This window comes from Streptomyces sp. NPDC037410 (genome assembly GCF_055602235.1).
The window spans coordinates 272,158-321,707 of record NZ_JBVJWR010000005.1; the positions used below are offsets into that span (position 1 = coordinate 272,158).

48 protein-coding genes, 1 pseudogene and 1 riboswitch (1 of these 50 running past the window's edge) are annotated in these 49,550 nt (G+C 73.7%); of the genes and pseudogenes, 27 read left to right on the forward strand and 22 right to left on the reverse strand.

Annotated elements, in window-relative coordinates; genetic code table 11:
* From ACZ7HT_RS10705 to ACZ7HT_RS10740, 8 genes and pseudogenes are all read right to left on the reverse strand, one after another.
* A protein-coding gene (locus ACZ7HT_RS10705) for an urease accessory protein UreD (protein WP_471163104.1) crosses the window boundary here: on the reverse strand, positions 1–402 show its 5' portion. It extends 342 nt beyond the left edge of the window; the window shows 402 of its 744 coding nt (coding positions 1–402); it begins with the start codon at positions 400–402; its stop codon lies beyond the left edge, outside the window.
* On the reverse strand, positions 399–1,076 hold the full coding sequence (ureG, locus tag ACZ7HT_RS10710) for an urease accessory protein UreG (RefSeq protein ID WP_471162742.1): 678 nt from the start codon (positions 1,074–1,076) through the stop codon (positions 399–401). Before ureG ends, ACZ7HT_RS10705 begins: the two co-directional genes overlap by 4 nt.
* 27 nt (positions 1,077–1,103) lie before the next feature.
* Entirely contained in the window at positions 1,104–1,769 is a 666-nt protein-coding gene (locus ACZ7HT_RS10715; RefSeq protein WP_471162745.1) for an urease accessory protein UreF, read from the reverse strand.
* Entirely contained in the window at positions 1,769–3,490 is a 1,722-nt protein-coding gene (locus ACZ7HT_RS10720; protein ID WP_471162747.1) for an urease subunit alpha, read from the reverse strand. Before ACZ7HT_RS10720 ends, ACZ7HT_RS10715 begins: the two co-directional genes overlap by 1 nt.
* The gene (locus tag ACZ7HT_RS10725; protein ID WP_471162749.1) at positions 3,483–3,830 is read right to left on the reverse strand and encodes an urease subunit beta; all 348 of its coding nucleotides are present in this window, start codon (positions 3,828–3,830) and stop codon (positions 3,483–3,485) included. The genes ACZ7HT_RS10720 and ACZ7HT_RS10725 overlap by 8 nt, the downstream gene beginning before the upstream one ends.
* A gap of 14 nt (positions 3,831–3,844) precedes the next feature.
* Complete coding sequence (locus ACZ7HT_RS10730) at positions 3,845–4,147, reverse strand: urease subunit gamma (RefSeq protein WP_030686168.1); 303 nt, start codon at positions 4,145–4,147, stop codon at positions 3,845–3,847.
* Positions 4,148–4,313: 166 nt separating this feature from the next.
* Positions 4,314–4,790 (reverse strand): annotated as a pseudogene (locus tag ACZ7HT_RS10735) (TetR family transcriptional regulator C-terminal domain-containing protein); the annotation flags it as partial.
* Positions 4,791–4,945: 155 nt separating this feature from the next.
* Positions 4,946–5,224, reverse strand: a complete 279-nt coding sequence (locus ACZ7HT_RS10740) for a type II toxin-antitoxin system Phd/YefM family antitoxin (RefSeq protein WP_041128052.1) — start codon at positions 5,222–5,224, stop codon at positions 4,946–4,948.
* 63 nt (positions 5,225–5,287) lie between these two features.
* On the opposite strand from ACZ7HT_RS10740, the gene ACZ7HT_RS10745 reads away from it, so the two are divergent.
* The 3 genes from ACZ7HT_RS10745 (at position 5,288) to ACZ7HT_RS10755 (ending at position 7,220) form a co-directional block, all read left to right on the forward strand.
* Complete coding sequence (locus ACZ7HT_RS10745) at positions 5,288–5,905, forward strand: ATP-dependent Clp protease proteolytic subunit (RefSeq protein ID WP_471162754.1); 618 nt, start codon at positions 5,288–5,290, stop codon at positions 5,903–5,905.
* A 7-nt stretch (positions 5,906–5,912) separates the two neighbouring features.
* Complete coding sequence (locus ACZ7HT_RS10750; RefSeq protein WP_471162757.1) at positions 5,913–6,218, forward strand: hypothetical protein; 306 nt, start codon at positions 5,913–5,915, stop codon at positions 6,216–6,218.
* A 400-nt stretch (positions 6,219–6,618) separates the two neighbouring features.
* Positions 6,619–6,740: riboswitch (cyclic di-AMP (ydaO/yuaA leader) on the forward strand.
* A 3-nt stretch (positions 6,741–6,743) separates the two neighbouring features.
* On the forward strand, positions 6,744–7,220 hold the full coding sequence (locus ACZ7HT_RS10755) for a C40 family peptidase (protein WP_471162759.1): 477 nt from the start codon (positions 6,744–6,746) through the stop codon (positions 7,218–7,220).
* Between the two features lie 70 nt (positions 7,221–7,290).
* Here ACZ7HT_RS10755 and ACZ7HT_RS10760 read toward each other — a convergent pair whose 3' ends face one another.
* The 3 genes from ACZ7HT_RS10760 to ACZ7HT_RS10770 form a co-directional block, all read right to left on the reverse strand.
* On the reverse strand, positions 7,291–7,809 hold the full coding sequence (locus ACZ7HT_RS10760; RefSeq protein ID WP_471162762.1) for a hypothetical protein: 519 nt from the start codon (positions 7,807–7,809) through the stop codon (positions 7,291–7,293).
* A 23-nt stretch (positions 7,810–7,832) separates the two neighbouring features.
* Positions 7,833–8,270, reverse strand: a complete 438-nt coding sequence (locus tag ACZ7HT_RS10765) for an ATP-binding protein (protein WP_471162764.1) — start codon at positions 8,268–8,270, stop codon at positions 7,833–7,835.
* A 170-nt stretch (positions 8,271–8,440) separates the two neighbouring features.
* Positions 8,441–9,643 (reverse strand): 8-amino-7-oxononanoate synthase, encoded by a 1,203-nt coding sequence (locus tag ACZ7HT_RS10770; protein ID WP_471162766.1) that lies wholly within the window; start codon positions 9,641–9,643, stop codon positions 8,441–8,443.
* A gap of 143 nt (positions 9,644–9,786) precedes the next feature.
* Here ACZ7HT_RS10770 and bioB point away from each other — a divergent pair, with 143 nt between their 5' ends.
* From bioB to mug, 11 genes are all read left to right on the forward strand, one after another.
* Positions 9,787–11,025 carry a biotin synthase BioB gene (gene bioB / locus ACZ7HT_RS10775; RefSeq protein ID WP_471162768.1) on the forward strand — a complete coding sequence of 413 codons (1,239 nt, stop codon included), beginning with the start codon at positions 9,787–9,789 and terminating at the stop codon, positions 11,023–11,025.
* A complete protein-coding gene (locus tag ACZ7HT_RS10780; protein ID WP_471162770.1) occupies positions 11,018–12,298 on the forward strand; it encodes an adenosylmethionine--8-amino-7-oxononanoate transaminase in 1,281 nt (426 codons plus the stop codon). Before bioB ends, ACZ7HT_RS10780 begins: the two co-directional genes overlap by 8 nt.
* 132 nt (positions 12,299–12,430) lie before the next feature.
* Positions 12,431–13,162: a dethiobiotin synthase gene (bioD, locus tag ACZ7HT_RS10785; RefSeq protein ID WP_471162773.1), complete on the forward strand. Its 732-nt coding sequence runs from the start codon at positions 12,431–12,433 to the stop codon at positions 13,160–13,162.
* Between the two features lie 54 nt (positions 13,163–13,216).
* Positions 13,217–13,561: a VOC family protein gene (locus tag ACZ7HT_RS10790; protein WP_471162776.1), complete on the forward strand. Its 345-nt coding sequence runs from the start codon at positions 13,217–13,219 to the stop codon at positions 13,559–13,561.
* A gap of 12 nt (positions 13,562–13,573) precedes the next feature.
* Entirely contained in the window at positions 13,574–14,236 is a 663-nt protein-coding gene (locus ACZ7HT_RS10795) for a class I SAM-dependent methyltransferase (RefSeq protein ID WP_471162778.1), read from the forward strand.
* A 40-nt stretch (positions 14,237–14,276) separates the two neighbouring features.
* Positions 14,277–14,714 (forward strand): GNAT family N-acetyltransferase, encoded by a 438-nt coding sequence (locus ACZ7HT_RS10800; protein WP_471162781.1) that lies wholly within the window; start codon positions 14,277–14,279, stop codon positions 14,712–14,714.
* A 197-nt stretch (positions 14,715–14,911) separates the two neighbouring features.
* Positions 14,912–16,252, forward strand: coding sequence for a hemolysin family protein (locus ACZ7HT_RS10805; protein ID WP_471162784.1), 1,341 nt, complete (start codon positions 14,912–14,914; stop codon positions 16,250–16,252).
* Positions 16,249–17,268 carry a hemolysin family protein gene (locus ACZ7HT_RS10810; protein WP_471162787.1) on the forward strand — a complete coding sequence of 340 codons (1,020 nt, stop codon included), beginning with the start codon at positions 16,249–16,251 and terminating at the stop codon, positions 17,266–17,268. The genes ACZ7HT_RS10805 and ACZ7HT_RS10810 overlap by 4 nt, the downstream gene beginning before the upstream one ends.
* 55 nt (positions 17,269–17,323) lie before the next feature.
* Entirely contained in the window at positions 17,324–18,097 is a 774-nt protein-coding gene (locus ACZ7HT_RS10815) for an SGNH/GDSL hydrolase family protein (RefSeq protein WP_471162790.1), read from the forward strand.
* A gap of 82 nt (positions 18,098–18,179) precedes the next feature.
* On the forward strand, positions 18,180–19,613 hold the full coding sequence (gene purB, locus ACZ7HT_RS10820) for an adenylosuccinate lyase (RefSeq protein ID WP_471163107.1): 1,434 nt from the start codon (positions 18,180–18,182) through the stop codon (positions 19,611–19,613).
* A 62-nt stretch (positions 19,614–19,675) separates the two neighbouring features.
* Positions 19,676–20,170 carry a G/U mismatch-specific DNA glycosylase gene (gene mug / locus ACZ7HT_RS10825; RefSeq protein WP_471162793.1) on the forward strand — a complete coding sequence of 165 codons (495 nt, stop codon included), beginning with the start codon at positions 19,676–19,678 and terminating at the stop codon, positions 20,168–20,170.
* Here the strand turns inward: mug and ACZ7HT_RS10830 are convergent.
* Entirely contained in the window at positions 20,167–20,604 is a 438-nt protein-coding gene (locus ACZ7HT_RS10830; protein ID WP_471162796.1) for a hypothetical protein, read from the reverse strand. The two genes, mug and ACZ7HT_RS10830, sit on opposite strands and share 4 nt — an antisense overlap.
* A 151-nt stretch (positions 20,605–20,755) precedes the next feature.
* Here ACZ7HT_RS10830 and ACZ7HT_RS10835 point away from each other — a divergent pair, with 151 nt between their 5' ends.
* Positions 20,756–21,913: an ROK family transcriptional regulator gene (locus tag ACZ7HT_RS10835; RefSeq protein ID WP_116162224.1), complete on the forward strand. Its 1,158-nt coding sequence runs from the start codon at positions 20,756–20,758 to the stop codon at positions 21,911–21,913.
* 83 nt (positions 21,914–21,996) lie between these two features.
* Here ACZ7HT_RS10835 and ACZ7HT_RS10840 read toward each other — a convergent pair whose 3' ends face one another.
* Together ACZ7HT_RS10840 and ACZ7HT_RS10845 are read right to left on the reverse strand one after the other, a co-directional pair.
* Positions 21,997–22,737 carry a GntR family transcriptional regulator gene (locus ACZ7HT_RS10840; RefSeq protein ID WP_471162800.1) on the reverse strand — a complete coding sequence of 247 codons (741 nt, stop codon included), beginning with the start codon at positions 22,735–22,737 and terminating at the stop codon, positions 21,997–21,999.
* Between the two features lie 260 nt (positions 22,738–22,997).
* Positions 22,998–23,888, reverse strand: coding sequence for an RNA polymerase sigma-70 factor (locus ACZ7HT_RS10845; protein WP_471162803.1), 891 nt, complete (start codon positions 23,886–23,888; stop codon positions 22,998–23,000).
* Between the two features lie 169 nt (positions 23,889–24,057).
* Between ACZ7HT_RS10845 and ACZ7HT_RS10850 the strand changes: the two genes are divergently transcribed.
* Positions 24,058–24,888: an alpha/beta fold hydrolase gene (locus tag ACZ7HT_RS10850; protein ID WP_471162805.1), complete on the forward strand. Its 831-nt coding sequence runs from the start codon at positions 24,058–24,060 to the stop codon at positions 24,886–24,888.
* Positions 24,889–25,783: 895 nt separating this feature from the next.
* Here ACZ7HT_RS10850 and ACZ7HT_RS10855 read toward each other — a convergent pair.
* A complete protein-coding gene (locus tag ACZ7HT_RS10855) occupies positions 25,784–26,797 on the reverse strand; it encodes a helix-turn-helix domain-containing protein (RefSeq protein ID WP_471162808.1) in 1,014 nt (337 codons plus the stop codon).
* Positions 26,798–26,905: 108 nt separating this feature from the next.
* Here ACZ7HT_RS10855 and ACZ7HT_RS10860 point away from each other — a divergent pair, with 108 nt between their 5' ends.
* The 5 genes from ACZ7HT_RS10860 (at position 26,906) to ACZ7HT_RS10880 (ending at position 35,817) form a co-directional block, all read left to right on the forward strand.
* Complete coding sequence (locus ACZ7HT_RS10860) at positions 26,906–27,937, forward strand: saccharopine dehydrogenase family protein (protein ID WP_471162811.1); 1,032 nt, start codon at positions 26,906–26,908, stop codon at positions 27,935–27,937.
* A gap of 98 nt (positions 27,938–28,035) precedes the next feature.
* Complete coding sequence (gene pdxR, locus ACZ7HT_RS10865; protein ID WP_471162813.1) at positions 28,036–29,445, forward strand: MocR-like pyridoxine biosynthesis transcription factor PdxR; 1,410 nt, start codon at positions 28,036–28,038, stop codon at positions 29,443–29,445.
* Positions 29,446–29,715: 270 nt separating this feature from the next.
* The gene (locus ACZ7HT_RS10870) at positions 29,716–31,320 is read left to right on the forward strand and encodes an alkaline phosphatase D family protein (protein WP_471162816.1); all 1,605 of its coding nucleotides are present in this window, start codon (positions 29,716–29,718) and stop codon (positions 31,318–31,320) included.
* A 116-nt stretch (positions 31,321–31,436) separates the two neighbouring features.
* Positions 31,437–34,295, forward strand: a complete 2,859-nt coding sequence (locus ACZ7HT_RS10875) for a DUF7824 domain-containing protein (RefSeq protein ID WP_471162819.1) — start codon at positions 31,437–31,439, stop codon at positions 34,293–34,295.
* A 76-nt stretch (positions 34,296–34,371) separates the two neighbouring features.
* Complete coding sequence (locus ACZ7HT_RS10880) at positions 34,372–35,817, forward strand: GNAT family N-acetyltransferase (protein ID WP_471162822.1); 1,446 nt, start codon at positions 34,372–34,374, stop codon at positions 35,815–35,817.
* On the opposite strand, the gene ACZ7HT_RS10885 is transcribed toward ACZ7HT_RS10880, so the two are convergent.
* Positions 35,729–36,979, reverse strand: a complete 1,251-nt coding sequence (locus tag ACZ7HT_RS10885; RefSeq protein WP_471162825.1) for a trans-sulfuration enzyme family protein — start codon at positions 36,977–36,979, stop codon at positions 35,729–35,731. The two genes, ACZ7HT_RS10880 and ACZ7HT_RS10885, sit on opposite strands and share 89 nt — an antisense overlap.
* A 59-nt stretch (positions 36,980–37,038) precedes the next feature.
* Between ACZ7HT_RS10885 and ACZ7HT_RS10890 the strand changes: the two genes are divergently transcribed.
* The 3 genes from ACZ7HT_RS10890 to ACZ7HT_RS10900 all read left to right on the forward strand — a co-directional run bounded on the left by ACZ7HT_RS10890 (position 37,039) and on the right by ACZ7HT_RS10900 (position 39,968).
* On the forward strand, positions 37,039–37,536 hold the full coding sequence (locus ACZ7HT_RS10890; RefSeq protein WP_471162828.1) for an Lrp/AsnC family transcriptional regulator: 498 nt from the start codon (positions 37,039–37,041) through the stop codon (positions 37,534–37,536).
* Between the two features lie 49 nt (positions 37,537–37,585).
* On the forward strand, positions 37,586–39,289 hold the full coding sequence (locus ACZ7HT_RS10895; protein ID WP_471162831.1) for a DUF885 domain-containing protein: 1,704 nt from the start codon (positions 37,586–37,588) through the stop codon (positions 39,287–39,289).
* Between the two features lie 229 nt (positions 39,290–39,518).
* Positions 39,519–39,968 (forward strand): Lrp/AsnC family transcriptional regulator, encoded by a 450-nt coding sequence (locus tag ACZ7HT_RS10900; RefSeq protein ID WP_471162834.1) that lies wholly within the window; start codon positions 39,519–39,521, stop codon positions 39,966–39,968.
* On the opposite strand, the gene ACZ7HT_RS10905 is transcribed toward ACZ7HT_RS10900, so the two are convergent.
* The 3 genes from ACZ7HT_RS10905 to ACZ7HT_RS10915 form a co-directional block, all read right to left on the reverse strand.
* On the reverse strand, positions 39,958–42,990 hold the full coding sequence (locus ACZ7HT_RS10905) for an AAA family ATPase (RefSeq protein ID WP_471162836.1): 3,033 nt from the start codon (positions 42,988–42,990) through the stop codon (positions 39,958–39,960). The genes ACZ7HT_RS10900 and ACZ7HT_RS10905 overlap by 11 nt on opposite strands.
* Entirely contained in the window at positions 42,987–44,156 is a 1,170-nt protein-coding gene (locus ACZ7HT_RS10910; RefSeq protein ID WP_471162839.1) for an exonuclease SbcCD subunit D, read from the reverse strand. The genes ACZ7HT_RS10905 and ACZ7HT_RS10910 overlap by 4 nt, the downstream gene beginning before the upstream one ends.
* Before the next feature lie 280 nt (positions 44,157–44,436).
* The gene (locus ACZ7HT_RS10915; protein ID WP_471162842.1) at positions 44,437–45,063 is read right to left on the reverse strand and encodes a YigZ family protein; all 627 of its coding nucleotides are present in this window, start codon (positions 45,061–45,063) and stop codon (positions 44,437–44,439) included.
* 154 nt (positions 45,064–45,217) lie between these two features.
* On the opposite strand from ACZ7HT_RS10915, the gene ACZ7HT_RS10920 reads away from it, so the two are divergent.
* On the forward strand, positions 45,218–45,658 hold the full coding sequence (locus ACZ7HT_RS10920) for a CoA-binding protein (RefSeq protein WP_471162845.1): 441 nt from the start codon (positions 45,218–45,220) through the stop codon (positions 45,656–45,658).
* A 74-nt stretch (positions 45,659–45,732) separates the two neighbouring features.
* On the opposite strand, the gene ACZ7HT_RS10925 is transcribed toward ACZ7HT_RS10920, so the two are convergent.
* Entirely contained in the window at positions 45,733–46,296 is a 564-nt protein-coding gene (locus ACZ7HT_RS10925; protein WP_471162848.1) for a YbaK/EbsC family protein, read from the reverse strand.
* Positions 46,297–46,340: 44 nt separating this feature from the next.
* Positions 46,341–46,913, reverse strand: a complete 573-nt coding sequence (locus ACZ7HT_RS10930; protein WP_471162850.1) for a helix-turn-helix domain-containing protein — start codon at positions 46,911–46,913, stop codon at positions 46,341–46,343.
* Positions 46,914–47,030: 117 nt separating this feature from the next.
* Between ACZ7HT_RS10930 and ACZ7HT_RS10935 the strand changes: the two genes are divergently transcribed.
* On the forward strand, positions 47,031–47,894 hold the full coding sequence (locus ACZ7HT_RS10935; RefSeq protein ID WP_471162852.1) for an EamA family transporter: 864 nt from the start codon (positions 47,031–47,033) through the stop codon (positions 47,892–47,894).
* Between the two features lie 34 nt (positions 47,895–47,928).
* Here the strand turns inward: ACZ7HT_RS10935 and ACZ7HT_RS10940 are convergent, their stop codons facing one another.
* Complete coding sequence (locus tag ACZ7HT_RS10940) at positions 47,929–48,696, reverse strand: acyltransferase (protein ID WP_471162855.1); 768 nt, start codon at positions 48,694–48,696, stop codon at positions 47,929–47,931.
* Between the two features lie 147 nt (positions 48,697–48,843).
* Between ACZ7HT_RS10940 and ACZ7HT_RS10945 the strand changes: the two genes are divergently transcribed.
* Positions 48,844–49,371: a gamma carbonic anhydrase family protein gene (locus ACZ7HT_RS10945; RefSeq protein ID WP_471162858.1), complete on the forward strand. Its 528-nt coding sequence runs from the start codon at positions 48,844–48,846 to the stop codon at positions 49,369–49,371.
* The last annotated feature ends 179 nt before the right edge of the window (positions 49,372–49,550 follow it).

Here is a 49,550-nt window from a genome sequence, read left to right on the forward strand (position 1 = left end):
TTCCTCTCGCAGGACGAGACGGGCCGTGGGCGCCAGGTCGACGGTGGTGCGCATCCGCAGGTGCGAGTCGGCGGCGGAGACGAGCTGCTCGGGCAGCCAGCGGAGGACCGCGCCGTCACCGACGGAGATCCGCACGTCGTACGAGGCGGGTTCGGCGCTCGGGCCGGGCAGGGCCAGGGTGGCGGCGGCCGAGTCGACCAGGAGCCGGGCCCCGTCCCGTACCTCGGTCTCGATCGCGAGCCGGTCACCGCCGAGCGGGGCGCTCATCGCGCCGACGACGGTGACCCGGGTGTACGGTCCGGCGGCCCTGGTGCGGCGCAGCGCGAGGGGGCCGTCGCTCACCAGGAGCGGCAGCCCGCCGTCGGCGGCGGCGGCGATCCAGGCGGTGGCTCGCAGGCTCACGCGGTCCATGCCGCGAGCTGCGCCCGGACCCAGTCGGCGACGGGCGCGACGCCGCTCTCGCCGCGCAGGGAGGTGAAGGCGACGGGCAGTTCGCCGCGCTGCTCCTTCGCGTCGCGGGCCATCCGCTCCAGGTCGGAGCCGACGTGCGGGGCGAGGTCGGTCTTGTTGATCACGAGGAGGTCGGCGGTGGTGACGCCGGGGCCGCCCTTGCGGGGGATGTCGTCGCCGCCGGCGACGTCGATGACGAAGATCTGGGCGTCGACGAGCCCCTTGGAGAAGGTGGCGGTGAGGTTGTCGCCGCCGGACTCGACGAGGATGAGGTCGAGCGGTCCGACGGTGTCTTCCAGCTCTTCGACGGCTTCGAGGTTGGCGGAGATGTCGTCGCGGATGGCGGTGTGCGGGCAGGCGCCGGTCTCCACGGCCTGGATGCGCTCGGGGGGCAGGACGGCCTCGCGGAGCAGGAACTCGGCGTCCTCGCGGGTGTAGATGTCGTTGGTGACGACGGCGAGGGAGAGGGTGTCGCGCAGGGTCCGGCAGAGGGCGGCGACGGTGGCGGTCTTGCCGGAGCCGACGGGTCCGCCGAGCCCGATGCGCAGGGCGCGGCGGGTGCCGTCGGGCCGGTGGGCGTCGGCGGAGACGGCGCCGTGGTGGGTGTGGGCGTGGTCGAGGTGCATGGGGGGCTCCTGGGGGGGGTCTGCGTGCTAGGAGGCGAAGAGGCGCACCGGCCAGGCCGCGTGCTGTTCGGCCGTGAGGTCGAGCAGGGGCGCGGAGGCCGCGGGCAGGGCGTCGACGCCCTGCCGGGCGGCCGCGGCGGCGCGCTCGGCGACCTGGTCCATCTCGGGTGCGAGGCGGGCGAGGACGGCGGTGGCCTGGTAGGGGTCGAGGCTGAGGAGGCGGACGGCGGCGGTCGCCGGGCCGCCGACCGTCTCGTACGCGACGCAGTGCGCCGCCTCCTCGGGCCCGAGCCCGGCGGCGCGCGCGGCGGTTCCGAGGACGACGGGCTGGTGGGCGCCGCGCGGGAACGCGGCGGCCAGCGCGTCGAGTTCAGGGCTCGGCCAGGTGGCGCGGGCGGCCCGCATCAGCTGGCGGCCGAGCCGGCGTGAGACCGTGCGCAGGGCCGCCGAGGGGGTGCGGGCATCGGCCGCGGCGTCGAGCTCGTACGGGTCGAGTCCGTGCACGGCCCCGGCGGCGAGCGCCGCCGAGGTGAGGCCCGTGGTGTGCAGCCGGCCCCGGCAGAAGGACTCCAGGTCGGCGGCGTCCTTGAGGCGGCCGGCCTTGACGGCGGCCTCGGCGCCGCCCGAGTGGGCGTGCCCGCCGGCGGGGAACCGCCCGTCGGCGAGCACGAGGAGAGCCGAGCGCATGGCCATCAGAAGAGGAAGTAGCGCTGGGCCATGGGGAGTTCGGCGGCGGGGGCCGGTTCGACCGGTTCGCCGTCGATGGTCACCGAGAAGGTGTCGGCGTCGACCTCGACCCGGGGCAGGGCGTCGTTCTCGCGCATGTCGGCCTTGGTGACCCGCCGGGTGGAGCCGATGGCGGTGAACTCCTTGTGCAGCCCGAGCTTCCGGGGCAGGTCGTCCTCGATGGCGGCCTGGGCGACGAAGTTGACCGATCCGGCCGCGGCGGCCCGGCCGAGCGCGCCGAACATCGGGCGGGGCAGGACCGGTTGGGGCGTGGGGATGGAGGCGTTGGCGTCGCCCATCTGCGCGTACGCGATCTGGCCGCCCTTGACGACGACGAGCGGCTTCACGCCGAAGAAGGCGGGCTCCCAGAGGACCAGGTCGGCGAGCTTGCCGGGCTCGACGGAGCCGATGAGGTGGCCCATGCCCTGGGCGACGGCCGGGTTGATCGTGTACTTGGCGACGTAGCGGCGGGCCCGGTGGTTGTCGGCGCGGCCGTCGCCGGGAAGGGCGCCGCGGCGCTTCTTCATGACGTGGGCGGTCTGCCAGGTCCGCATGATGACCTCGCCGATCCGGCCCATGGCCTGGGAGTCGGAGGAGATGATCGAGATGGCCCCCAGGTCGTGGAGGACGTCCTCGGCGGCGATGGTGGACGGCCGGATGCGGGACTCGGCGAAGGCGAGGTCCTCCGGGACGGCCGGGTTGAGGTGGTGGCAGACCATCAGCATGTCGAGGTGTTCCTCGATGGTGTTGACGGTGTGCGGCCGGGTCGGGTTGGTCGAGCTGGGCAGGACGTGCGGCTCGGAGACGACGGTGATGATGTCGGGGGCGTGCCCCCCGCCGGCGCCCTCCGTGTGGTACGCGTGGATGGTGCGGCCGGCGATGGCGGCGAGGGTGTCGCCGACGAACCCCGCCTCGTTCAGGGTGTCGGTGTGGATGGCCAGTTGGGCGCCGGTCTCCTCGCACACGCTCAGGCAGGCGTCGATGACGGCGGGGGTGGCGCCCCAGTCCTCGTGGATCTTGAAGCCGAGGGCGCCGCCGCGCAGCTGGGAGTGCATCGCCTCCCGGGACATGGTGTTGCCCTTGCCGAGCAGGCCGATGTTGACGGGGAAGGTGTCCAGGGCCTCGAACATCCGGGCCATGTGCCAGGGGCCGGGGGTGATCGTGGTCGCCTTGGTGCCCTCGGCGGGGCCGGTGCCGCCGCCGACGAGGGTGGTGACGCCGGTGGCGAGGGCCTGCTCGACGACGGTCGGCGAGATGAAGTGGACGTGGGTGTCGACGGCCCCGGCGGTGACGATGCGGCCGTTGCCGACGATGATCTCGGTCTCGGGGCCGATGACGAGGCCGGGGTGGACGCCGTCCATGGTGTCGGGGTTGCCGGCCTTGCCGAGGGCGGTGATCCGGCCGTCGCGGATGCCGATGTCCGCCTTGACGACGCCCCAGTGGTCGATGACGACGGCGCCGGTGATGACGGTGTCGGGGGCGCCCTCGGCGCGGGTGGTGCGGGCCTGGCCCATGGACTCGCGGACGACCTTGCCGCCGCCGAAGACGGCTTCCTCGCCGGCGCGGCCGGGGCCGCCGCAGCGGTCCTCCTCGATCTCGACGAGCAGGTCGGTGTCGGCGAGCCGGATGCGGTCGCCGGTGGTGGGGCCGAACAGGTCGGCGTAGACGGCGCGGTGGAGGTCAGGCACGGTCGCCGTCCTTGTCCTGGTCCGGTACGGGGGTGTCGAGGGGGCCCGCGGTCTCGCCGCGCAGGCCGGGGACGATCCGGCGGCCGGCGATCGGCACGAGCTCGACCTCGACGGGGATGCCGGGTTCGAAGCGGACGGCGGTCCCGGCGGCGATGTGCAGCCGCTGCCCGCGGGCGGCGGCACGGTCGAAGTCCAGGCCGGGGTTGACCTCGGCGAAGTGGTAGTGGGAGCCGACCTGGACGGGCCGGTCGGCGGCGTTGAGGACGGTGAGGCGGGTGACGGGGCGCCCCTCGTTGAGGGTCACCGGCCCCTCCGCATACAGGATCTCTCCGGGGATCATCGGCGGCCGCCCGTTCAGACGATGGGGTCGTGGACGGTGACGAGCTTGGTGCCGTCCGGGAAGGTGGCCTCGACCTGGACGTCGTGGATCATCTCCGGGATGCCGTCCATGACCTCGTCCCGGGTGAGCACCTTGCGCCCGGAGGCCATCAGCTCGGCGACCGTCCGGCCGTCCCGGGCGCCTTCCAGGATGTGGGAGGTGATGAGCGCGACGGCCTCGGGGTGGTTGAGCCGCACACCGCGGGCCCGGCGCTTCTCGGCCACGTCGGCCGCCACATGGATGAGCAGGCGTTCCTGCTCGTGCGGGCTCAGTTGCACTCTTCCACCTCACAGTCGTCGACCGGGACGGGACCCGGACAGCTGGGGACCCTACCGACCGTCAACACTCTGTTGAACTGCGGAGATGCGGTGCGCGGCCAGACATTGCACGTTAGGGCGGAAGTTTTTCCGGCTCGTTAACTCGGCCTTTGCGTTCTCATGATCATCAGACTGGCCCGTCATCCCCGGCCACGGACATCGACATCAGGCCACGCAGCCCGTCCTGGAGAACCTCGACGGCCACGTCGCCGAAGAGCGCCTGCTGGGCGATGAAGCCCTGGGCGGTGGCGATGAGGGTGCGGGCCACATGGTCGGCGGGGACGTCGGCGCGCAGGAGGCCGCTGTCGCGATAGGCGGTCACAAGCCTCGTCCAGGCGACCCGCATCCCCTGGCAGCCCTCGGCGAGGGTCTCGGCCAGCTGCTCGTTGCGCAGGGTCTCGGTCCACACCTGGATGATCAGCCGCGCGAAGGCCTGCCGGTCCGCGCCCTCGACCCGCTCCTCCAGGAGGACCCGGAGCACGGTGCCGAGGAGGACGTCGGGGGTGGGTGGCGGGGTGGCCCGGGACGCCTCCTCGAAGGCACTCCGGATCCCGGCGAAGGCCTCGGCCGCGATGGCCCAGATCAGCTCCTCCTTGCCGCGGAAGCGCGGCCGCGCTCGGCGTGCGGCGCTGCAGGGTGGAAGCGGTGAGCCCTCCGGCCCAGGCTCCGGTGCCGGTGAGCCGAGGTCCCCGCCCGAGGACGGCCGCGCACCCCCGCTGTAGCGGACGGGGGTGCGCGGCTCTTCCGTGCGGGGGCGCGTCAGGAGGTACCGGGCTCGCGGTGGTGGGCGGCGATGCCGAAGCGGCGCTGTTCGCCGGGAGCGGAGTCGACCGGGTGCAGACCGGAGAGCGAGCTGACCACCTGCTCGTCGGCCGGCTTCTCCGCCGCCTCGAGTTCTTCCAGGTCAGCGGCGGAGACCAGGGCGACGAGCGGCTTCCCGTGGCGGGTGACGACGACGCGCTCACCGCCGTAGACGACGCGGTTGATGAGGTCGGCGAGCTCAGCCCGCGCTTGCGTCACCGGGATCTCGTAGGTCATGCTCCTCATCTTACGGTCTGTACGTCCTGTACATTTTTTACAGACAGCTGGAGGTGCTCAGCCATGGATGCCCGCCACGTCCTGCCCGAGTTCACGGAGCGGACCTCGTTCGGAACGCGAACGCTCGACCCGTACTCGAAGCTCCTCGCGTCCCGGATCGTCTTCCTCGGCACCCCGATCGACGAGACCTCGGCCAACGACGTCATCGCCCAGTTCCTGCACCTCGACTACGCCGCCCCCGGCCAGGACATCGCGCTCTACATCAACTCGCCCGGCGGCTCGATCAGCGCCATGACCGCGATCCACGACACGATGCGGACGCTCTCCTGCGACGTGGAGACCACCTGCCTCGGCCAGGCCACCTCCACCGCCGCCGTCCTCCTCGCCGCCGGCACCCCCGGCAAGCGGCTCGTCCTCCCCGGCGCCCGGGTCGCCCTCCGCCAGCCGGCCATGGACGAACCCCTCCAGGGACAGCCGAGCGACCTCGACATCCACGCGCGCGAGCTGCTCCGGCTGCGCGCCCTGGTGGCCGGGATGCTCACCGAGTACACCGGGCAGAGCAGGGACCGGATCGACGCCGACATCGACCGCCTCACCGTCCTGGACGCGCCGGCGGCCCTCGCGTACGGCCTGGTGGACCACGTGATCACGAACCGGCGCGACGCCGGCGCGGCACGGTGAGCCGGCCGTGGTGCCCGAGCTGCCGCCGCTGCCCGCGCTGACCCGGGCCGAGGGCGAGTTGATCGACGCGTACCTCGAAGTCGTCGATCTTCTTGGGAAGATCAACCCATCCAGGGGTACGCATACCTATGGGGCACTGCGGGCGGCACAGGCCCTGGTGGGACGCGCGGAGGCGTTGCGCGAGGCTCTGACGCTCATGCATATGCGGGGCGAGAGCGAGGTGCACACGGACACACTGGCGCGCGCCCTGCGGGTGTTGGACGGCGAGCGCCGCACCGGCCGCGTCACCGTCCCCCGCACACGGGCGAGTTGACATTCCGGCATGTCGTGTCGAGGTCCGTACGGCCGACACGCAACGCAGAATCGCTCCCCCGTTCGGCGTAGTCGATGAGTCGACATATGCGTCGGGTGAGTTGCGCAACAGGTGTACGCATCTGGCGGAATGGGGCGTTCCACCGCTGGTGCGGGCCTCGTAGGCCAAACCTCCGGTGATCACGAAAGCACCCTGTCCACCCGAATGGATCAGTCGTGAGGAGCCTCACATATCGCCGTTTCAGCTCGGAATTCGCCCTGGGTGTGGGTCAAGATCCCTGTCGACGACAAGCCCCCGCCATCCGAGGCGGGGCGGTCCGGGCGGACGCCGAGTCCTGCCGCTGTCCCGGATGTCTGGTCGACAGGAGTGGATCGGCAGGAGTGGAGGACCCAGGCAGTACGGGACGTACGCGCTGTTTCCGCAGCGGGGCCGTCCCTTGGGGTGAAGCCGCAGCCGCGGCCGGGCATCTTCGCCAGCCCGAACCCGACAGGTCATCCTTCGCAGGCGGCTGACGAAGGGTTGCGCATGACTGCGCAGATGCACGTCCCGTCCCTGCTGTCCCGGGCCGGAGCCGTCACGGCTCTCACCCTCGCCGCCGTCGGCGGCACGATGCTCGCACCAGGTGCGGCACCCGAGGCCCAGGCGGCGACCACCTACGCGAACAAGGCACTGAGCGTCGCCGCGTCCAAGAAGGGAGCCCCGTACCGGTACGGGAGCGCGGGACCCACCCGGTTCGACTGCTCCGGTCTGACGCTCTACGCGTACAAGCAGGCGGGCAAGTCGCTGCCCCGCACCGCGCAGCAGCAGTACAACAACACCCGGCACATCTCCGCGTCCAGCAGACAGAAGGGGGACCTGGTCTTCTTCCACTCCGGCGGGAGCGTCTACCACGTGGGCATCTACGCCGGCAGCGGCAAGATCTGGCACTCGCCCAAGACGGGATCCTGGGTGAAGCTCGACCCGATCTGGACGTCGAAGGTCTACTACGGCCGCGTCCGGTGATCCGGCGGCCTTAGCGGTCCGTGCGTGAGGGGTGCGGTGGCGCCGCCGCACCCCTCACGGTCCCGGCCGGTCAGCGGCCCACGCTGCTGAGGTCGATGGGCCCCGGCGGGACCAGCTCACCCGCCTCGTACGCGTGGAGCCGCCGGGTCAGCTCCGGAAGGTCGTACGCGGGGAAGTTCACCTGGAGCAGCTGCGGACGGAAGCGCGAGGCCTGTGTCTCGTCGAACAGCGCCACGTCCATCGGCTTGATGCCGACGTCCCACGCGTCGGGGGCGGCCCAGTGCCCCATCCGGACGTAGAAGTCGTCGCGGGGACCCGCGTTCGCCACTGCCGAGAGGAACGCGAGGCCGCTGTCGACGGGGAAGTCGATGAGCATCCAGCCGCGCCGCGACTCCACGTACGCCGCCATGTGCGGCAGCTTCTCCACCCAGCTCTCGTTGGACTCGCCGACGTCCTGGCAGCAGGTCCAGGTGTCGAAGCCACAGCGCCAGATCGCCTCGATCGCGGGCGCCAACAGCTCGTCGATCTCCGCCGCACGCTCTCCCACCCGCACGGGAACGGTGGGGTGGACGCCTTCGTATGTGCTCATCGCGCGAGCGTACAGACGGACCGCTAGCAGCTGGCGAGTGGGGCGGAGGTCCACGGGAGGGTGATCCAGACCGTCTTCCCGCCCTCCTCGGTCGGGGTGACCGACAGGCGGCCACCCGCCTCCGCCGCCAGGGAGCGGATGATGACCATGCCCCGGCCGTTGTCCTGCTGGACCGCAGCGGGCAGACGGCGGGGCCAGCGCGGGTGGCTGTCGGTGACGCCGATGTGGAGGCGCTCCTCGCGCTCCAGACGGACGTCGACCGTGAAGGTGGGCGACTGCCCGAAGGTGTGCAGGACGGCGTTGGTGGCCAGTTCCGAGACCATCAGGCGGATCGCGTCCGCCAGGTCGTCGGCACCGCCGAGGCCCCACCCGTCGAGGACCTCCGCGACGAACCGCCGGGCGGTGGGGACCGACGCGGGATCGCTCGGCAGAGTGACGGATGCTTCCTGATGGTCTGCCATGGCGACGCTGTCCCTTTCCCGCCGGGGCTTCTGCCCCGGATCGCGCTTCGCGCCAGAGTCCCACCGATCGTGCCGCCCCGGCAGGCGTTCCACCAAGATATGTCCCCATCTGTCGCCCGAAGCGGTGAACTCTGCGGCCCGGGAACGCCCTTGGAGCTCCCGATGGGACGTCAGACCGTCGGCGCGGTCCGCAGGATCGTTTCCACCGCGCGTGCGATCTCCGCGTCCGTCAGATCGGCCCGCGCCGTCAGGCGCAGCCGCGAGATGCCGTCGGGGACGGACGGCGGCCGGAAGCAGCCGACCGCCAGGCCCTGTTCGCGGCAGTCCGCCGCCCAGCGCAGCGCCGCCTCCGGGGAAGGGGCGTGGACCGAGACGACGGCCGCGTCGGGACGGGCCGAGGTGAGCCCGGCCTCCGTGAGCAGCCGGTGCAGGGTGGTGGCGACGGTACGGGCCCGCTCGGCGAGCCCCGGCTCGGCGGCGATCAGCCGCAGGCTCGCGAGCGCCCCGCCCGCGGCGGCCGGCGCGAGCCCGGTGTCGAAGATGAAGGTGCGGGCGGCGTTCACCAGGTGCTCGATCACCCGGGCCGGGCCGAGGACGGCGCCGCCCTGGCTGCCGAGGGACTTCGAGAGGGTGAGGGTGGCGACGACGTCCTCGTCGCCCGCGAGCCCGGCCTCGTGCAGCGCGCCCCGGCCGCCGTCGCCGAGGACGCCGAAGCCGTGGGCGTCGTCGACGACGAGCCCGGCGCCGTGCGCCCGGCAGGCCTCGGCGAGCCCGCGGAGCGGGGCCTTGTCGCCGTCGACGGAGAAGACGGAGTCGCTGACGACGAGCGCCCGGCGCCCCGGGTGGGTGTCCAGGGTCTTGGCGACGGCCTCGGCGTCGGTGTGCGGGACGACCGCGGTCTCGGCGCGCGCGAGGCGGCAGCCGTCCACGATCGAGGCGTGGTTGGCGGCGTCGGAGACGATCAGGGAGTCCCGGCCGGAGAGCGCGGTGAGCGCGGCGAGGTTCGCGGCGTAGCCGGAGGAGAAGACGAGGGCCGCCTCGAAACCGCAGAACTCGGCGAGCTCGCGCTCCAGGCGGGTGTGCAGCCGGGTGGTGCCGGTGACGAGCCGCGAGCCGGTGGCGCCGGCGCCCCAGCGCCTGGCCGCCTCGGCCGCCGCCTCGGTGACCTCGGCGCGGCGGGTGAGCCCGAGGTAGTCGTTGCTCGCCAGGTCCAGGACGTCCGACTCGGCCGCCCGGGGCCGCAGCGTCCGGACGAGACCGGCCTCGGCCCGGCGGCGCGCCTCGGCGTCGGTCCAGTCGAAGGCGGTACGGCGCGGGCCCCCGGCCCGTGCGTCCTCGGCGCCCCCGGCGCGTGCGTCCTCGTCCCGTGGCATGCGGCGATCCTTTTGTAGGCAGCGCACAGACCCTAACCGCAGGACGCCGAGGTCGGGATGTGGTCATCCACACACCTCTATCGGGGGCGTTTGTTCGGATCCTCCTTGGCCCGGGGGCGGGCGGTAGGCAAGGATCTGCGGTTATGGACCTGCTGAACACGCTGGTGGAGAAGGGGCTGCGGCGCGAGCTGCCGACCCGTGAAGAAGCGCTCGCCGTGCTGGCGACCTCCGACGACGAACTGCTCGAGGTGGTGGCGGCGGCCGGCAAGGTGCGCCGTCAGTGGTTCGGGCGCCGGGTGAAGCTGAACTACCTGGTCAATCTGAAGTCCGGTCTCTGTCCCGAGGACTGCTCGTACTGCTCGCAGCGGCTCGGCTCGAAGGCCGAGATCCTCAAGTACACCTGGTTGAAGCCGGACGAGGCCTCGCAGGCCGCGGCGGCGGGTGTCGCCGGCGGCGCCAAGCGGGTCTGCCTGGTGGCCAGCGGCCGCGGCCCGACGGACCGGGACGTGGAGCGCGTCGGCAAGACGATCGAGGCGATCAAGGAGCAGAACGAGGGCGTCGAGGTGTGCGCCTGTCTCGGTCTGCTCTCCGACGGCCAGGCGGAGCGGCTGCGGGAGGCCGGCGCCGACGCGTACAACCACAACCTGAACACGTCCGAGGCGACGTACGGGGACATCACCAAGACCCACACGTACGCGGACCGCGTGGACACCGTGCAGAAGGCGCACGCCGCCGGTCTGTCGGCCTGCTCGGGTCTGATCGCGGGCATGGGCGAGAGCGACGAGGACCTGGTCGACGTCGTCTACGCGCTGCGTGAGCTCGACTCGGACTCGGTGCCGGTCAACTTCCTGATCCCGTTCGAGGGCACCCCGCTCGCCAAGGAGTGGAACCTCACCCCGCAGCGCTGCCTGCGGATCCTCGCGATGGTCCGGTTCGTCTGCCCCGACGTCGAGGTGCGGATCGCCGGCGGCCGCGAGGTGCACCTGCGCTCGATGCAGCCGCTCGCGCTGAACATCGCGAACTCGATCTTCCTCGGCGACTACCTGACCAGCGAGGGCCAGGCCGGCCAGGCCGACCTGGACATGATCGCGGACGCGGGCTTCGAGGTGGAGGGCGCGGGCACGACCACGCTGCCGAAGCACCGCGCGGACGCGCTCGCGGCGGCGGGCGCGACGGGCGGCTGCGGCTCCGCGGCCTCGGCGGGCTGCGGCTCGGAGGCCTCGGCCGGCTGCGGCTCGCACACGGAGGAGGCCGGCGGCTGCGGTCCCTGCGGCGGTCACGCGGCGCCCGTCGCCGAAGAGCCCCGGACGAACGAGGCCCGCACCGACCTGGTGGCCGTGCGCCGCCGGGGCGCAGGCACGGACCTCGCGCCGAATGCGTAACGACGAACTGCTCGCGCTGGACCGAGCGCACGTCTGGCATCCGTACGGCCCCATGCCGGGCCGTACGGAGCCGCTGGTCGTCGCGTCCGCGTCCGGCGTGCGGCTCCGGCTCGCCGAACCCGTCGAGGGCCAGGACGAGTTGGTCGACGGCATGTCCTCGTGGTGGTCGGCGGTCCACGGCTACAACCACCCCGTGCTCAACGAGGCGGTGCGCGGCCAGCTGGACAAGATGAGCCACGTCATGTTCGGCGGGCTCACCCACGAGCCGGCCGTCCGGCTCGCCTCCCGGCTCGTGGAGATCACCCCTGAGCCGCTGCGGCACGTCTTCCTCAGCGACTCGGGCTCGGTCTCCGTCGAGGTCGCGGCCAAGATGTGCCTGCAGTACTGGCGGTCCCTGGGCCGCCCCGAGAAGCAGCGGCTCTTCACCTGGCGCGGCGGCTACCACGGGGACACCTGGCAGCCGATGTCCGTGTGCGACCCGCAGGGCGGGATGCACGAGCTGTGGTCGGGGGTGCTCCAGCGGCAGGTGTTCACGGACGCCCCGCCGGCTGCGTACGAGGAGTCGTACGCGGAGCAGCTGTGGGCCGGGATCGCCGAGCACGCGCACGAGCTGGCCGCGGTGGTCGTCGAGCCGGTAGTGCAGGGCGCGGGCGGCATGCGCTTCCACGACCCGGCGTATCTGCGGGTGCTGCGCGAGGCCTGCGACGCGCACGACGTGCTGCTCGTCTTCGACGAGATCGCGACCGGGTTCGGGCGGACGGGGACACTGTTCGCCGCGGACCAGGCCGGGGTCTCTCCCGACGTGATGTGCGTGGGCAAGGCGCTGACCGGCGGCTATCTGTCGATGGCGGCGACGCTCTGCACGAGCCGCGTCGCCGACGGGATCTCGCGCGGCGAGGTCCCTGTCCTGGCGCACGGGCCGACCTTCATGGGGAACCCGCTGGCGTCCGCGGTCGCCCTCGCCTCGATCGACCTGCTGCTCTCCCAGGACTGGCAGGTCGAGGTCAAGCGGATCGAGGCGGGCCTGCGGGACGGTCTCGCCCCGGCGTCCGACCTCCCGGGCGTCCGCGAGGTGCGGGTGCTCGGCGCGATCGGCGTCGTCCAGCTCGACCACGAGGTCGACATGGCGGCGGCGACACGCGCGGCGGTCCGCGAGGGCGTGTGGCTGCGCCCGTTCCGCGACCTGATCTATGCGATGCCGCCGTACGTGACGGGCGACGAGGACCTGGCCCGGATCTGCACGGCGGTCCGGGCGGCGGCGCAGGCGGGCTGACGGGGGGCCCACCCCGTTGCGGGCATTCGTTCCCCGGAACGGGGTGGGCACAACGGACGGCGCCCTTGCCAGCGCCAGAGGCTCCCGCGCCTGAACCCGCAGCCCCCGCACCGAACAAGGAAGGACGCAACCATGGGCACCATCGTCGTCACCGGCACCGGCACGGAGATCGGCAAGACCGTCGTCACGGCAGCCCTCGCCGCAGTGGCCACGGCCGCCGGCCGCTCCGTAGCGGTACTGAAGCCCGCCCAGACGGGCATCGGTCCTGACGAGCCGGGCGACGCGGACGAGGTCGTACGTCTCTCCGGCGCCACGACCTCCGCCGAGCTGGGCCGTTTCCCGGAGCCGCTGGCCCCGGGCACGGCCGCCCGGCGGGCCGGGCTCGCGCCGGTCGGCCCCGGGGAGGTCGCCGAGGCCGCCCGGAAGCTGGCCGAGGAGCACGACCTGGTGCTCGTGGAGGGCGCGGGCGGCCTCCTCGTCCGCTTCGACGAGGAGGGCGGCACGCTCGCGGACGCCGCCGCGCTGCTCGGCGCGCCGGTCCTGGTGGTGGCCCCGGCGGGTCTGGGGACGCTCAACTCGACGGCCCTGACGGCCGAGGCGCTGCGGGCGCGCGGGATCGAGCAGCTCGGCGTGGTCGTCGGCAGCTGGCCGGACGCGCCGGACCTCGCCGCGCGCTGCAACCTCATGGACCTGCCGGAGGCGGCGGGCGCTCCGCTGCTCGGAGCCGTACCGGAGGGTTCGGGGGCGCTGGACCCGGCGGAGTTCCGGGCGGCGGCGGGCGGCTGGCTGGGGCGGGAGCTCGGCGGCACGTGGGACGCGCAGGCGTTCACCGAGGCACAGGCGGCGCCGCTCTCGGCGGGCTGACGGCGCACGCGCATCCGCACGCGCAAGCCGCGCCCCTCTCCGTACGCTGACCGTATGCGCGCACACGTTCAGGAGATCGTCTTCGACTGCGCCGCCCCGGCGGCCCTCGTCCGCTTCTGGGCCGGGCTCCTCGGCGGCGAACCCGTCGACCGGAGTGCCGACTGGTCGTACGTGGATCCGCCGGAGTTCGTACGGATCGCCTTCCAGCGGGTGCCGGAGGGCAAGACCGCGAAGAACCGGCTGCATCTCGACGTGGAGGTGCCGGATCCGACGCGGGCGGCCGAGGAGGTGCTGCCGCTGGGGGCGGTCACGGTCGGCGGGCTCGTCACCGACGAGCAGGGCTCCTTCCAGGTCATGCGGGACCCGGAGGGCAACGAGTTCTGCTTCGTGACGGGCTGAGGGGCGGCTCCGATGACTCCGAACCGTCCGGCGCCCCGGACCCCGCACGTCCACCATCCGCTCTTCGCCCGCTTCTACGCCCGGTTCAGCGCCTCGGCCGACACCCGTGGCGGCCTCGGCGCGCTGCGGACGGAGCTGCTCGCCGGGCTGACCGGCCGGGTCGTCGAGATCGGGGCCGGGAACGGCCTGAACTTCGCGCACTACCCGGCCGGGGTCACCGAGGTCGTCGCCGTCGAGCCGGAGCCCCATCTGCGCCGGCTCGCCGAGGAGGCCGGGCGCCGGGCCGCCGTCCCGGTGACGGTGCTGCCGGGCACGGCCGAGGCGCTGCCGGCGCCGGACGGCTCCTTCGACACGGCGGTGGCCTCGCTGGTGCTGTGCACCGTACGGAACGTGCCGGAGGCCCTCGCCGAGCTGCGGCGGGTCCTGCGTCCCGGCGGCGAGCTGCGGTTCTTCGAGCACGGGGCGGCGGACACACCCGGTCTCGCGCGGGTGCAGCGGGGGCTCGACCGCACGGTGTGGCCGCTGCTCTTCGGCGGCTGTCACACCTCCCGCACCCCGCTCGCGGCGATCACGGCGGCCGGATTCGACCTCGTCTCGTACCGCTCCTTCGACATCCCGGAGCAGGGCCCACGCCTGCCGTCCTCCCCCTGCGTCCTGGGCACGGCCCGGCGGTAATCCCTGGCAGCGACCGCGCGCCACGTGATGGGATCCGGTCATGATCGACCTCCAGATACGTCCCGCCGTACCCGCCGACGCCGAGGCCGTCCTCGCCTTCTGGAAGGAGTCCGCCGAGGGCACGTCCATCTCGGACGACGTGAACGGGGTGATCCGGCTGGTCGAGCGCGACCCCGACGCCCTGATCCTCGCCCTCGCCGAGGGCGTGATCGTCGGCTCCGTGATCGCCGGCTGGGACGGCTGGCGCGCCTCCCTCTACCGGCTCGCCGTGCTGCCCTCGTACCGCCGCCGCGGGATCTCGACCGCGCTGCTGCGCGCGGCCGAGGAGAGGTTCCTCGCGCTCGGCGGGCGGCGGGCGGACGCCATGGTCCTGGAGGCGAACGGGACGGGGCAGGCGCTGTGGACGGCCGCCGGGTACGCGCGCGAGGAGCGCTGGCGCCGCTGGGTGAAGCCGCTCGCGGACCGGTCGGCAGGCTGACCGCCGGGATCCTCAGGGGGATGCTCGGGGTGATCACGACCCTGCTTTGCCGATCCTTTACCATGGTGTCCCTTCCTCCCGACGACCGAAAGGTGTGAGCGTCCGCCCATGGGCGAGCCTCCCAGTAGCACTGGTTCCGACCGCCGACATCGCGCGATCCCTCTCCCGCTGACTGATCATGGGACGGAGGTGAACCGATGACCGAAGTGCTTCTGCTCGTGGTGGCGCTCCTGCTCGCGCTCGCGTGCGGCGCGTTCGTCGCGGCCGAGTTCTCGCTGACCACGGTCGAGCGCGGCGAGCTCGAAGCCGCCGTGGAGCGCGGTGAGCGCGGCGCGTCAGGCGCGCTCAAGGCCGTCCGCTCGCTCACCTTCCAGCTCTCCGGCGCGCAGCTGGGCATCACCGTGACCAACCTGGTCGTCGGCATGCTCTCCGAGCCCTCGATCGCCGCGCTGATCAGCGGCCCCCTGGAGTCGATCGGGCTCTCGGCCTCGACGGCGTCCTCGGTCGCCCTCGTCCTGGGCACCGCCCTGTCGACCGTCGTCCTGATGGTCGTCGGCGAGCTCGTCCCCAAGAACTGGGCGATCTCCTCGCCGCTCGCCGTCGCGAAGGTGGTGGGCACCCCGCAGCGCGTGTTCACGGCCGCCTTCAAGCCCTTCATCAGCCATCTCAACAACACCGCGAACCGGAGCCTGCGCCGCCTCGGCCTGGAGCCGACCGAGGAGCTCGCCTCCGCGCGCTCCCCGCAGGAGCTGGTGGCGCTCGCCCGGCACTCCGCGAAGGAGGGCGCCCTGGAGGCGGACACGGCCGAGCTGTTCGTCCGTACGCTCAACCTGGCGGAGCTCAACGCGGAGAACGTGATGACGCCCCGCGTGCAGGTCACCGCCCTCGAAGTGCAGGCCACCGCCGAGGACGTCGCCAACGCGACCCGCGCGACCGGCCTGTCCCGCTTCCCCGTCTACCGGGGCAACCTCGATTCGGTCGTCGGCATCGCCCACATCAAGGACGTGCTGGCGATACCGGCCGAGGAGCGGCCCCGCCGCCGGATCGGCGAGATGCTGCGCGAGCCGCTGCTCGTCCCCGAGACCCTCACCGTGGACCGGCTCCTCGACCGCCTGTCGGGCAAGCAGACGATGGCCGTCGTCATCGACGAGTACGGCGGCACGGCCGGAGTCGTCACGCTCGAGGACATCGTCGAGGAGGTCGTGGGAGAGGTACGCGACGAGCACGATCCGCACGAGACGTCCGACCTGGCGCGGGCCGGCGACGACGCCGACGGGCGCGAGCTGTGGTCCGCCGACGGCGCCGCCCGTACGGACCAGCTGGCCGCGATCGGCCTGCGGGTGCCGGACGGCCCGTACGAGACGCTCGCGGGCGTCCTCGCGACGGAACTCGGCCGCATCCCCGCCGCCGGAGACACCGTGGAGCTGGCCGGCTGGCGCCTCGACGTCGTCGACGCCTCGGGCCGCCGCGCCGCGCGCGTCCTGCTGCACGCCCCCGCGCACGACACCCACGACGAGTCCGGGGAGGCCGGCCGATGATCGCCGTCCAGCTGTTGATCGGTCTGCTGACCCTGGTCGTCAACGCCTTCTTCGTCGGCGCCGAGTTCGCCCTGATCTCGGTACGCCGCAGCCAGATCGAGCCGCTGGCCGACTCCGGGAACCGGCGGGCGCGCAGCGTCATCTGGGGCCTTGAGCACGTCTCCGCGATGCTCGCGGCGGCGCAGCTCGGCATCACGCTCTGCACCCTGGTCCTCGGCATCGTCGCCGAGCCGGCCATCGAGCACCTGCTCGAACCGGTGTTCAACGCGATGGGCGTGCCGCACGGCGTGGCCGCGACGATCTCGTTCGCGATCGCCCTGGCCCTGGCGACGTATCTGCACATGCTGCTCGGCGAGATGGTGCCGAAGAACATCGCTCTCGCCGAGCCGACCCGATCGGCGCTGCTGCTCGGGCCGCCCCTGGTGACGGTCGCGCGGGCGCTGCGGCCGGTGATCTTCGCGATCAACTCCTTCGCGAACGCCCTGCTCAAGCTGTTGCGGGTGGAGGCCAAGGGCGAGGTCGCCGCGACGTTCTCGGACGACGAGCTGGCCCGGATGGTCACAGATTCGGGCGACGCGGGACTGCTGGACGACCGGGCCACCGAGCGGCTGCACGACGCCCTGGAGCTGGGCCGGCGCCCCGTCCGGGACGTCGTGATGCCAGCGGAGAAGGTGGTGTACGCCGAGGTGGGCACCACTCCGGAGGAGCTGGAGGCGCTGGCGGCGCGGACCGGGTACTCCCGCTTCCCCGTGCTCGACGCCGAGCGCCGCATCCTGGGCTATCTGCACGTCAAGGACGCGCTGGACGTCACGCCGCGCGACGTCCCCTTCCCGGTGTCCGCCCTGCGGCCGATCGCCCGGGCCCGGGCGGCGACGCCGCTGGACGACGTCCTCACCGCGATGCGCCGCAGCCGGACGCACCTGGCGGCGGTACTCGACGAGGCCGACAAGCCGGCGGGCCTCGTGACCATGGAAGACGTCCTGCGAGAACTGGTGGGCCGCCCCATGACCCCGTAGCCCGCCCACCGCGGGCCGCGGTGCGGGCCATACCGCACGGTATGATCGCTCCGCCATGGAGATCAACGCCACGTACAACAGTCTCGTCGCCGTCGGAGACAGCTTCACCGAAGGCATGTCGGACCTCACCCCCGACGGCTCCTACCGCGGCTGGGCCGACGTCCTCGCCGGCCGTCTCGCCACCCGCTCCCCCGGCTTCCGCTACGCGAACCTCGCCGTCCGCGGCAAGCTCATCGGGCAGATCGTCGACGAGCAGGTCGGCCTGGCCGCGGGCATGAAGGCCGATGTGGTGACCCTGGTCGGCGGGCTCAACGACACGCTGCGGCCCAAGGTCGACATGGTCCGGGTGCGGGACCTGCTGACCGAGGCGGTGGAACGCCTCGCCCCCTCCTGCGGGCAGCTGGTCCTCATGCGCAGCCCCGGCCGCAACGGCCCCGTCATGGAGCGCTTCCGCCCCCGGATGGAGGAGCTGTTCGCCCACATCGACACGCTCGCGGCCGAGCACGGCGCGCTGGTCGTCGACCTGTACGGCGCCCCGTCGCTCGGCGACCCCCGGCTGTGGGACGTGGACCGGCTCCACCTGACGGCCGAAGGGCACGGGCGGGTCGCCGAGGCCGTGTGGCAGACGCTGGGCCTGGCGCCCGAGGCGGACTGGCGCGCACCGCTGCCCCCGGCCGTACGGCCCGGCTGGGTGAACCGCCGGATCGCGGACGCCCGTTTCGCCAAGGAGCACCTCGGCCCGTGGATCGGACGGCGCCTGACCGGCCGTTCCTCGGGGGACGGCCGCGCCCCCAAGCGCCCCGAGCTGCTGCCGTACGCGTCCGAGTGAGCTGCGTCTCGTAGCAAGCTCCACACGGGACCCTGGCGCTGGCCTGCAGAAACCACCAGTAAACTCTGTGCACGTGACTGCTGTGACTCCGAAGCCCCGCATCCCCAACGTTCTGGCCGGCCGCTACGCCTCCGCGGAGCTCGCCGTCCTCTGGTCCCCCGAGCAGAAGGTGAAGCTGGAGCGTCAGCTGTGGCTCGCCGTGCTGCGTGCGCAGAAGGACCTCGGGATCGAGGTTCCGGACGCCGCCCTCGCCGACTACGAGCGCGTTCTCGACCAGGTCGACCTCGGCTCCATCGCCGAGCGCGAGAAGGTCACCCGGCACGACGTGAAGGCCCGGATCGAGGAGTTCAACGCCCTCGCCGGCCACGAGCACGTCCACAAGGGCATGACCTCGCGCGACCTCACCGAGAACGTCGAGCAGCTGCAGATCCGGCTCTCCCTGGAGCTGATGCGGGACCGTACGGTCGCCGTCCTCGCCCGGCTCGGCAAGCTCTCCGCCGAGTACGCGGAGCTGGTCATGGCCGGCCGCTCGCACAACGTCGCCGCCCAGGCGACCACCCTCGGCAAGCGTTTCGCGACGGCGGCGGACGAGCTGCTCGTGGCGTACGCCCGCCTGGAGGAGCTCCTCGGCCGCTACCCGCTGCGCGGCATCAAGGGCCCGGTCGGCACCGCGCAGGACATGCTGGACCTGCTCGGCGGCGACGCCGGCAAGCTCGCCGACCTTGAGCAGCGGATCGCCGGTCACCTCGGCTTCGCGCACGCCTTCACCTCGGTCGGCCAGGTCTACCCGCGCTCGCTCGACTACGACGTGGTCACCTCGCTGGTGCAGCTGGCCGCCGCCCCGTCGTCGATCGCCAAGACGATCCGCCTGATGGCGGGCCACGAGCTGGTGACGGAGGGCTTCAAGCCCGGCCAGGTCGGCTCCTCGGCGATGCCGCACAAGATGAACACCCGCTCCTGCGAGCGCGTCAACGGCCTCATGGTCATCCTGCGCGGCTACGCGTCGATGACCGGTGAGCTGGCGGGCGACCAGTGGAACGAGGGCGACGTGTCCTGCTCCGTGGTCCGCCGGGTCGCTCTGCCGGACGCCTTCTTCGCGCTCGACGGCCTCCTGGAGACCTTCCTCACCGTGCTCGACGAGTTCGGCGCCTTCCCGGCCGTCGTCGCCCGCGAGCTCGACCGCTACCTGCCGTTCCTGGCGACGACCAAGGTCCTCATGGGCGCCGTCCGCGCCGGCGTGGGCCGCGAGGTCGCCCACGAGGCCATCAAGGAGAACGCCGTCGCCTCCGCCCTCGCCATGCGCGAGCAGGGCGCCGAGCGCAACGAGCTCCTCGACAAGCTGGCCGCCGACGAGCGCATCCCCCTGGACCGGGCGCAGCTCGACGAGCTGATGGCGGACAAGCTGTCCTTCACGGGTGCCGCCGCCGACCAGGTCGCGTCCGTGGTCTCCCGTATCGAGGAGATCCTCAAGCAGCACCCGGAGGCCGCCGCCTACGCCCCCGGCGCGATCCTCTGACCCGGACTCCCCGGTTCACCCAGCAGGAGCTGGAGGCCGCTCGCGACCGCGTCGTTCCCGACGTGGTGGCGGGCGGCCTTTCCGTGCTCTTCTGCGGGATCAACCCGGGTCTGATGACGGCGGCGACGGGCCACCACTTCGCCCGCCCCGGCAACCGCTTCTGGCCGGTGCTGCACCTGTCCGGGTTCACGCCGCGACTGCTGCGCCCCGACGAGCAGGACGAGCTCCTCTCGTACGGGCTCGGCATCACCAACGTCGTCGCCCGGCCCACCGCGCGGGCCGACGAGCTGAGCCGCGAGGAGTACCGCGAGGGCGGCCGGCTCCTCGTGGAGAAGGTGGAACGCCTTGAGCCGCGCTGGCTGGCGGTCGTCGGCGTCACGGCGTACCGCACGGCCTTCGGGGAGCCGAAGGCGGCGATCGGGCCGCAGGAGCGGGTGATCGGCTCCACCCGGATCTGGGCGCTGCCCAATCCGAGCGGGCTCAACGCCCACTGGACGGCGGCGACGATGGCCGAGGAGTTCGCCCGGCTGCGGGCGGCGGCCGAGGACACCCCCTAGGGCGGGTCGACCTCGGTGATCACGGCGAGGAGCTGGTACGGCAGCTCCTTGTCCCACTGGGAGACGCCGAGGCCTATCCACCGTCCGTCCGCCCGCCACAGCCGCAGGTCCGGGGTGTGGCAGCTGAGCGCGGCCCACGGCTCGGGCATCTCCTCGTCGTCCAGGCTCCGCTCCAGGACGTACCACAGGCTCAGCACCTGCGGCGGGCCCCAGCGGACGGTGAACAGGGCGGCGAGTCCGTCCCGCTCCGCCTCGTACTGCTCCTCGACGAGCACACTGCGGGTGCCGTCGTCCTCCCAGAAGTCCTCGCTCGTGGCGAGCTCCGCCACGTGGAAGCCCGGACCGCTCTCGACGCGTCCGGACCGCTCCGGTCGCGCCGGGAAGGCGCGGGTGCGGAGTAAGTCGATCGTCGCCAGGTGCTGTGCCGTGGTCATGGGTCCAGTAAAGCGGCCGCCACTGACAGTTGGCGTTCCGTCAGGAGGCGGGACGCGGTCCGCCCCGGGCCGCCGCGGGGGCGGCACTCGCCGCATCCCGGCCCATTGAGTACCATCCGCCGGAGAGGCGCACGAGCTGGGAGGAAACACTGTGGGGCGGCTGACCGGCGGGGATCCGTCTCTGCTGCGGCGGATCAACTCCGCGGTGGTACTCCATGCGCTGCGCGGCGCCGACGCGCCCACGCTCACGGATCTGACCCGGATCACGGGCCTGTCGCGGCCCACGGTCGAGGGGGTCGTCGAGGGCCTCATGGAGGGCGGTCTCGTCGTCGAGTCGGCGCCCGAGGAGGGCGAGGCCCGGCGGCAGGGCCGTCCGGCACGGAGGTTCCGCTTCCGCGCGGAGGCCGGTCATCTGCTCGGCATCGAGATCGGCCCGCACCGCGTGGCCGCCCTGCTCTCCGGTCTGGACGGGCGGATCATCGGCGCCGGGTCCCGCGAGGTGTCGGAGACGGCGCCCGAGGACGAGCGCCTGGACCGGGTGCGTACGGTCGTGGCCGACGTGCTGCGCAGGGCCGGGGTCGCCCGGTCCAACCTGCGGGCGGTCGGCGTCGGCACTCCCGGCATCGTCGAGGCCGACGGGACCGTGCGCCTCGGCACGGCGCTGCCCGGCTGGACGGGCCTCGCGCTCGGCGACCGGCTGAGGCGCTCCTTCCGCTGCCCGGTGATCGTGGAGAACGACGCCAACGCGGCGGCCGTCGCCGAGCACTGGAAGGGTGCCGCGACCGACTCCGACGACATCGTGTTCGTCCTCGCGGGGCTGAGCCCCGGCGCCGGCTCGCTGATCGGCGGCCGGCTGCACCGGGGCTTCGGCGGGGCGGCCGGGGAGATCGGCGCCCTGCACCTCCTCGGCCGGGGCGTCACCCCCGAGCATCTCCTGTCGACCACGGACGAGCCGCTGCATCCGCTGGACGAGCAGGCGGTCGCGGAGGTCTTCGCGCTGGCCCGCAAGGGCGACGCGCGCGCGGAGGCGGCGGTGCAGCGGTTCATCCAGCGGCTCGTGCACGACGTGGCGGCCCTGGTCCTCGCCATCGACCCCGAGCTGGTGGTCGTCGGAGGCTGGGCGGCCGGTCTCGACGGGGTGCTCCAGCCGCTCCGCGAGGAACTGGCGCGGTTCTGCCTGCGGCCGCCGCGGGTGGTGCTGTCCCTGCTCGGCGAGGCCGCCGTGGGCACGGGTGCCCTCCGGCTCGCCCTCGACCACGTCGAGGAGCAGCTCTTCGCCGTCGACGGCACGGTGACGGCCCGCCGCTAGCTCCCCCTTTTCGGGGAGCCTGCGACGGGCCGGTGCTCGTGCGGTGCTACTCGTATTACTCGTGGCGAGTTACTCGTGCGGTGTCACGAGGCCATGACCAGGTCGGCCGAGTCGCCGAAGGTGAGGCGGCAGGTGTCGGCGCGGTAGGTGGCCACCGAGACGGCGGCCGGGCGCCCGGCGGAGAGGTAGCGGGTCGTCACGACGAGGACGGGCGCGCCCGGCAGCCGGTCGAGCTCCTTGGCGTCGTCGGCGCGGGCGGAGCCGAGCTCCACGGAGCGGTCCTGGCCGTCGAGGGCGAGGTGCTGGAGCTCGCGGAGCACGGCGCGGGCGCGGGCGGGGCCCGCGGGCGCGTCGATGGCGCTGAGGCCGGAGACGGAGCCCGCCGGCACGTAGAGCAGCTCGGCGGCGACCGGCTGGCCCTGGCTGATCCGGAGGCGGCGGACGACGTGCACCTGCTCGTCGGCGGCGGTCTCCAGGACGCGCGCGACGGCGGCCGGGGCCACGTCGGCGGCGGAGTCCTGGGGCTGCCAGGCGTCGTCACCGACACCGGGCCAGACGTGCTGGGTGGTGGAGACGTCGACGCCGACGCGCGGCGGGGCGACGGTCGTGCCGACGCCGCGGCGGCGCTGCAGGCGCCCTTCCAGCTCCAGCTGCTCCAGGGCCTGGCGGAGCGTCGCGCGGGCGACGCCGAAGCGGGCCGCGAGCTCACGCTCGTTGGGCAGGATCTCCCCGACCGCGAAGTCCGAGTCGAGCGCTTCGCCGATCACTGTCTTGAGGTGCTGGTACTTCGGTTCCGGTACCGATGCCAGCTGCGTGGTCCCCACCCTGATCCTCCGCAAATTCGCCGTGTCCCGCGGCGTTTTTCCGCGCCCTTGTTTATTAAAGGTTCCTGCACTAACTCTGCGACCATAAGGCGAGCCACCCCCTTGGTCAAGACCAATCCTCCGTCGAACGCCCCCGAATGTGACCCTCTGACCTAGATCGTTCACAGGACGTTCGCACCTTGGTGAGCCCCGCGCAGCAAAGAGCCCCGCATCCCGGGAGGGGAGGCGGGGCGAGTTCCGGCCGACTGGCGCGATCTCGGTCAGGCGTCGGCGAGGCCCCGGAGCTTGTCGGGGTTGCGGATGATGTGGACGCACTGGACGAGTCCGTCGCACATCTCGATTTGGAAGACCGTGTCGGGCTTCCCGTCGGCGAGGACGAGCACCGCGGGGGCGCCGTTGAGCTCCACGAAGCGCGCCTCGAACCCGGCCCACGCGTCCCGGGCGACGGCGAAGAGGAAGCGGCCGACCTTGTCGGCGCTCTCGATGATCCGGAGCGGCGCCTTGGACTTGCCGCCGCTGTCGCCGACCAGCCGGACGTCGGGGGCGAGGAGCGCGAGGAGCTCGCCGAGATCGCCGCCCGCCGCGGCGGAGAGGAAGCGCTCGGTGAGGTCGCGGCGCTCGGCCGGGTCGACGTCGTAGCGCGGCCTGCCCTCGTCGACATGGCGCCGGGCGCGTCCGGCGAGCTGGCGTACGGCCGCCTCGGAGCGGTCGAGGGCGGTGGCGATCTCCCCGTACGGGAAGCCGAAGGCCTCGCGGAGCACGAAGACGGCCCGCTCCAGCGGGGAGAGGGATTCGAGCACGACGAGGAGGGCGAGCGAGACGGAGTCGGCGAGCAACGCGCGCTCGGCGCTGTCGGGGGTGGCGGGGCCGAAGTCGGTGACGAGGGGTTCGGGCAGCCAGGGGCCGACGTAGGACTCGCGGCGGGCCTGCGCCTGGCGGAGCCTGTCGATGGCGAGGCGCGTGGTGATGCGTACGAGGAAGGCGCGCGGCTCGCGGACGGCGGCCCGGTCAGCGGCGGTCCAGCGCAGCCAGGCCTCCTGGACGACGTCCTCGGCGTCGGCGGTGCGGCCGAGCATCCGGTAGGCGACGCCGAGGAGCATCGGGCGATGCTCCTCGAAGAGTTCGGTCAGGTGGTCGGTGTCGGTGAGCACGTGCCCATCCCAGCCCACGTCACCGGTCCTGTCCAGTTTCCGGCTCCCGTCTTGAACTCCTGGCTACTGAGCGGTAATTCTTGCTGACGAGACGTCTAAAAGGCTGGACGTGTCCGGTGTTCGCAAGGAAGCCTCACGAGGCGGTTGCACGAGGAAGCGAGGGGCCCGCATGCCCGCACGGATCGCGTTCACGATCGAGACCCCGGCGGGTCCCCGCACCACGTCCCTGACGTACGAGCGGCGGGGCGCGGGCGAGCCCCTGCTGCTGCTCCACGGCATCGGGCACCACTGGCAGGCCTGGGAGCCCGTACTCGACGTGCTCGCCGCCGAACGCGAGGTCATCGCCGTCGACCTCCCCGGTTTCGGGGCCTCCGACGGGCTGCCCGAGGGCGTCCCGTACGACCTGTCCACCGTCGTCCCCGTGCTCGGCGCCTTCTGCGGGGCCGTCGGCTTCGAGCGGCCGCACGTGGCGGGGAACTCGCTGGGCGGACTGCTCGCCCTGGAGCTCGGCCGGGAGGAACGGGTGCGCTCGGTCACCGCCCTCTCCCCCGCCGGCTTCTGGTCGGAGGGCGAGCGGCGGTACGCCTTCGGGACCCTGCGGGCCATGCGCGGCGCCGCCCTGGCGCTGCCCGTGCCGCTGATCGAACGCCTCTCCCGCTCGGCCGCCGGGCGCACCGTGCTCACCAGCACCATCTACGCGCGCCCCGGCCGCCGCTCACCCGAGGCCGTCGTCGCCGAGACGCTCGCCCTGCGCGAGGCCACCGGCTTCCACCAGACGCTCGCCTCGGGCCGTACGGCCCTCTTCCGCGAGGTCGTCCCCTCGGTCCCCGTGACCGTCGCCTGGGGCAGCCGCGACCGGCTGCTGCTGCGCCGTCAGGGCATCCGCGCCAAGCAGGTCCTGCCCGCCGCGCGTCTGGTCCGGCTCCCCGGCTGCGGGCACGTGCCGATGAACGACGACCCGGCCCTCGTCGCGCGCGTGATCCTGGACGGCAGCCGCTGAGACGGGCTGGGGCGCGCGTGTGAACAGGCCCGTGCCCAGGGCGGCTCCGGCGCCCACGAGGAGGCTGCCGGTGGCCTGCGGGAGGCCGAAGGCGGCGTCTCCGACGAGAGCGGCGGTCAGGGCTGCGGCGATCGGGATGGCCCCGGTATAGAGAGTGGCCCTCTCCATGCCGACGCGCTGGACGCCCATGTAGAAGAGGACGAATCCGACGACCGTGGCGAGGGCCGCCTGCCAGACCAGGGCCCCCGCCTCCACGACCGTCGGCATCCGCACGAACCCGGCGCCGTCCGCGACCAGGCCGAGGAGCGCCGCCTCGACCGCGCCGATCCCGCACACGGCGGCGGTCAGGAGTTTCGGTCCGAGGATCCGGAGCACCGGGACGGCCAGCACGGTGAAGCCCACCTCACCCGCGAGCGCCGCCGCGGACCAGCCGATCCCGGCCGGGTCCGTCCGGCCCCAGCCCTGCACGGTGAAGGCGCCGGCGGCGACGAGCAGCGCCCCGTACAGCACGGCGGGGGCGGGCCTGCGGCCCTCGGTCAGCGGGACGAGCACGGCGACGACGACCGGGGCGCAGCCGACGAGGACGCCGGGGACGGCCGGCTCCGCTGTCCGTTCGGCGGCGAGGACGGCGAGGTTGAAGCCGACCATGCCGACGGCCGCGAGCGCGGCGAGCCGCAGCCCGTGCCGGGCGGTCAGGAGCCGCAGCGGGGCGAGCCCGCCACGGCCGAGCAGCGGGAGGAGGAGCAGGCAGGCGGCGCCGTACCGAAGGGCCTGTCCACCCGCGTACGGGTAGGCGCCGAGCAGGCTGTTGGCGGTGAAGGAGGCGCCGACGAGGGCGTAGGCGAGGGTCACCAGGAGGACCCCGCGCAGGGCGTTCGCGTTCATGCCTCCGACGCTAGGGAGCGATGCGGTCCGGGTTGAGGTCCACTTCCGTCGCGCCATCGGGGACCACTTCGCCGGGTCCGGGGCGGGCCCGCAGGCGGAAGGTGCGGCGGTAGGCGTCCGGGGGCACGCCGACGGTGCGGTTGAAGTGCCGGCGCAGCGTCGTGGCGGTGCCCATGCCGGTGGCCTCCGCGATGGCGTCGACGCTGTCGTCGGTGGCTTCGAGGAGTTCCTGGGCGCGGCGGATGCGCTGGGTGAGCAGCCATTGCAGCGGGGTGGTGCCGGTCGCCGCCCGGAAGTGGCGGCCCAGGTGGCGCGAGCTCATCCGCGCCCGGCGGGCCAGGTCCTCGACGGTCAGCGGCCGGTCGAGCCGTGCGACCGCCCAGGGCAGCAGCTCGGTGAGCGGGTGGTCCTCGCGGTTGGGCACGGGGGCGGTGACGAACTGGGCCTGGCCGCCGTCCCGGTGCGGGGGAACGACCAGGCGGCGGGCGACCGTGTTGGCGATCGCCGATCCGTGGTCGAGGCGGACGAGGTGCAGGCAGAGGTCCATCGCGGCGGCCTTTCCGGCCGAGGTGAGCACGGTGCCGTTGTCGACATAGAGCACGTCCGGGTCGACCTCCACCCGGGGGTACCGCTCGGCCAGGGCCTCGGTGTGCGCCCAGTGCGTGGTGGCACGGCGGCCGTCGAGCAGGCCGGCGGCGGCCAGGACGAACGCGCCCGTGCACAGGGAGGCCACGCGCGCGCCTGCCTCGTGGGCCGCGCGTACGGCGTCGACGAGGTCGGCGGGCGGTTCCCGGTCGATGTCGGCCCAGCCGGGGACGATCACCGTGTCCGCGTACGGGAGTCGGTCGAGCCCGTGGTCGGGTTCCAGGCGGAACCGCTCGACCCGCACGGAGCCGGGCCCGCAGACGGTCATGTCGTACCAGGGGACGGCGACCGCGTCCGGGGCGGAGCCGAACACCTCGTGGGCGAGGGAGAGTTCGAAGTGCAGCATGCCGTCGGTGACGGCCAGCGCGAGCGTACCCATGTCCGGAATTGTACGGGGCATGTCGTTCCGGACACTCGCGGTCGCTCGCAACGGCCGACAGGATGGCAGTAGTTGAAGTTTCGACGACAGGGAACGACGGGAGAAGTCATGGAAACGGGTCGGACGGTCGCGGTGTTCGGTGCCTACGGTCACACCGGGCGCTTCGTGGTGGCGGAGCTGCTGGAGCGCGGGTTCCTCCCGGTGCTCTCCGGCCGCGACGCGGACAAGTTGCGGGCGCTCGCCGCGTCCCACGACGGGCTCGACGTCCGCCCGGCGTCCGTCGACGACCCCGCCTCGCTCGACCGCGCACTCGCGGGCGCGGCGGCCGTCGTCAACTGCGCCGGGCCGTTCGCCGTGACCGGCGCCCCGGTGATCGAGGCCGCGCTGCGCGCCGGGATCCCGTACGTCGACGTGGCGGCCGAGATCGAGGCCAACGCCGACACCTTCGCGCGCTTCAGGAACCTGGCCCGCGCCGCGGGGACCGCGATCGTCCCCGCGATGGCCTTCTACGGCGGCCTCGGCGACCTCCTGGCCACCACGGCCATGGGCGACTGGACGACGGCCGACGAAGTGCACGTCGCATACGGGCTCAGCAGCTGGCACCCCACGGCGGGAACCCTCGCGGCGGGCAGGGTCTCCCGGGAGCGGCGGGGCGGCCGGCACGTCCGCCACACCGGCGGCCGGCTCGAATACCACGACGACGCACTCTCCGTCGTGGAGTGGCCCTTCCCCGCGCCCCTGGGCAACCGGCCCGTCATCGGCGAGTTCACCATGGCCGACGTCGTGACCGTCCCCAGCCACCTGGCAGTACCCGAGGTACGCACGTACATGGCGGTCGACGCGGCCCAGGACCTGACGGCGCCGGCCCCGTCGGCACCGACCCCGGTCGACGAGCGCGGCCGGTCCGCGCAGACCTTCCTGGTGGACGTCGTCGTGCGATCCGGCGGCACGGAACGCCGGGCCGTCGCCGTCGGCCAGGACATCTACGCCGTCACCGCACCGCTCGCGGTGGAGGCGGTCCACCGCATCCTGACGGGCCTGACCCGGACGACGGGCGTGGCCTCCGCCGGCGAGATGTTCGACGCGCCCGACTTCCTCCGCGCGCTGTCCGCACACCTGTCCCTGGACGTGCGTCACTGACCGGGGGCGACCTCGGCATCATGGGTCCGACGGGGTGGATCGGCACCGGGATGGATCGGTGAACCACCCAGCCGGGACGGCGAGAAGGGCCGGATGACATGAGGAGCCAGGGGCAGGCGGCCTGGGAGCTGTTGCTGCCGGCCGCCGGCGCTCCGCCGCGGCGGCGGGGGCGGGCACTGCAGGAGGCCCTGCGGGAGGCCGTGCGGTCGGGGCGGCTCGCGGCCGGGACGCGCCTGCCGTCGACCCGCGCGCTCGCGGCCGACCTCGGCGTCTCGCGGGGCCTCGTCACCGAGGCGTACGAACAGCTGACGGCCGAGGGCTACCTGCGGAGCGACCGGGGCGCGGGAACCTGGGTGGGCGGCGCGGCCCGGGCGGCCGCGCGAGGGGCCCGCGACCCGGCCGCCGGGACGCCCGGGGTCCGGGTGGACTTCCGTCCGGGGACGCCCGACCTGTCGCTGTTCCCGCGGAGCGCCTGGGCGGCGGCACAGCGGTCCGTGCTGACACGGCTCCCCCACCCGGCGCTCGGCTACCCGGACCCGCGCGGGCTCCCCGAACTGCGCGAGGCCCTCGCCGCGCTGCTGGCACGGCGGCGGGGCGTGGTGGCCGATCGCGAGCGGCTCGTGGTCTGTTCGGGCGTGGCGCAGGCGTCGACCCTGCTCGGCTTCGTCCTGCGCGCGCGTGGACACGGCCGGGTCGGCATCGAGGACCCCGGCAGCCCCGAGCACGAACAGCTGTTCGCATCGGCCGGCCTGGACACGGTGTGGCTGCCGCTGGACGAGGAGGGTCTACGCCCGGGGCCGCTCGCCGACTCCGGCGTACGGGCGGTGGTCGTGACGCCCTCGCACCAGTTCCCGTCCGGGATCAGCTGGTCGGCGGAGCGCCGGGCCGCACTCCTCGACTGGGCGCGCGCGGTGGACGGGTACGTCCTGGAGGACGACTACGACGGCGACTTCCGCTACGACCGCGCCCCCGTCGGCGCGCTCCAGGGACTCGACCCCGAGCGGGTCGCCTATACGGGCTCGGTCAGCAAGTCCCTTGCCCCGGGCCTGCGGCTCGGCTGGCTGCTCGTCCCGGAGGCGCTGCTCGACGAGGTCGTCGAACGCAAGCGGACCATGGACCTCGGCAATCCCGTACTCGACCAGGCCGTCCTCGCGGAGTTCGTGACGCGCGGCGCGTACGACCGGCAGCTGCGCCGCTGCCAACGCGCCTACCGGGAACGGCGGGACGCGCTCCTCACCGCCCTCGCGCAACACCTGCCCGGCACCCGGGTCAGCGGCATCGCCGCCGGACTCCACGTCATCGCGCGCGTACCGGCCGGGTTCGGACCGCCGGAGCGGTTCCTGGCACGGGCCGCGGAGGCCGGGGTGGCGCTGCGTTCCCTGGAGGAGTACGGAACGGACCGGCCGGCGGACGGGGACGTACGGCTCGTCATCGGGTACGCGCACCTGGGCCCTTCGGCGATCGCGGCGGGGATCCGGCTGGTGGCGGGGGCGTTGGGGCGCGGGTGACGAGGGTCGTGGATCCAACATCCAGGACGTTGGATCCCGGATGTTGGATCCCGGATGTTGGATCCAGGACGTTGGATCCGGGACGTTGGATCCGGGACGTTGGATCCCGGATCCAAAGCGGCCAGCCGCCAGCGGCCCGGGGCGATCTGTTCACGCGGGGTTGGTGTGGGCGCCGCACCCGGTCGTTAGGCATGGGTCGGCGCACCGGGCCGTCAAGTACGGGCCGGCGCACCGCTCGTGACCGGAACGACCGACCCCGGAGGTCCTTTCATGTCCCTTCCCCCGTCCGCCTCCTCCCCCGCCCCCGCCCACACCCCCGCCCGGCGGAGCATCCTGCGCGGCTCGCTCGCCGCGTCGGCGGCGCTCACCCTCGGCGGCACCGGCTTCGCCGCCCCGGCGTTCGCGCTCTCGGGCCGGCCCCGGGCCGAGTGGGGTGTGCAGGCCGGTGACGTCACGGCCTCCTCCGGTCTGGTGTGGGTGCGTTCGGACCGGCCGGCGCGGATGCTCGTGGAGACCTCGGCGACCGAATCCTTCCGACACGCGCGCCGCCACCTCGGGCCGCTGATCGGCGCGGACACGGACTTCACCGGCACGACCGCCCTGCGCGGGCTGCCGGCGGGCGAGCAGGTCCACTACCGCGTCACCCTCGTCGACCCGGACGACCCGCGCCGGGCGGGCGAGCCGGTCCTCGGTACGTTCCGCACGGCCCCGGACCGGCGCCGGGACGGGGTCCGCTTCCTGTGGTCCGGGGACATCGCGGGGCAGGGCTGGGGCATCAACCCGGACATCGGGGGCTTCCGCGCGTACGAGGAGATGCGCCGCCTCGACCCCGACTTCTTCCTGTGCAGCGGCGACACGATCTACGCCGACGGGGTCATCCAGCCGAGCGTGACCCTGCCGGACGGACGGGTCTGGCGGAACGTCACGACGCCGGAGAAGTCCAAGGTCGCGGAGACCCTCGACGAGTACCGGGGGAACTTCCGCTACAACCTCCTCGACCACAACGTCCGGGCCTTCAACGCGCAGGTGCCGTCGGTGGTGCAGTGGGACGACCACGAGGTGCGGAACAACTGGTACCCGGGGCAGATCCTGGACGACGCCCGCTACACGGAGAAGGACGTGGACGTGCTCGCGGCGCGCGCCTCGCGGGCGTTCGGCGAGTACTTCCCGGTCTCCACGCTCCACGCGCGCGGTGAGGGGCGCGAGCGGCGGGTGCACCGGGTGGTGCGGTACGGGCCGCTGCTGGACGTGTTCGTGCTCGACATGCGCTCGTACCGGAACGCCAACTCGCCGGGCCGGCAGGCCGACGACACCACCGGCATCCTGGGTGCCGAGCAGCTCGCCTGGCTCAAGCGGGAACTGGCCGCGTCCCGTGCGGTGTGGAAGGTGCTCGCGGCGGACATGCCGATCGGTCTGGTCGTCCCGGACGGCGCGGCGAACTTCGAGGCGATCGCCCAGGGCGACCCGGGCGCGCCGCTGGGCCGGGAGCTGCAGATCGCGGACCTGCTGCGGTTCGTGAAGCACCGGCGGATCACCGGCACGGTGTGGCTGACGGCGGACGTCCACTACACCTCGGCGCAGCACTACGCGCCGCAGCGGGCGGCCTTCCAGGACTTCGCGCCCTTCTGGGAATTCGTGTCCGGGCCGCTGGCTGCGGGCGGGTTCCCGGCGAACGCGCTGGACGCGACCTTCGGTCCGGAGCGGGTGTTCGTGCGGGCGCCGGAGCGGGCGAACCTGTCGCCGATGGAGAGCCCGCAGTACTTCGGCGAGGTCGACATCGACGGCCACAGCGGGGAACTGACGGTACGGCTGCGGGCCGAGGGCGGCACGGTGCTGTTCAGCAAGGTGCTGCAGCCGGGGCAGGTCGGGCAGTGACCGCTGGTCGGGGCGGCCGCCGCTGATTGTCAGTGCGGGGTCGTAGCGTCGTTCCCGTGACGCGATCCGTACCGGGTCGCTCGATCCGGTGGGGACCGGGAACGGGGGCTGACGACGTGGTGGCTGGTACGGGTGACGGCAGGGCGGCCGGTGCGGGCGACGACGGCACTCGCGGCCGCGCGGCTGAGGGCGTGACGGCCCGTACGGGCGGCGGCGTCCGGCATGGTGGGCGGGAGGACGCCCGCGTCGAGGAGCTGCTCGCGGCGGTGCGCGACGGGGAGACCGCCTCGGTGCCGGGGCTCCTGGAGCCGCTGGACGCCGCGGCCCGCAAGGCGGCGCTCGCTCGGCTCACGGAGTTGCGCGCGGAGGTGCGTGCGGGGAAGTGGGCGACGCCGCCGTACCACCCGCATCGGATCCGCAGCGCGCTGTACGTGGCGGGGGCCGGCTGTCACCCGACGGCCGCGGCGGCCGCGAGCTGGCTCGGCGCGCGCGACCTGCTGGTCCGGGAGGAGGACGAGGTCCTGGCCCTCGAAGTGCTCCGCGACCGGGATCCGGAGTGGGCGGCGGACCTGGCGGGGCGTCTGGCCGGGCGCCGGACGGTGGCGGAGAACAGCTATCCGCTGCTCCACGGGCTCGTGGTCCGCTCCGGGTACACGGTGCCGCCGACCGACGGCTACGTCACCGGCTGGACCTGGCACATGACCGACGACCGGCTCGTGGAGCGGCTCCGGGAGGACCCGCAGACGCCGGTCCTGGTGGCGCACGCCCTCGCGATGGCCGAGCCGCCCGAGCGGCTGGCCCGGTCCCTCGGCCGCCGGCCGGAGCGTTACTGGCCCTTCGCCCTGCGGACGCTCGTCGAGGAGGGGGTCCTGGACCGGGCGCGGGTCCTGGACGTGTGCGTGGGGCGGCTGCTGCGCGGCGGCCCCCTCCGGAACCTGCGCCTGCCGCTGGAGATGGTGCGGCTGCTCGCACCGGACGCGGAGGAGCTGCGGCAGCGGATCCCGGCCTTGGTCGGGATCGCGTCCGACGCCCCGTCGCTGGTCGCCGGCTATGCGCAGGACGTCCTGACGGAGCTGGCCTCGGCGGGGACGCTGCCGGTCGGGGCGCTCGCCGAGATGACAGCGGGCGTTCTCTTCCGTACCGAGAAGAAGCTGGTACGGGCCCAGTTGGCGCTGGTCGGCAAGGTGCTGGCGCGGGAGCCGGGCGCGGCCGGGGAGCTGCTGCCCGCCGTGACGGAGGCCTTCGCGAGCGAGGACACCGACGTGCAGGAGCGGGCCCTCAAGCTGGTCGGCCGCCATCTGCCGGCCGTGGACGCCGAGGTGCGGCGCGAGCTGGCCGGGGCCGCCGGTCTCCTGGGCCCGACGCACCGGAAGGCCGCCGAGGAGTTGTTCGGCGCGGACCTGGAGCGGGAGGCGCGGCTTCCGTACGAGGAGATCCTGCCGCCGGTTCCGGAGCCGCAGCGGCTCGCGCCTCCGGCGACGACGGTCGAGGAGCTGAGGGCGCAGCTGGTGGTGAGGCGCCTGCCGGAGGAGCCCGCGGCGTTCGAGCGGGCGCTCGACGGCCTTGTGCGGCACGCGCACCGGGACCGGGCGGCCGTGGCGGAGGCGGTGCGGGAGGCCTTCCCCCGGCGGCGTTGGGAGCAGGAGCCGCACTACTTCACGCAGGAGACCCATGGGATCCATGTGGTGCTCGCGGGGCTGCTCGGGGTCCTGAACCCGGCGCTCGTCGATGCCCGCCGGGCCGCCCGGGGGCACGGTTCGGACGCCTGTCTCCACGAGGCGCTGTCGGGGGTCCTCGACGCCCGGCTGTGGGAGGCCGCCGGCCTCGTCGGCTCGGACGCGCTGCCGTTCCTGCTCGCCACGCCGACCTGGCACACGGGGGCGATCGACCCGCTGGTCCTGGTGGAACGGCTGCGGGAGTACCGGGACGCGGGCGTGGAGCCCGCTCCGGCCGATCTCGCGCAGGCCCTGGTCCGGGTACTGCGGGCCGATCCGTCGGCGGCGCGGGCGGCCGAGGAGGCCGCGGCGCTCGGCACCGAGCCGGGCCGCCGGCTCGCCGCCTGGCTGCGCGGGGAGGCGACCGCCGCGAGAGCCGTCCAGACCACGACAGCCGACGAGCCGGTCCCGAGCGCGACCGACAGCCGTGCCGTCCCCGGTGCGGGGCCCTTCGGGGCTGCCGTGCGGTTCCTCCAGCGGGACGAGGGCAGGACGTTGCGGAGGGTGCGGCTGGCCGACCGCCTCGTCGTCGGGATCGACGAGCACCCTGCCGTGCGGGCGGAGTTCCCGCCCGCCTTCGAGTGGCTCGGTGGCGGCCTGGAGGCGACTGCACGCCGCTGCACCCACTGGGTGGAGGACCGCGCGCACTGGTCGACGGTGCTGCCCGCCGACCGCGAGGTGTTCGCTGCCTGCCTCCTGCCGACGCTGACGAGCAGCACCGAGGGGGACTCGCGCGGCACGACGGAGCCGCTGACCGCGCTGGTCGAGGCCGAAGGCCCGGTCGGCCGGGCGGTCCTGCTGGCGCTTGCCTGCGGTCTGGGCTCCATGGACGCGGACGACCGGCTGCGCGCGGTGGACGCCGTGCTCGTCCTGGCGGCGCGGGGCGAGCTGGACGCCCGGGGGCTCGGTGCGGAGCTGGCATGGCTGGTCGCGGAGGGCTCGGTGAAGCCGAACCGGCTGGCGGACGCGGCCCGCACGGCAGCCGCCACGGGCGCGTACGGGACGGTCTGGGCGGTGCTCGCGGCGATGCTTCCGGAGCTGCTCGCCGCGGCGAAGCCGGTACGGGGGCTCGGCGAGGTCCTCGCGGTCGCCGCCGACTGCGTGGAGCGGTGCGGGACCGGGGGCGAGGTCTCCGGGCTCGGCGCGCTCGCCTCGGAACGGGGTTCCTCGCAGCTGGTGGTGCAGGCCAAGCGGCTGCTGGGCGCACTCCATCAGGGGGCCGATCAGTCGCCGACAGAAACGGTCTGTATCGGTTCTTAATCCGCCAGATCGGCGCTTAACCCGTCAGTCACAAAGCGTTCGTGATCACGCAACACCGCTGGGTCACAGTGAAGCCATGACCGATGTGACGTCTTCGAAGAGCGCCCGCCGTCCGCACCGCTGGCGGCACGACCTGATCGAGCTCGCCGCCGTGTTCACCGCCGTGGTGGTGGCCGACACGATCGCCAAGACCGTGCTCAAGGGCCACGACGGCCCCTACCTCCTGGTCTTCTCGGCGATCGCGCTGGTCGCCACCGCCGCCTTCCACACCTGGTGGGCGCGGAGGCACAGTCATGCCAGCCATGCCCCGCCCGCCGGTGACACGGGCGGGCTCCCCTCCGCCGGCCTTCCGGCGGCGGCCGGACCCGAGCGGAGCGAGAGGGGGGACGAGTCCGGGGCCCCGGCCGAGACGGCGCTGTGGCGGATGCGGACCACCGTCGCGGACACTCCGGGCAGCCTCGCCGCGCTCTGCACGGTCCTCGCCCGCCACGGTGTGGACATCCTCACCCTCCAGACGCATCCGCTCGGCGACGGCACGGTCGACGAGTTCCTGCTGCGCGCCCCCGTCGGGCTCTCCGCGCAGGCCCTCGCCCGTGAGACGGCGGCGGCCGGCGGCCGTGACACCTGGACGGAGCGGGCCGACGCCCACGACCTGGTGGACACGCCGACCCGGGTCCTCGGCCTGGCCACCCGCACCGCACTCGACGCGGCCGAACTGCCGCTCGCGCTGCGCCAGCTCCTCGGCCGCTGCACCCTCCACTCCGTGCCGGCCGTCTCGCTCACCGGCCGCCCCACCGGCGAACAGGCCCCGGTCGAAGGGGTCCTGGAGGAGGCCGTGATGCGGCTGCGCGACCCGCACGGCGGCACCCTCATCATCGAGCGTCCCTATCTGCCCTTCACCCCGACCGAGTTCGCCCGGGCCCGCGCCCTCGTCGAGCTCGACGCCCGCCTCGGCCCCCGCGTCCCGCGCAGCCGGGACGTGCTGACCCTGCCGGAGGGCAACGAGATCACGGTCCGCCGCGCCGACCAGCGCGACCTGGACGCCGCGCGCGCCATGCACGACCGCTGCTCGGCCCGCACCCTGGGGCTGCGCTACCACGGCCCGGTCGGCGACGCCGACCGCTACCTCGACCACCTGCTGAGCCCCCGCTTCGGCCGCACCCTCGCCGTGCAGACGGCCTCCGGCCGCCTCGTCGCCCTCGGCCACCTGTTGTGGGACGGCGACGAGACGGAGGTCGCCCTCCTCGTCGAGGACGACTGGCAGCGCCGCGGCATCGGCTCCGAGCTCCTCGGCCGGCTGGTGGCCATGGCCGAGGAGACCGGCTGCGACAGCGTGTACGCCGTGACGCAGTCCTCCAACACGGGGATGGTCGCCGCGATGCGGGCGCTGCACCTCCCCCTCGACTACCAGATCGAGGAGGGCACCCTGGTGATCACAGCGCGGCTGGCCTCGGCAGCGCGACCGGCCGCCCGGACTCAGCAGGAGCAGCCACGCGAAGGGACCCGACCGGCGGAGCGCTGACCGACCCGGCCGGCGGAGCGCTCAGCGCCTGGGTCAGGTCGCGCCACAGGTCCTCGACGTCCTCAAGGCCGACCGACATCCGCAGCAGCCGGTCGCTGACGCCCGCCGAGCGCCGGTCTCCCTCGGCCACGATCCGGTGGCTGATGGAGGCCGGGTGCTGGATGAGGGTGTCGACGCTGCCGAGACTGACCGCCGGGGTGATGAGCCGTACCCCGGCGATCACGTCGTGCGGGTCCCCGTACACCTCGAAGGCGATCATCGCGCCGCCGATCCGCGGGTAGTGGACGCGGGCGATCCGGGGGTCGGTGGCGAGGCGCCGGACCAGCTCCGCGGCCGTCGAGGACGCCGCCCTGACCCGTACCGGGAGGGTGGACAGACCGCGCAGCAGCAGATATCCGGCGAGCGGGTGGAGCACCCCGCCGGTGGCGAAGCGGATCTGCCGGAGCGTACGGGCGAACTCCTCGTCGCAGGCGACGACCCCGCCCATGACGTCGCCGTGGCCGCCGAGGTACTTGGTGGCGCTGTGCAGCACGATGCGCGCGCCCTGCTCGACGGGGCGCTGGAGCACCGGCGTGGCGAAGGTGTTGTCGACGAGCAGCGGGACGGAGCCGCAGGAGTGGGCGAGGGCCCGGATGTCGGCCTCGGCGAGCGTCGGGTTCGCGGGCGACTCGACCATGACGAGGCCGGTGTCGGGGCGGATCGCGTCGGCGACGCCCGCCGGGTCGGTCCAGGTCACCTCGGTGCCGAGCAGTCCGGCGTCGAGGAGGTGGTCGCTGCAGCCGTACAGCGGGCGGACCGCGACGACGTGACGCAGGCCCTGGCTCGCCCGCGCCAGGAGTACGGCGGTGAGGGCGGCCATGCCGCTGGCGAAGGCGACGGCGGCCTCGGCGCCCTCCAGTCGGGCGAGGGCCTCCTCGAAGCGGGCGACGGTCGGGTTGTCGAGCCGGGCGTAGACCGGCGGCCCGTCGAGCCGGGCGCCGGTGGTGGCGAACTCGTCGATGCGGGCGGCCTCGGCCCGCGCGTCGTACGACGGGTAGGTGGTGGACAGGTCGAGCGGCGGGGCGTGCAGGCCGAGTCCGGCGAGGTCTTCGCAGCCGGCGTGCACGGCTTCGGTGGCAAGGGCCCTCGGGATGACCGAGAGGCCGTGATCCATGGCGTCCATGGCGGCACTGTGAACGGATACCGGGAAGTAGCGGGAAATCACCGTGCTACGTTCGCCAGATGGCTGATTCTGTCGTACTGGACGCGGTCGATCTGCACATTCTTCGCCTCCTGCAGAACGACGCCCGGAGCACGTACCGCGAACTCGCCGCCGAGGTCGGAGTCGCACCCTCCACCTGCCTCGACCGGGTGGCCCGGCTGCGCCGCACCGGGGTGATCCTCGGACACCAGCTACGACTGGATCCGGCCAAACTCGGGCGCGGTCTCGAAGCACTGCTTCTGGTCCAGGTCCGCCCTCATCGGCGTGAACTGATCGGTCCGTTCGTCGACCGGATCCGGGCCCTCCCCGAGTCCCGGGCGCTCTTCCACCTCACGGGACCCGACGACTACCTGGTGCACGTGGCCGTGGCGGACCCCGCCGACCTGCAGCGTCTCGTCCTCGACGAGTTCACCTCGCGCCGCGAGGTGGCCCGCGTCGAGACCCGGCTGATCTTCCAGCAGTGGGAATGCGGCCCGCTCCTGCCGCCCTCCGCGGGCCCCTCCTTGTCAGCCGACTGAGGCCGGACGAGGGTGACGCGGGCCCGCCGGAGGCGCCAGGATGACCCCCATGCCAGACACTTCCAGCAGCCCGCTGCCCCGCCAGGTCGCCGACGACCACGTCGACGCACTCATCGCCCTCGACCCGATCACCGGTACGTACCTGGGAGTCAAGGAGAGCGCCGGACGGCTGCCGGACTTCTCGCCCGCCGGCCAGCGTGCGGTGGCCGACCTCGCCCGCCGCACGCTCGCACGGCTCGACGAGGCGGAGCGGGCGCCGGGCGCGGACAGCGACGCCGAGCGGCGCTGCGCGCGGCTCCTGCGGGAGCGCCTGACGGCGGAACTGGCCATGCACGAGGCCGAGGAGAACCTCTGCACCGTCAGCAACATGCGCTCGCCCGCGCACAGCGTCCGCATCGTCTTCACCGTCATGCCGACGGAGACCGAGGAGGACTGGGAGGCGGTCGCCGCCCGGCTGCGCGCGGTCCCGGCCGCGCTCGACGGCTACCGCGCCGCGCTCGCGCTCGGCCTGGAGCGCAAGCTCCACGGCGGGCCGCGCCCCACAGCCACCTTCGTCGAGCAGCTCACCGAGTGGGCGGGCGGGGAGGACGGGAAGCCGGGCTGGTTCGAGGAGTTCGCGGCCGCAGGCCCCGCCACGCTCCCCGAGGAGCTGCGGGCCTCGCTCGCGACGGCCGCGAAGGGCGCCACCGCCGCCGTCGGGGCACTGCGGGACTGGATGCGCGACGTGTACGCGCCGGCCGTCGCCGACGCGCCGAACACGGTGGGCCGCGAGCGCTACCAGCGCTGGACCCGCTTCTTCAACGGCACCGACCTGGACCTCGACCAGGCGTACGCGTACGGCTGGACCGAGTACCACCGGCTCCTCGGCGAGATGCGGACCGAGGCCGAGCGGATCCTGCCGGGCGCGGGCCCCTGGGAGGCCCTCGCCCACCTCGACGAGCACGGCACCCACATCGAGGGCGTGGAGGAGGTACGGGTCTGGCTCCAGGAGCTGATGGACCAGGCCATCGAGGCGCTCGACGGCCGCCACTTCGAACTCGCCGAGCGGGTACGGCGGGTGGAGTCGCGGATCGCCCCGCCCGGCGGCGCCGCCGCGCCGTACTACACGGGCCCGTCCGAGGACTTCTCGCGCCCCGGCCGCACCTGGCTGCCCGTGGACGGCACGACCCGCTTCCCCGTGTACGACCTGGTGTCGACCTGGTACCACGAGGGCGTGCCCGGCCACCACCTGCAGCTCGCGCAGTGGGTGCACGTCGCCGACCGGCTCTCCCGCTACCAGGCGACCATCGGGAAGGTCAGCGCGAACTCGGAGGGCTGGGCGCTGTACGCGGAGCGCCTGATGGACGAGCTCGGCTTCCTGCCCGACGCGGAGCGGCGCCTCGGCTACCTCGACGGGCAGATGATGCGCGCGTGCCGGGTGATCGTGGACATCGGCATGCACCTCGGCCTGGAGATCCCCGCGGAGTCGCCCTTCCACCCGGGCGAGCGGTGGACGCCGGAGCTCGCGCAGGAGTTCTTCCAGCTGCACAGCAGCCGCCCGCCGTCCTTCGTGGAGAGCGAGATGACCCGCTATCTGTCGATGCCGGGCCAGGCGATCGGCTACAAGCTGGGCGAGCGCGCCTGGCTGCTCGGCCGCGCCAACGCGCGGGCCGCGCACGGCGAGGCGTTCGACGCGAAGGCCTGGCACATGGCGGCCCTCTCCCTGGGCCCGCTGGGCCTGGACGACCTGGTGGACGAGATCTCCCGCCTCTGAGATCTCTGGATCCAGGATCCAGGATCCAGGATCCAGGATCCAGGATCCAGGATCCAGGATCCAGGATCCAGGATCCAGGATCCAGGATTCGGATCCAATATCCGGGATCCCGTATCCGATGTCCCAGATCCGAATGCTGGATCCGATATCCCGGCCCCGGCGTCTCCGCTGGCGAGAATCCCCGGTCGATCGCTTGATCGGCCGGGGATTCCCCCGCAGGCTCTCTCCCATGAGCACCGATTACGCACCCGACGCCACCGACTGGCGCATCCTCGAAGCGCTCCAGGCCGAGGGCCGCGCCAGCTTCGCCGAGCTCGCCCGTGCCGTGTCGATGTCGCCGTCCGCGGTGACCGAGCGGGTGCGGCGCCTCGAGGACGCCGGGGTGATCACCGGGTACACGGCGATCGTCGACCAGGACCGCCTCGGCCTGCCCATCCTCGCCTTCGTACGACTGCGCTACCCGCACGGCAACTACAAGCCGTTCCACGACCTGCTCGACACCACGCCCGAGGTCCTCGAAGCGCACCACGTCACCGGCGACGACTGCTTCGTCCTCAAGGTCGCCGCCCGCTCCATGAAGCACCTGGAGGGGATCAGCGGGAAGATCGCCACGCTCGGCGCGGTGACCACGAGCGTCGTCTACTCCTCGCCGCTGCCCCGGCGTCCCCTCAGCCGCTGAGCGCGTCCGCGCCGGTCCGCAGCCGCACGGCCGAGCCCTGCCGGGCCTTGACGACCTCCAGCTGGGCGGGGATCCGGCGGCGCAGGTCGCCGACGTGGCTGACGATGCCGACGCTGCGGTCCCGTTCGCGCAGCGAGTCCAGGACGTCGAGGACCTCGTCGAGCGTCTGCTCGTCGAGGCTGCCGAAGCCCTCGTCGATGAAGAGGGTGTCGAGCCTGACCCCGCCGGCCTCGTCGGTGACGACGTCGGCGAGGCCGAGGGCGAGCGCGAGGGAGGCGAAGAAGGTCTCGCCGCCGGAGAGCGTGGCCGTGTCGCGTGCGTTTCCGGTCCAGGCGTCGACGACGTGCAGTCCGAGGCCGGACCGCTTGCCGCCGGAGCGCGCGTCGGAGTGGACCAGGGTGTAGCGGCCCGAGGACATGCGCTGGAGGCGGGCGCTCGCGGCCGCCGCGACCTGTTCGAGCCGGGCGGCGAGCACGTACGACTCCAGGCGCATCCGGCGCTCGTTCTCCGCGGAGGTGCCGGCGGTGAGGGCGGCGAGCCGGGCCACCCGGTCGTACTCCTCACGCAGCGGGCCCAGTCGGCGGACCTCGGTGGCGGCCTGCCGGGAGAGTCCGGCGAGGCCGGTGGCCCGCTCGCGGGCGGCGGCGAGCGCGGAGTCGGCCTCGCGGAGGGCGCGTTCGGCCGCCGTGTGCGCGGCCGCCGCGCCGGCGGGGTCGGCGGGCGGCAGGGCGGCCGCCTCGGCCGTGCCGGGCTCGGCGAGCCGGTCCGCGACGGCGGCGGCCTCCGCCCGCCAGGCGTCGACGCGCTGCTGGAGGTCACGGCGCTCGCGCTCGTCGAGGAGCGCGCCGGCGGCCTCGGCCGGGGTGGTGAAGCCCGCGCGGTAGGCGGCGTCGGCGAGCCGGTCGTCGGCCTCCTTGAGGCGCTGGGCGGCGAGTTCGGCGGTGTGTACGGTTCCGGCGGCGTCGGCCAGGAGCGCGATCCGGCGCTCGAGGAGGGCGGCGTGTTCGGCCACGCCGGCGAACGCGCCGCGTCCCCGGGCGAGTTCCTCGTCGAGCGCGGACTGCTCCCGCTCCAGGGCCTCGCGCCGTGAGGTCCGCGCGGCGACCCGCCGCTCGGCCTCCCGCTGGGCGCCCACCCGCTCCTCGTACTCCCGCTCGGCCCGCGCGAGCGCCTCCCGCGCGCTGTGCGTCTGCCCGGCGAGGGCGTGCGCCTCGGCGTGCAGCCGGGCCAACTCGTCTGCCTCGGTGGCGAGTTCGGCGACGGTGGGCTCCGGCGACTCGGGCCCTGCCTGGACCTCCGTACGTGCGGCGGACCAGGACTCGCGGATGACGGCCAGTTCGCGTTCGGCGCCGGTGCGGGTCTCCTCGGCGCGGGTGAAGGCCGCGTAGGCGGCGTCCTCCGTGGCACGGTCGACGTGGTCGGCGGTGGTACGGGCGGGGGCCGGGTGGGCGGTGGAGCCGCAGACCTGGCAGGGGTCGCCCGGGGTGAGGGTGACGGCGAGTTCGGCGGCGATGCCCTCCAGGCGACGGGACTTGACGTCGAGCCAGCTCTCGTGGGCCGCGTTGCGCCGCTCGCGGGCCTCCGCGAGGCGCGCCTCGGCCGCCCGGGTGCCCTCGGCGAGGGCGTCGCGGCGGCGGGCCGCGGCGAGCCGGCGGCGGGCGGGGTCCAGGCGGCCCGCGAGGTGTTCGGCGCGGGCGGCGGCGTCGCGGGCGGCCTCGACGCGTTCGGTGAGGGCCGTACGGCGCGGCTCCCAGCCCGCGAGCCAGTCGGCCGCGTCCCGCAGGGCGTCCTCGTCCGCGCGCGCCTCCCGGTCCAGTACGGCGCGTTCCCCGGCGACGGCGGCGGCGCGGTGCTCGGCGCGGCGGGCCGCTTCGAGCCCGCCGAGCTCCTCGCGCAGCCGGTGTTCGCGCGCGGAGAGCTGCTCGGCGCCGTGGTCGGCGAGGTTGGGGGGCAGCTGGGCGAGCGCACGCTCCCGGGCGCTCTGCGCGGTGGTGTGCTCACGCTCGGCGTCCCGGCGCAGGCCGAGCGCGGGGGCCACCCGGTCGGCCTTGAGGCCGCGGTCGAGGGTGTCCTGGAGGCGGTCGCGCTCGGGGGTCTGCTCGGTGAGCCGCTCGCGGCGGCGGAGGGCGTCGGCGTGCCGGGCCTGCCGGGCGGCGAGGTCGTTCTCCGCGTCGAGGGCGGCGCGCGCGGCGGCCTGCCCCGCCTCGGCCGCGGTGAGGCGGACGTCCGCGATGTCGAGGGCCTCGATGGCCTCGGTGCGGGCGAGGGCGGCCCAGGTGAGGACGGACTCGGCGAGCCCGGGGTCGCCGGGCCGGCCCTCGACGGGGGTGCGCGCGGCGTCGAGGCCGCCCGCGGCCTGGGTCATGCGGTGGGTGAGGGTGAGCAGCCGCGCGTCCCCGTCCTCGACCTGCTGCTGTGCGGCGCGGCGCAGTTCGGCGAGGCGTTCCTCGACGGCGGCGAAGCGGCGGGTGTCGAAGAGGCGGCCGAGGAGCTTGCCCCGGGCCTCGGCGTCGGCGCGCAGGAAGCGGGCGAAGTCGCCCTGCGGGAGGAGGACGACCTGGCAGAACTGCTCGCGGCTCATGCCGACGAGCTGGGTGATCTCCTCGCCGATCTCCTGGTGGGAGCGGCTGAGGCCGGCCCATTCGCCGGTGGCCGGGTCGTACTGGCGGAGCCAGGTCTGCGCCTTCTCGGTGGTGAAGCCGCCGCCGCGTTTCTTGGGCCGCTGCTGGGCCGGGCGGCGGGTGATCTCCAGGCGCCGGTCCCCCACGGTCAGTTCGAGGAGGACCTCGGTGTACGTGCCGACGGGCGCGTGGTCGCTGCGCAGGGAGGTGCCGGGGTTCTGGCGGACGCCCGGCACGCTCCCGTACAGGGCGAAGCAGACGGCGTCGAGGACGGAGGTCTTGCCGGCGCCGGTCGGCCCGTGGAGGAGGAAGAGTCCGGCGGAGGCCAGGGCGTCGAAGTCGACCTTCTGCGTGGTGCCGAACGGCCCGAACGCGGTGATCTCCAGGCGGTGCAGCCTCATCGGCCCACCTCGCGCTCGGCCGTGTCGACGCGGACGTCGTCGAAGGCGCCGTACAGGACGGACCGTTCGGCGCCGTCGAGGGCGGCGCCGCCGCGCACATGGGCCACGAAGTCCTCCGCGATCTGCTGGTCGCTGCGGTCCCGGAGCCGCTGGGCGTAGGAGGCGCCCGGGTCGTCCCCGGTCCGCTCGGGGTCGAAGACCAGGTTGAGGGCGTGGGGGAAGCGTTCGGTGAGGCGGGCCATCGGCTCGGCGGGGCGCACGGGGTCGGTGAGGGTGGCCTCGACCCAGGACTGCTCGTACGGGGTGAGCGCCGGGTCGGCGAGGAGGTCGTCGAGCCGGCCCCGGATCCGGGCGAGGGGGCGCGGGACGGGGCAGTCGAGGCGTACGTCGCCGGCGATCGTCCCGTCCTCGCCGAGGTCGATCAGCCACATGGTCTTGCGGTGGTCGGCCTCGGAGAAGGAGTAGGCGAGCGGCGAGCCGGAGTAGCGGACGCGGGGAGTGAGGGTCTGGCTGCCGTGGAGGTGGCCGAGGGCGACGTAGTCGACGCCGTCGAAGATCCCGGCGGGGACGGCGGCGACTCCGCCGACCGTGATGTCCCGCTCGCTGTCGCTCGGCGCGCCGCCCGCGACGAAGGCGTGGGCGAGGACGACGGAGCGGGTGCCCGCGGGCCGCCGGGCGAGGTCGGCGCGGACCCGGTCCATGGCGGCGGCGAGGACGGCCTCGTGGCCGGCCTTCTCGGCGCCGAGCCGCTCGCGGACGAGCGCGGGTTCCAGGTAGGGCAGGCCGTAGAGGGCGACCTCGCCGTGGGCGTCGGCGAGGACGACGGGGGTGCCGATGCCGTCGGGGTCGGTACGGAGGTGGATGCCGGCGCGTTCGATGAGTCCGGCGCCGACGCCGAGCCGCCGGGCGGAGTCGTGGTTGCCCGAGATCATGACAGTGGGCACCCCGGCCTCGGCGAGGCGGTGCAGGGCGGTGTCGAACAGCTCGACCGCGGGCAGCGGGGGCACGGCCCGGTCGTAGACGTCGCCGGCGACGAGGACGGCATCCACGTCGTGCGCGTGGACGGTGGCCACGAGGTGGTCGAGGAAGGCGGCCTGGGCTTCGAGGAGGCCGACGCGGTGGAAGGACCGGCCGAGGTGCCAGTCCGAGGTGTGCAGGAGCCTCACGATGCCGTCCCACCCCGCATGTGCCCCGCTCCTCGCCGCCGGTTCCCGTTCGTGTGCGCCCACCACGCTATCCCGAGCGGGGGTGTGGGTGGGGGCGTGATGGGAGGGGCTCCCCGGGCGGGACACGGCGGAGGGTGCGTCGTGTGAGGCGCGTCACGTGTGAGGTGTCACGCGCGCGCGTACATCGCGTACATCACGCCGCGTCACCCGTCACCGGTCACCTTTCACGGCGTCGCTGCTCCTCACGCGTCGCCACTCGTCACGCGCCAGTCGTCACCCGTCACGCGTCCCCGTACGCCTCGCCGCCGAGTTCGAAGTCGGCCGTGCCCGCCGTGGCGTCGGCGAGCCAGCCGCGGAAGGCGGGGACGTCCGCGTCGGGGAGACCGATCTCGATCGTGACGGCTTCGGCGTACCGCACCTCGCGGACGGCGCGGCCGGTGGCCCGCAGATCGTTCTCCAGCTTCCCGGCGCGCTGGTGGTCGACGGTGACGGTGGCGAGCCGGAAGCGCTGCCGGGTGACGGTGCCGAGGGCGTCGAGCGCCTCGCCGACCACCCCTCCGTACGCGCGGATCAGGCCGCCCGCGCCGAGCTTCACGCCACCGTAGTAGCGGGTGACGACGGCGGCGACGTACCGCATCTCGCGGCGCAGCAGCATCTGCAGCATCGGGACGCCGGCCGTGCCGCCGGGCTCCCCGTCGTCGCTCGCCTTCTGTACGGAGGCGTCGGCGCCGAGGACGTACGCGAAGCAGTTGTGGGTGGCGGTCGGGTGCTCCCTGCGGATCCGGGCGACGAACTCCTGCGCCTCCCGCTCGTCGGCGACGGGCGCGAGCGCGCAGAGGAAGCGCGAGCGGTTGATCTCGGTCTCGTGCACGCCCTCATGGGCCAGAGTGCGGTACTGCTCCTGCATCCGACCAGCCTACGTTCCGCCGGGCCCGGCCTGATCGGCACGGCACTCCCTAGGGGAGATCTCAGGGCCGCGCGGTGGCGCGGACGGGAATCACGGCCCGGCGCGGCTCGTTCCACTCGCAGACGGGCCGCGCCGACGAAAGGCAGCAGAAGCGATGAGCGTAGACACCACGACCACGGACCCCGCCGCGTACTCCGCGTCGGAGACGGTGCGACGGATCCTGACGTCCACGGGCGACACCTGGGCGGTGGTCGGCCTCTCGTCGAACCAGGCCCGTGCCGCGTACGGGGTGGCGGCCGTCCTCCAGCGCTTCGGCAAGCGGATCGTGCCGGTGCACCCGAAGGCGGAGACGGTCCACGGCGAGCAGGGGTACGCCTCGCTGGCCGACATCCCGTTCCCGGTGGACGTCGTGGACGTCTTCGTGAACAGCGAGCTGGCGGGGGCCGTCGCCGACGAGGCCGTCGCGATCGGCGCGAAGGCGGTCTGGTTCCAGCTGGACGTCATCGACGAGGACGCGTTCGCCCGCACCCGTGAGGCGGGACTCGACATGATCATGGACCGCTGCCCCGCGATCGAGATACCCCGCCTGGGCTGAGCCCGACTGGGGCTGAGCCCGTCCGGAGCTGAGCCCGACTGGCGCTGAGCCCGTCCGGGCCCGCGGTCCCGTCCTCAGCCGACGGGGACGCCCAGGCCCTCCAGGACGACCGCACCGGGGAGTTGGGCGAAGGCCTTGCCGGGGAGGATGAGCTTGCCCCGGCGGCGGCCGCTGCCGATGAGGACCCACTCGGTGTCGAGGACGGCGGCGTCGACGAGCAGGGGCCAGCCGGCCGGGAGGCCGACGGGGGTGATCCCGCCGTACTCCATGCCGGTCTCGCCGGTCGCGGTGTCCATCGGGGCGAACGAGGCCTTGCGGGCGCCGAGGTGCTTGCGGACGAGACCGTTGACGTCGATCCGGGTCGCCGACTTCACGAGGCACGCGGCGAGAGTGGTCGTCTCGCCGCGCCTGCCCGCGACGACCACGCAGTTCGCGGACGCGTCGAGGAGCTCGGACCCGTGGTGCTCGACGAAGACGGCCGTGTCGGCGATGGCCGGGTCGGTGTCCACGTACAGCACCTGGTCGGCCGTGACGGGCCCCGTCCAGGCACGGACGGCGGCGGCGACGGGGGCGGTCAGGAGGTCGAGGCAGTCGGGGGCGGGCCGGGCGTCGTCGAAGTCTCCGATGGGTGCGCGCATGCGCCTCACGCTAACAACCGCCGCCCGGGGAAAGCGCGTCCGTCTCAGCGTACGGGCGGAATGGAGACGGCCATCGTCATCTCGGCCGGCTCGTCGCCGTCGTTGCGGTAGGCGTGCGCGACGTTGGCCTCGAAGACGGCGGAGGTCCCGGCGGGCAGCCGGTGGTCCTCGCCCTCCACGACGAGGGTGAGCGTCCCCGCGGTGACGTGCAGCAGCTCGACCGTGCCCTCCGGGTGCGGGTCGGAGGCGCTGCCGTCGCCGGGCATGAGGGTCCAGGACCAGAGTTCGAGGGGGCCGCGGGCCTCGGTGCCGACCAGGAGGGTGGTGTGGCTGCCGGTGGAGGTGGACCACATCCGGACGGCCTGGCCGGGCGGGACGAGCCGGACCTGGGGGCCCTGCTCGTAGTCGAGGAGGGTCGTGATGGAGATGCCGAGGGCGTCGGCCAGCTTCACGGTGGTGCCGACGCTGGGATTGGTCCTGGCCTGCTCGATCTGGATGATCATGCCGCGGCTGACGCCCGCGCGGGCGGCGAGCGCGTCCAGGGTGAGCCCCCGCTCCTTGCGCCAGCGCTTCAGGTTCCGGGCGAGCGACTGCGTGAGCTGGTCGAGGTCCGACACGTTCCGTCCAATATTCTGGATGACAGAGTTCAACAGACTGAACTACGGTGGGGTGCACCCGATTGTTCACTGCACTGTACTGCCGCACGCCGCTGACGCACGCCCTTGCGAGGATCCATGACCGCCCTGTTCGCCCTGGCCACCAGCCTTCTGTGGGGCCTCGCCGACTTCGGGGGCGGACTCCTCACCCGCCGGATCCCCGCCCTCACCGTCGTCGTGGTCTCCCAGACCCTCGCGGTCCTCGTCCTCGGCTCGATCGTCCTCGCGACCGGCGCCTGGACCGAGGCGGGACCCCAGCTCTGGTACGCGGTCGGGGCGGGCGCCGTCGGCCCCGCGGCCATGCTCGCCTTCTACAAGGCGCTCGCGCTCGGCCCCATGGGAGTGGTCTCGCCGCTCGGCTCCCTCGGCGTCGTCGTCCCCGTCTCCGTCGGCCTCCTCGTCGGCGACCGGCCGGGGCTGCTCCAGTTCGCCGGGATCGCGGTGGCGGTCTTCGGCGTGGTGCTCGCGGGCGGACCGGAGCTGCGCGGGGCGCCCGTCCAGCGCCAGGCGGTTCTGCTGACCCTCGTCGCGGCCTTCGGCTTCGGTTCGGTGATGACGCTCATCGCCGAGGCGTCCACGACCGTCACGGGCCTGTTCCTCGCTCTGTTCGTCCAGCGCGTCACCAACGTCCTGGTCGGCGGCGGAGCCCTGTACGCCTCGGTGAAGCGCGGCGGCCGTGCGCTTCCCGAGGGCGGCGCCGGGGTCGTCCGCGCCGCGCTCCCGGCGCTCGCCTTCGTGGGCCTCGCGGACGTCGCCGCCAACGGCACGTACGCGATCGCCGCCCAGCAGGGCCCGGTCACCGTCGCCGCCGTCCTCGCCAGCCTCTACCCGGTCGTCACGGCCCTCGCGGCCCGCGGCGTCCTCAAGGAACGCCTCCGCGCCGTGCAGGCGGCGGGCGCGGGCCTCGCCCTGGTGGGCACGGTCCTCCTGGCCACCGGTTAGCCGGTCACCGCCCGGCCGGTCACCACCCGGCCGGTCAGGACGGCACGGACTGGGACGACTCCGCGCGCTGTGCCTCCCAGACGGCCAGCGCCGCGAGCTGCTCCGGGGTGACGTGTTCCGGGATCGGCACCGGGGCGGGCGTACGGATCGGCGGCTGCCAGCCCTTCTCCGGGTCCCAGCTGCGGACGACCCTGGCCGGTGCGCCCGCGACCACCGAGTGGTCGGGAACCTCGCCCCGCACGATCGCGCCCGCCGCGACCACCACGTTCCGGCCGAGGCGCGCGCCCGGGAGGATCACCGAGCCCGTGCCGAGCCAGCAGCCGGGGCCGATGGAGACGGGTGCCGAGCGGGGCCACTGGCGGCCGACGGGCTCGTCCGGGTCGTCGTAACTGTGGTTGGTCGAGGTGATGTAGACGTACGGGCCGCAGTACGTGTCCGAGCCGATCGTCACCTTGGCGTCGGCGATGACGTGGCTGCCGCGCCCGAGGACGACCCCGTCCCCCAGGGCCAGGACCGTGTCGGGCCCGAGGTCGAGGTCCGGCAGCATCCCGGCCGTGAGCGTGACCTGTTCGGCGATGATGCAGCACTCGCCGATCTCGATCCACGGCTCGCCGAAGACCGTGCCCTGCGGGAAGGCCAGCCGGGTCCCCGCGCCGAGGCGGCGGAACCGCAGCTTCCCGGGATGCTCGGCGGTGACGGAGCCGGCCTGCTGCACCCAGCGCCAGCCGCCCTGCACGGCACGGGCGAGGACCCTGCGCCGCCAGGCGGCGAGGGATGAGAACGTGTTTCTGTTCCTGGGCACCCGGCCACCGTAGTCGGAGCCGTCGTGCCTGATCACTGCGGTGCGCTGTGATGTCCGTCATGAGCACGGCATAGGGTGCGTACGGGGGCACCCCCGGGCGTGACACGACGGCTGCGGATCCCGGGATCCGACGATCAGGAGCGAACCATGACAGAGGCGTTGATCAAGGGAGTCGGCGGCAAGGAGCCGCAGATCGATCCGACCGCCTTCACCGCCCCGACCTCCGTGGTGCTCGGCGAGGTCACGCTCGGCGCCCGCGCCAGCATCTGGTACCACGCGGTGCTGCGGGCGGACTGCGGTCCGATCGCGATCGGCGAGGACTCCAACATCCAGGACAACTGCACGGTCCACGTCGACCCCGGCTTCCCCGTCTCGATCGGGGACCGGGTGACCGTCGGCCACAACGCGACCGTGCACGGCTGCGTGATCGAGGACGACGTGCTCGTCGGCATGGGCGCGACGGTCCTCAACGGGGCCCGGATCGGCGCGGGCTCGCTCGTCGCCGCCCAGGCGCTCGTCCCGCAGGGGATGGAGATCCCGCCGGGCTCGCTGGTCGCCGGCATTCCCGCCAAGGTGCGCCGCCCGCTCACCGACGAGGAGAAGGCGGGGATCCAGCTGAACGCCGAGATGTACCTGCTGCTGGCCAAGGGCCACGCCGAGGCCTTCGAGGACTGAGGCGCGGTACGGCGGAAGACCTACCTGTACGACGCGGAAGACCTCCCCGTACGGCGGAGGGGGGGGGGGGGGGAGGGGGGGGGGCGGGGCGGGGGGGGGGGGGTTTTTTCCGTCCTCCTTTTCTCCCACGGATCGTTGCTTGCCGTGTTCCTTGTCTTGGTGTACCCTTCCCCCCGTGT

What these genes read in the sequence shown, in the direction of transcription:
- ureG (WP_471162742.1), bottom strand. Translation starts at nt 1,076, where the DNA reads ATGCACCTCGACCACGCCCACACCCACCACGGCGCCGTCTCCGCCGAC.
- ACZ7HT_RS10715 (WP_471162745.1), bottom strand. Translation starts at nt 1,769, where the DNA reads ATGGCCATGCGCTCGGCTCTCCTCGTGCTCGCCGACGGGCGGTTCCCC.
- ACZ7HT_RS10725 (WP_471162749.1), bottom strand. Translation starts at nt 3,830, where the DNA reads ATGATCCCCGGAGAGATCCTGTATGCGGAGGGGCCGGTGACCCTCAAC.
- ACZ7HT_RS10740 (WP_041128052.1), bottom strand. Translation starts at nt 5,224, where the DNA reads ATGACCTACGAGATCCCGGTGACGCAAGCGCGGGCTGAGCTCGCCGAC.
- ACZ7HT_RS10745 (WP_471162754.1), top strand. Translation starts at nt 5,288, where the DNA reads ATGGATGCCCGCCACGTCCTGCCCGAGTTCACGGAGCGGACCTCGTTC.
- ACZ7HT_RS10755 (WP_471162759.1), top strand. Translation starts at nt 6,744, where the DNA reads ATGACTGCGCAGATGCACGTCCCGTCCCTGCTGTCCCGGGCCGGAGCC.
- ACZ7HT_RS10760 (WP_471162762.1), bottom strand. Translation starts at nt 7,809, where the DNA reads ATGAGCACATACGAAGGCGTCCACCCCACCGTTCCCGTGCGGGTGGGA.
- ACZ7HT_RS10765 (WP_471162764.1), bottom strand. Translation starts at nt 8,270, where the DNA reads ATGGCAGACCATCAGGAAGCATCCGTCACTCTGCCGAGCGATCCCGCG.
- ACZ7HT_RS10770 (WP_471162766.1), bottom strand. Translation starts at nt 9,643, where the DNA reads ATGCCACGGGACGAGGACGCACGCGCCGGGGGCGCCGAGGACGCACGG.
- bioB (WP_471162768.1), top strand. Translation starts at nt 9,787, where the DNA reads ATGGACCTGCTGAACACGCTGGTGGAGAAGGGGCTGCGGCGCGAGCTG.
- ACZ7HT_RS10780 (WP_471162770.1), top strand. Translation starts at nt 11,018, where the DNA reads ATGCGTAACGACGAACTGCTCGCGCTGGACCGAGCGCACGTCTGGCAT.
- bioD (WP_471162773.1), top strand. Translation starts at nt 12,431, where the DNA reads ATGGGCACCATCGTCGTCACCGGCACCGGCACGGAGATCGGCAAGACC.
- ACZ7HT_RS10790 (WP_471162776.1), top strand. Translation starts at nt 13,217, where the DNA reads ATGCGCGCACACGTTCAGGAGATCGTCTTCGACTGCGCCGCCCCGGCG.
- ACZ7HT_RS10795 (WP_471162778.1), top strand. Translation starts at nt 13,574, where the DNA reads ATGACTCCGAACCGTCCGGCGCCCCGGACCCCGCACGTCCACCATCCG.
- ACZ7HT_RS10800 (WP_471162781.1), top strand. Translation starts at nt 14,277, where the DNA reads ATGATCGACCTCCAGATACGTCCCGCCGTACCCGCCGACGCCGAGGCC.
- ACZ7HT_RS10805 (WP_471162784.1), top strand. Translation starts at nt 14,912, where the DNA reads ATGACCGAAGTGCTTCTGCTCGTGGTGGCGCTCCTGCTCGCGCTCGCG.
- ACZ7HT_RS10810 (WP_471162787.1), top strand. Translation starts at nt 16,249, where the DNA reads ATGATCGCCGTCCAGCTGTTGATCGGTCTGCTGACCCTGGTCGTCAAC.
- ACZ7HT_RS10815 (WP_471162790.1), top strand. Translation starts at nt 17,324, where the DNA reads ATGGAGATCAACGCCACGTACAACAGTCTCGTCGCCGTCGGAGACAGC.
- ACZ7HT_RS10830 (WP_471162796.1), bottom strand. Translation starts at nt 20,604, where the DNA reads ATGACCACGGCACAGCACCTGGCGACGATCGACTTACTCCGCACCCGC.
- ACZ7HT_RS10850 (WP_471162805.1), top strand. Translation starts at nt 24,058, where the DNA reads ATGCCCGCACGGATCGCGTTCACGATCGAGACCCCGGCGGGTCCCCGC.
- ACZ7HT_RS10855 (WP_471162808.1), bottom strand. Translation starts at nt 26,797, where the DNA reads ATGGGTACGCTCGCGCTGGCCGTCACCGACGGCATGCTGCACTTCGAA.
- ACZ7HT_RS10860 (WP_471162811.1), top strand. Translation starts at nt 26,906, where the DNA reads ATGGAAACGGGTCGGACGGTCGCGGTGTTCGGTGCCTACGGTCACACC.
- pdxR (WP_471162813.1), top strand. Translation starts at nt 28,036, where the DNA reads ATGAGGAGCCAGGGGCAGGCGGCCTGGGAGCTGTTGCTGCCGGCCGCC.
- ACZ7HT_RS10870 (WP_471162816.1), top strand. Translation starts at nt 29,716, where the DNA reads ATGTCCCTTCCCCCGTCCGCCTCCTCCCCCGCCCCCGCCCACACCCCC.
- ACZ7HT_RS10880 (WP_471162822.1), top strand. Translation starts at nt 34,372, where the DNA reads ATGACCGATGTGACGTCTTCGAAGAGCGCCCGCCGTCCGCACCGCTGG.
- ACZ7HT_RS10885 (WP_471162825.1), bottom strand. Translation starts at nt 36,979, where the DNA reads ATGGACGCCATGGATCACGGCCTCTCGGTCATCCCGAGGGCCCTTGCC.
- ACZ7HT_RS10890 (WP_471162828.1), top strand. Translation starts at nt 37,039, where the DNA reads ATGGCTGATTCTGTCGTACTGGACGCGGTCGATCTGCACATTCTTCGC.
- ACZ7HT_RS10895 (WP_471162831.1), top strand. Translation starts at nt 37,586, where the DNA reads ATGCCAGACACTTCCAGCAGCCCGCTGCCCCGCCAGGTCGCCGACGAC.
- ACZ7HT_RS10900 (WP_471162834.1), top strand. Translation starts at nt 39,519, where the DNA reads ATGAGCACCGATTACGCACCCGACGCCACCGACTGGCGCATCCTCGAA.
- ACZ7HT_RS10905 (WP_471162836.1), bottom strand. Translation starts at nt 42,990, where the DNA reads ATGAGGCTGCACCGCCTGGAGATCACCGCGTTCGGGCCGTTCGGCACC.
- ACZ7HT_RS10915 (WP_471162842.1), bottom strand. Translation starts at nt 45,063, where the DNA reads ATGCAGGAGCAGTACCGCACTCTGGCCCATGAGGGCGTGCACGAGACC.
- ACZ7HT_RS10920 (WP_471162845.1), top strand. Translation starts at nt 45,218, where the DNA reads ATGAGCGTAGACACCACGACCACGGACCCCGCCGCGTACTCCGCGTCG.
- ACZ7HT_RS10925 (WP_471162848.1), bottom strand. Translation starts at nt 46,296, where the DNA reads ATGCGCGCACCCATCGGAGACTTCGACGACGCCCGGCCCGCCCCCGAC.
- ACZ7HT_RS10935 (WP_471162852.1), top strand. Translation starts at nt 47,031, where the DNA reads ATGACCGCCCTGTTCGCCCTGGCCACCAGCCTTCTGTGGGGCCTCGCC.
- ACZ7HT_RS10945 (WP_471162858.1), top strand. Translation starts at nt 48,844, where the DNA reads ATGACAGAGGCGTTGATCAAGGGAGTCGGCGGCAAGGAGCCGCAGATC.